The sequence below is a fragment of the Rhodococcus sp. 15-649-2-2 genome (genome assembly GCF_002258645.1).
Taxonomy (GTDB): Bacteria; Actinomycetota; Actinomycetes; order Mycobacteriales; family Mycobacteriaceae; genus Rhodococcoides.
On record NZ_NPFM01000031.1, the window covers coordinates 115343 to 173013 of the forward strand.

Genomic DNA, 57671 nt, shown 5'->3' on the forward strand with positions numbered 1-57671 from the left:
TAGCCAACCGATCGTCGTTCGGAGTGCAGTCCGTTCTCGACACGGAGGTTCCGTCGGGCATGATGATTCACCGGGTGGGGGACAGACCGAGCAGGCGTCGAGGAAGGTCCTACCCATGCGTCCCCAATCGACGAATGCGCAGATCTCGCCGATGTCGATCGACATCACGTCGGCCTACCAGCCGATAGTCTCTCTGGACGACCGCGCCGTGGTGGGGTACGAGGCCCTCGTGCGGACGAGCGGAGACGGTCCGTCCATTGCTCCGCCGGAACTCCTGCGCGTTGCACGAGAGCAGCGTGTGACTACCGACTTCGACTGGCGGTGCAGAGCGAGCGCCCTGCACGGTGCCGTCGAGGCCGGCTATCCCGATGAGCTGGCGCTGTTCGTCAATGCCGAACCCACCGCACTCGACACGCCGCCACCCGGAGACCTCCTGCCGCTGATCGCCGAGGCGGCGCGGCTGTCGATCACCGTCGAAATCACCGAACGAGACCTGATGGGCGATCCGGCCGGTCTGCTGAGGGCGGCCGAGCACGCCCGAAATATGGGTTGGCGGGTCGCAATCGACGACGTGGGTGCAGACTCGTCCAGTCTGGCGTTGATCCCGTTGTTGCGTCCCGACGTGATCAAGCTCGATATGGCTCTCGTGCAAGAGCGTTCGACCGACCAGACCGCCGCCATCGTCGCTGCCGTCGCCGCCGAGGCCGAACGCACCGGTGCCCTCGTGTTGGCCGAGGGAATCGAAACCGACACACACGAGAGCTGCGCACGCGACATGGGTGCCGTTCTGGGGCAAGGGTTTTTCTACGGCGCTCCGGGGCCACTGCCGGACTTCGGCGACGTATCCCACGCTGTTGGATCGCTCGAGCTCGATGCGACAGTCACCGTCCGCGCTCCGGTCGCGGTGACACCCTTCGGTCTCACCCACCAGCTCGGTGCCCGCAGGCACGCCGAGACAACGTTTCTCGAGGCTGTCGAGAACAGCCTGCTGAACAGTGCGTTCGGCACCGGACCGTCGACGGTCGTGTTGACAACAGTGAACGTGTCGAACCGGCTGACGCCCGTACGTGCCGCCGTCCTCGACGAGCTGGCTGCGCGCACCGCTCTCGTGGCAGTTTTCGGCTCCGATCCAGCGCTGATGCAGCACCACTTTCGGTCGGTGCCGGTGGGGGAGAACGAGCCGTTGGCGCTGGAGCGCTCGACAGTGATCGTGGCACCGATGTCCAGCGCGGCATTGATCGCTGTCGAATGTGGTGTCACGCACGATGGCGCGACGCTCTACGACTACCGCTTGACCTACGACCGCGACGTCGTACTCGACGCGGCCACAGTGCTTCTCAGGCGAATTCCTGCTCGGCTCACGCCATGATTGCCTGATCCCTTCAGTCAAGTTCAGGTAAACATTCACTGGAAAAAAGGTAAACGGCTTCGATTGCGCTCCCGGTGCTGTTCACTCGTATGTATGAGCTCTCACCCCCTCGACAGCGACTTTCTGGCCGCGGATGGAGGCACACTCAGCTCCATCGAGACTGCGATCAACAACGCGTTCGATCCGATCTCCGCTGCGGTGTCCAACTTCGTGTTCTTCACCGTGAACATCGGTGGTGCCGCTGTTCCCTTGATCGTGCTGTGGCTGATCCTCGGTGCCGTCATCTTCACGGTGACCTTCAAATTCATCCAGTTCCGCGGGATCAAGAGATCGTTGATCCTGGTGAGCGGAAAGGAAGACGAGGCCGATGCGCCGGGGGAAGTGAGCCACTTCCGGGCCCTGACGGCCGCAGTGTCCGGAACCGTCGGACTCGGCAATATCGCAGGTGTCGCGGTAGCAGTGACGCTCGGTGGCCCAGGTGCCACGCTGTGGATGATTCTCGCGGGCGTGCTCGGCATGGCGTCGAAATTCGTCGAGTGCACGCTCGGTGTGAAGTACCGAGACATCAACGAGGACGGGACCGTCTCCGGCGGCCCGATGAAGTACCTCACCAAGGGCCTGGCGGAGCGGGGACTTGCCAAGGTCGGCAAGGTCATGGCCGTCTTCTACGCCATCATCATCACGTTCTTCGCCATCAGCGGCGGGAACATGTTCCAGGCCAATCAGACCTACGCTCAGGTTCGCTCGGTCACCGGCGGTGAGGACGGGTTCCTCGGCTCCGACGGGGCCAAGGCGGTGTTCGGTGTCGTCGTCGCGTTGATCATCGGACTGGTCATCATCGGCGGCATGAAGTCGATCTCCGCCGTGACCGCGAAGCTCGTACCGACCATGGCCCTGATCTACATCGTCGCGTGTGGTGTGGTCATCGCCGTCAACTTCCGTTCCGTCCCGACCGCGTTCGTCGCAATCTTCGAGGGTGCGTTCTCGCCCGAGGGTGTGGCGGGCGGCGTACTGGGTGTCATGATCATCGGATTCCAGCGGGCCGCATTCTCCAACGAGGCCGGGCTGGGGTCAGCGGCGATCGCACACTCGGCCGTCAAGACCAGGCACCCGGTCACCGAGGGCTTCGTGGCAATGCTCGAGCCCTTCATCGACACAGTCGTCATCTGCACCGCGACCGCGCTGACCATCGTCATCGCCAACACCGTGTCCTGGCAGGATCAGCGGGCGATCGTCGCCGAGACCGGTGAACTACCTGCCGGCGGCGTGACGCTGACTTCGGATGCATTCGAGACCGTTTTGCCGTGGTTCCCGTACGTGCTCACGCTTGCGGTGGCGCTGTTCGCGCTGTCGACGGCGATCACGTGGGCGTACTACGGGCTGCAGGCCTGGACTTCGCTGTTCGGCCGTAGCCGTCTCTCGCGCAGCTTCTTCAACATCATGTTCTGCGTGTTCACCGTCATCGGAACGGTGCTCTCGCTCGGCTCGGTTCTCGACTTCGCCGACGCCACTCTGTTCCTGCTGGCACTGGTCAATATCACCGGTCTGTACTTGTTGTTGCCTGTGGTCAAGCGTGAGCTGTCCGAGTACTTGGCGATGCGTCGCGGCGAGCAGGAGAAGGTCGACGCCGAGGTCTGAGAAACGGCGGATCTTCGACACGAAGGATCGGCGTCGAACCACAGAATGTGCTTGGCTCATCCCTGACGGAGGGGGACGAGTGAAGATCGACTTCAAGAAGACGCTCGACGCGTACTCCGCGCGGCACAACGTCTTTCGCAGTCTCGTTGTGCCGCCGCTGAGTTATCTGATGATCGACGGGCACGGAGACCCGAATACCGCGCCCCAGTATGCGGACGCGCTCACCGCTCTGTACCCCGTGGCGTATGCGCTGAAGTTCGCCAGTAAGAAGAACCTCGACCGGGACTACGTCGTCCCGCCGCTCGAGGCGCTGTGGTGGGCCGAGAACATGTTGTCGTTCACCACGGCCCGCAACAAGGCCGAGTGGAACTGGACCGTCATGATCATGGTGCCCGACTGGATCGATCGAACGCTGTTCGAGGCGGCGGTGGCGTCGGCCGGCGCCAAAGGCACGTCCGAGGCGTCGACCAGAGTTCGGTTGGAGACCCTGAACGAGGGACTCTGCGTGCAGACGTTGCACATCGGGTCATACGACGACGAGACGCCGGTGCTGGCCGAACTTCACGATCGGTACATCCCCGGTTCCGGACTGACGATGACCGGCCGACACCACGAGATCTACCTGAGCGATCCGCGTCGGGTCGAGCCAGCGAAACTCCGAACGATTCTCCGTCAACCGGTTGTGCGTTCAGCGGGGTCGACGACGCTCTGACACGATGGCCGACATGACCAATGCGGTGCGTCCGGCTTCGTTCACGGCCGGAACCCTCACCTTGCTCGGGGCTCTCTACTTTGCGCAGGGACTGCCGTTCGGATTCTTCACCCAGGCACTCCCGGTTGTGCTGCGGGAGTCGGGATTCTCGTTGGTGAAGATCAGTGCCACCGGTGTGTTGTTTCTGCCCTGGGCGCTGAAATTTCTCTGGGCGCCGTACGTCGATCGCTACGGATCCAGACGGCGGTGGCTGCTGTCGCTGCAGTGTTCGGCTGCGGTGGTGGCTCTGGCGCTGTCGTTCCTCGACCTGTCGTCTACGTTGCGCTGGTTGTTCGTCGGCATCTTCGTCATGAACGCTCTCTCGGCCACGCAGGACATCGCGACCGACGGCATCGCGGTCAGAACGCTTACCGCGGCGCAGCGAGGGCTGGGCAACGGCCTCCAAGTCGGTGCCTACCGAATCGGAATGGTGTGCGGCGGTGGACTGCTGTTGTGGCTGTTCACCTTTGCCGGGTGGCGGGTGCTGTTCGTCGCGATGGCATTGCTCATCGCATTGACGACCGTCCCGGTGTGGTGGATGCGCAGGCAACTCGACGCGGCGGATGCTGCCTCCGATCGGCACACCGAGTCGGAATCGCCGGCACGGCTTGCTGTTGCCTGGTGGTCCAGGCTCCGCAGGCCCGGCATGGTGGCGTTCATACTGCTGATCATCGGGTTCAAATTCGGAAACTCGATGGGATCGGCAATGGTGGGCCCGTTCCTGTCGGACAGTGGCTTGTCCCTGCCTCAGATCGCGCTGGTCGAGGGTGGCCTCTCCTCGGTGGCCGCGCTCGGGGGTGCGGCCCTCGGGGCGTGGATGACCTTCCGGCACGGACGTCGCCGGGCGCTGCTGATAGGCGGAGTGAGCCAGACCATGAGCCTCGCGTTGTACGTCATCGCCTCCCTCGGCATCGGTGGATTTCCACTACTGATCACGGCGAACATCACCGAGCACGTGCTTGGCGGGGCGGCCACGGTCGCGGTGTTCGCTCTCATGATGGACGCGTCGGAGAAGCGTTTCGCAGGAAGCGATTACACGTTGATGGCCTGTGCGGTCGTCTTCGCGCAAGGAGCGGCAGGAATCGCAGCCGGTGTGGTGGGAGACCTGTTCGGCTACACAGCGATGTTCGGTTCTGCCCTGGTGTTGTCCGGAATCGGCTGTGCAGCATTGCTTGTCGCGCTCGACCGGGGTTGGGGCCCCGAAGGTCTCCGGCAGGTCGTCCCTCCGAAGACCTTCGCCGGCTAGGGACGGTTGCGTCGGCGCTCAGCTACCGGGCGTGGATCCCGCGATGTTCACCATCCACTGCACACCGAACTTGTCGGTCAACATGCCGAACGTATCGCCCCACGGAGCCTTGTCGAGGCCCATCGTGAATTGCGCATCGACGGCCAGCTTGTTCCAGTAGCCCGTCAATTCGTCCTCGTCGTCGCCGCTGAGCGAGACGCTCATTGCGCTACCGGGAGTGTGTTCCATCGAGGACGGCGTGTCGGCACCCATCAGGGTGAATCCGTTGGGAGTGGTCAACTGGCCGTGCATGATCTTGTTCTCATCGGCGGGATCCTCGCTGGCGTGGGCCTCGCCGAGCGTGGTGACAGTGAGCTCGCCCCCGAAGACGGACCGGTAGAACTCCATGGCCTCGCGGGCGTTGTCTCGAAACGAAAGATACGGATTGAGAATGGACATGGCAGGCTCCTTTTCGCTGATGTACACCGACGGCATCCGTCGAAACGGTAGACCGGCGCTACGACGAAAAGTCACCGGAGGAGGAGGTATCGGTATCTCCCGGCGTGGGTACTTCGGACTCCCATCTAGCCCGTCGTTCGTCGTCGGACTGCTCCCACCACGGTGTTCCCCGTTCGCCGAGAGCGACCTTGGTCGCCTGCACACCTGCGCGAGATTCCGGGGCACCCGACGTGCGTTTGACCTCCCTGCGCCATGCCATGAGGATCGACCGCAGTTCTGCGTTCCGATCCTCGGGTATGTCAGGATCCGTTGCGCGCCAACGTCGGCCCTTGATCACGATGTAGTGACCGTCTTCGGTGTGTTCCGGTTCGTCAGCCATGAGTCCACACTGCCATGGGTCAGCTGCTCAGGTACTTCGGAACTTCGATCGCGTCCAGTCCGAGGGCCACAGCAGCGCGAGCGGCCACCGGCCCGACGAGATTGCCGGTTCCGTTGTAGCCACCGAACGCGATCACTCCGTCATCGACGTAACCACACAACGGCCGCCCGTCCGCGGTGAACCCCACCGACGCTGCCCACCGTGCGTTCACGGAGACGTGTTCACCGGCAAACAACTCGGCGAGCGAGTCGAGGTAGTTCTGCACTCGGGCCGTCGGCTCGCTGGAGAAGGTCCACTCTTCCTCGACGAACAAGTCGCGGCCACCCCCGACGTACAGGCGTCCCGACGCGTCCTGCTGTGCGTAGTCGTACCCCCACCGTCCGTACACGGGGCACGGCAACCGACCCGCCGAGACAGGAGTGGTGGCGAGCATCTGCAGGCGGGCCGTCCGAACTCGACCGTCGAGCTGGGGGAGTACGCGTTCGAGGCGACCGTCTACGGCGACCAGTATCAGATCGCAGCGGATCACCCCGGTCGGCGTCGTCACCGCTCCGGGTTCGATGGCAACCGCGGGTGTGTACTCGTGGAGCCTGGCGCGACCGGCCAGGGCCGCCGCCATTCCGACTGCACGACGGGCAGGATTCATCACCGCATCGTCGGGCAGGAAGACGCCGTCTCCCAGCTCGCCCGAATACTCTTCGACGCCAATGTTGTTCTCGCGGAGGCACTTCACCAATTCCGCGCAGTCCCGCGCATCGGCGGGGTCGGCCTGCGTATCCGGGACGCCCGCAAGCCTGATGGACCCGGTGCGCCGGATAACGGACGATCCGAGGAGTGCTTCCAACGAATCGATCTCGGCGAGGGTCGCACGATAGAGATCGACGGCGCACGGCCCCCACATCGACAGTGCGGCGTGCAGAAACGTTGCGGGGCCGCCCAGCAGAAAGCCGCCGTTTCGACCCGCAGCACCGGCTGCGACTCGCCCTGCATCGATCCCGACGACGTCGAGGCCGCGGCCGAGCAGGTCAGCGACAGCGGCCAGGCCCGAACCGCCGAGACCGACGACGCAGACGTCAGCAGAGCAGTCGCCGTCCAACGTGGGCAAGCCCCGCCAACCGGACACCGCGGGATCGTCGTCCCACGCCGGACGGGACATGTCGATGGGGACGGTGCCGATCATGCCGACGATGGTATCCGTCGACCGGCACTGCATGGTTTACGATTCCGGCACCCGACACCCTTGACTGTGAGGACCGCCAATGCGCACTCTGATCGTGACCGCGTTCGTTTCGCTCGACGGCGTGATGGAAGGACCCGGTGGCGAAGCGGGCTACCGCAACTCCGGGTGGACGTTCCAGGACATCGAGTTCGACCCGGCGGCTTACGAAATCAAGGGCCGTGAGCAGAGCGAAGCGTCGGCGCTGCTACTCGGCCGCACCTCGTACGAGGCCTTCGCACCGATCTGGCCGACGATGGACGATTTCGCCGAATACAATGCCATGCCCAGATATGTGGTGTCGACCACGCTGGAGCAGGATGATTCACGTTGGCCCGCAACCATTTTGCGCAGTGTCGACGATGTCGCGGAGCTCAGGAACACCGACGGTGGGCCCATCTCCGTGCACGGTAGCGCCACACTGGGCCGGAGTCTTGCCGATGCCGGTCTGGTCGATCGGTACCACCTACTGGTGTTCCCGCTCCTGCTCGGTGCAGGAAAGCGGCTGTTCAGTGCGGCGGACAAGGACACCACGCATCTCGAATTGGTAGAACACGAGGTGTACGGAAACGGAATCCAGAAGCAAGTTTTCGACGTTCGCCGTTAGTCCGTCGGGCAGGGCTCAGACGTCGTCGCTTCGGATGGTGCGCCGGCGAACCGATACGAGTTGGAGCTCGGGCCGGGACGCTGCAACGCGCTCGAGCCGGTCGAGAACATCGGTGACGTGATCGAGGTCGCCGGCCACGACCGAAGCGCCGATACCTGCTCGCCGATGAAGTTCACGATGGTCGGTCTCTGCGACCGATACCGCAAATTTGCGGTGCATCTCGGAGATCACCGGCCGAACAACGGAGCGTTTCTCTTTGAGTGAGTGCACATCGCCGAGAAGAAAGTCGAATTCTATCCATCCAATCCACATAGGCCTGCCAGTGTAGTGCCGGCGGCACCCGAGTGCTCTCGACCCGCGATGGCCGTGGATGCACACCATTCGACGCTCGTGTTCGTACACTGGCCTCATGGCTGCGCGGGATGGACACGGATCCTTGCCGCCGAGCCTTGTCGAAATGGCAACCCGCCAGGTGCGATCCGAGGTGCTCAGTGGTGAGCTGGAGCCCGGATCTCGGGTGGTCGAGGAGACGTTGTGCTCGCGACTCGGAATCAGCCGGGCACCGGTGCGGGAGGCGCTGCGACTGTTGGCTCAGCAGGGCCTCGTCGAACATCTTCCTCGCCGCGGGTTTCGGGTGACGGTGTGGTCCGCAGAGGACATTCTCGAACTGTTCGAGCTGCGTCAGGTCCTCGAGCAGCACGCGCTCAGACGCGCACTCCCGGTTGCGTCCTCGTCCTTCGATTCTTTCGCTCCGGTACGTGCGGCCCTCGACGAGATGCGCGATGCCGATGCCCGCGGAGACACATTGGAGAAGGACGATGCTCATCGTCGCTTTCACGAAGCCATAGTCGGGTTGGCGGGCAGTCGGCAGCTCGACGTCGCGTATGCGCCGATCCTGCTGAAGTTGCAACTACCGATGGCCCGCAACCTCAGAGAAGAAGCGCGGGTTGCGAATCCGGTCGACGGGATCAGGCGTCACGAGTGGTTGCTCGATGCGATCGAATCCAACGACGTGTCGGTGGCGCTCGCTGCGCTGAAGCAGCACGGCGAACTCACGTACCTCCACCTCGAGAGAATTTCCTAACAGACTCGAAACATGGCGACAACCTGCTGAAACAGCAAACTGTCGACAATCGACGGTATGAATCCAGACCGTGGTCCGGTGTGTGGACCCACCGTTGCAGAGATGCTCGAGGCGTACCGAACGGGCGCGAAGACTCCATCGAGTGTCGTCGAAGCCTTCTCGGCCGCCGTCGCGTCGCGCGGCGATGACGGCACATGGATCACAGTCGTCGGACTCGCGGAACTCTCCGCTGCGGCCGCAGCTCTGGAAGCACGATCCGACGCGCATTTGCTTCCGCTGTTCGGCATTCCCTTCGGGGTGAAAGACAGTATCGACGTGGCCGGGTACCCCACCACCCTGGCCTGCCCCGACTACGCCTACACGCCGGATTCGACGGCACCCGCAGTTCAGGCGCTGCTCGACGCCGGAGCCATTTTCGTCGGCAAGACCAGTCTCGATCAGTTCGCGACAGGTCTGAACGGCACTCGAACACCACACACCGTTCCGCGCAGTGTGTACGGCAACGACATGATCTCGGGCGGATCGAGCTCCGGATCGGCCTTGGCCGTCGCCCTCGGGCAGGTGCCGTTCTGTGTGGCCACCGACACCGCCGGATCCGGTCGAGTACCGGCCGCGCTCAACGGAATCGTCGGATGGAAACCGTCACGTGGCCTGATCGGTACCGTCGGACTCGTCCCCGCGTGCAAGTCGCTGGACTGCATCACCCTGATGGCTACCACGATCGAGGACCTCGACCTCGTGTTCGACGTCATGTGTGCCGAGGACCCGGCGGACGGTTGGTCACGTCCGCGCGGAGGAAGGTACGACGGGCGAGAGATCACCGTCGGACTACCGGACCTGCAGCAGCTGGACTTCTTCGGCGACGCGGCCATGGCCGACGCGCATTCGGCTGCGCGGGAATCGTTGCCCTCGTACGGACTGCGTACGGCAACAGTCGATCTCATGCCGTTTCTCGATGCCGGCTCGTTGCTGTACCAAGGGCCGTGGGTTGCCGAGCGACTGGTCGAGTTCGATGGATTCCTCACCGAGAATCCAGATTCCATCGTCCCCGTCGTCCGCGAGATCTTCCTGGGCGGGCGCCAGTACAGCGCAGTCGATGCCTTCCGTGCCCTGCAGACGCTGCAAGACCTTCGCGCTCGCGTCGCGCAGCTCTGGACGTCGATGGACGTGATGATCGTGCCGACCATCGGCACCACCTTCACCGTTCCGGAGGTACTCGCAGACCCCATCGCGTGCAACACGAAGCTCGGTCACTACACCCACTTCGGGAACCTTCTCGACCTGACGGCGGTGGCGGTCCCCGCGGGGCTCACCGAGGACGGTCGACCGACCAGTCTCATGGTGATCGGGCCCGCGCTTGCCGACGACACGGTGCTAGCGGTCGCGGCCAGGATCATCGGCGAACGACGGATCGTCTCGGCGCATGATCCGGCCGAAGAATCGCCTGTCGACATCGTCGTCGCGGGGCACCATCTGTCAGGGGAGCGGGCCAATCCGCAGCTGCTCGAGCTGGGCGGAACCCTGGTGGAGGCGACGACCACCGCACCGACGTACACACTGCTTCGGATCGGAACCGCCGATCCGACACCCGGCTTGCTGCGAGTTCCATTCGGCGGCAGCGTAATCGACGTGGAGAGGTGGCGTCTGCCCGCCACTTCTCTTGCGGTACTCGCGGGCAGACTGCCGGCGGTGCTCGCTCTGGGACGAGTACTGCTGGCCGACGGTTCCGACGTTCTCGGCTACGTCTGCGACGCGACTGTCCAGACCGGCGCGGAGCGTCACACCGTCGACGACATCAGCGAGTTCGGTGGCTGGCGGGCATATTCCCGGGCGATCACTTCCGCCCACGACACTTCCACGGCAGCACAGGAGATCTCATGACCTCGACACACAGACCCGAATCGACGATTGCGACTGCATCACCATCGGAGTTCACGATCGATGCCGCACGGACGGCACTACTCGTGATCGACATGCAGCGGGATTTTCTGCTGCCCGGAGGGTTCGGGGAGAGCCTCGGCAACGACGTCGGCCTACTGCGAAGCGTCATCGAACCACTCGCGGGCCTCATCTCGGCAGCCAGGGAATCCGGGATACCCGTGATTCACACCAGAGAGGGTCATCTACCGGATCTGTCCGACTGTCCACCGGCAAAGCTGCGTCGCGGCACCCCGTCGCAGCGCATCGGCGACCCAGGAGCGTTCGGCCGCATCCTGATTCGCGGAGAGTACGGTCACGACATCGTCGACGAACTGGCACCGATCGACGGCGAGACCGTCATCGACAAGCCTGGAAAGGGGGCGTTCTACGCAACCGAACTCGCCGAGATTCTGATCGCCGCCGGAATCACCACGCTGCTCGTCACGGGCGTGACGACCGAGGTATGCGTGCACACGACAGTGCGTGAAGCCAACGATCGCGGATACGAGTGTCTCGTGGTGACGGACTGCGTCGGTTCGTATTTTCCGGAATTCCAGCGCGTGGGCCTCGAGATGATCTCGGCTCAAGGTGGAATTTTCGGGTGGACCGCGTCGTCGGAGGACGTCGTGGCTGCGTTGTCTTCTTTCGTCCCCACCTCGGCGAGTCGATAGGACCTCGGACATGACCATGGACGTCAAAGATTCACCCGCTGCCGACCCGTCGTCTCCGTTCGCTCTTTCGTGGTGGACCAAGGGAGACACCAACGCGTTCTTCGGACTCGGCTTCAACATCCTCGTCAATGTGCTCACTCTGACGACACTCAGTATCGCCGTGGTCGGGATTCCGTCGAGTGACGTCCTCGGGACCCTGCTCCCCGCCCTCGGTATCGCATTGATTCTGGGAAACCTGTACTACATGGTTCTCGCCCGTCGATTGGCCAAGCGCGAGAACCGAACCGACGTGACGGCGCTGCCCTACGGGCCGAGCGTTCCGCACATGTTCATCGTGGTGTTCGTGGTCATGTTGCCGGTCTATCTGGCAACGGGCGACGCGCTGCAGGCGTGGGCAGCGGGGCTGGCCTGGGCGTTCATGATCGGCATCATCGTCATGATCGGCGCATTCGTCGGGCCGTACATTCGAAGGATCACCCCGCGCGCTGCCATGCTGGGCACCCTTGCAGGCATCTCCATCACGTTCATCGCCATGCGTCCGGCCGCTCAGATGTGGGAGGCAGCCTGGATCGGATTGCCCGTTCTCGCAATCATTCTGATCGGCTTCTTCACGGACGTGAGGCTACCCGGCAACATCCCGGTCGGTCTCGCAGCGCTGCTGGTAGGCACGGCGATCGGCTGGATCGGCGGATACATGTCGGTGCCGGACGTGACCGAGGCAGCGAGCAACATCGCACTCGGCTTACCCGATCTGCGCCTCGATCTCCTTCTCGACGGTCTCGGTAATCTGGCCCCTCTGCTCGCTACCGCAATTCCGTTGGGGGTCTACAACTTCACCGAGGCGATGAGCAACGTCGAAAGCGCATCCGCCGCGGGAGACAACTACAACCTCCGCAGTGTGCTGCTCGCCGACGGATTCGGTGCGATCGTCGGCTCGGCCTTCGGCTCGCCGTTCCCTCCTGCGGTGTACATCGGCCACCCGGGCTGGAAAGACGCGGGCGGCCGAACCGGGTATTCGCTCGCGTCGGGCATCGCGATCGGACTGATGTGTTTCCTCGGGCTCTTCGGATTACTGGCAACGCTGCTGCCGATTCCAGCGATCGTCCCGATTCTGCTGTACATCGGCTTGCTCATCGGTGCTCAGGCGTTCCAATCGGTGCCGAAGCTCCACGCCATCGCGGTGGTGGTCGCGCTACTACCGAACCTGGCCGAATGGGCAGTGGGGTTGATCGACAATGCACTCAGTGCTGCCGGTACATCGGCGACGGAGGTCGGTGACGAGGCGCTCGGCCAGGCGGGCGTCGTGTACGAGGGGCTCAAGACGTTCGGGTCGGGCGCGGTGCTCGCCGGACTGATGTTGGGCACCATCGTCACGTTCGTTCTGGACAAACGATTTGTTGCAGCTGGTGCAGCAGGCGGGGTTGCCGCGGCGTTGTCCTGGGTCGGCTTGATTCACTCTCACGAGGTGGGATGGGCCGCCAATCCCCAAGTGGCCCTGGGCTACCTGTTCTTCGGGCTGGTGTGTCTGGCGTACTCGCGGCTGATTCCCGGTACGAAGCGGACGGACGAGCCGTAACCGGTCGGTGAGCCAGGGGAGTAGCGCTCCCGATGCGGGCCGCTCGGCCCGCATCGGGAGATGCTTCAGCGTTCGCCGACGAGTCCGAGGGCCACGAGATCGGACAGATACTTCTCGATCAGTCCACGCCCGAGGTGTGGAATCTCCCCGACGGCCGCAGCGAACTCGTCCGCCGGCAACATCGCACCCGACGACGGCTGCTGCGGTTGTGCGTACGACTGAATCAAGGGAAGCAGAGAGTGCGAGCGCTGCTTCTCCGGAAGAGCCTCGACTGCAGCGCTGAAACGCTCGAACCATTCGTCGTAGTCGTCGACGATCTCGATGTCGCGACCCGCCTCACGGATCCAATCGACGAACGTGTCCAGCGAGATGTTGTCGTCGTGCGGGTTGAGAATGTCGAAGGTTCGGTAGCCCGAGACGTCGGCACCGGCAATCGTCGTGATGGCACCGGCGCTGAAGTCGGCGGGAAGCCCGTCGTAATGGGCTAGGGGACGCCCACTTTCGTCCGTCGGCGCACCGGTTCCCGTCGCGTAGAACGTCCGGGGAGCCAGGCCGGTTGCCACGACCGAGAGGATCAGACGCGTGAACACATCCGGTACGTTGAGCTGGCCCGACCACGTGCTGTGCGCGAGGATCATATCGGAGCGAAAGACCGACACCGGCAGACCGAATTCGTCGAATGCGTTGCGCAACAACACTTCACCGGCCCATTTGGAGTTGCCGTAGCCGTTGGCGTACGAATCGTCTACAGCTCGCGCCGGACTGTCGGTGCGGATGTCGCCGTTCTCCCGGAAATTGTCGACGCCCACGGCGACGGCGACCGTCGACAGGTAGGTCACAGGCTTGACGTGGTCGGTCAGCGCGAGCCGGATCACCTCGGCCGTACCGACGACATTGGGACCGAACAGGTGCTCGTACGGAAGAGCGTGGTTGACCAGCGCAGCGGGGTGAACGATGCGATCGATGCGCTCGGCCAGAGCCGCGAACTCGTCGTGGTCCAAGCCGAATCGAGGCGTGCCGAGATCTCCTGCCACGACCTCGAGGGCAGAGTCTGCCAGAGCTCGGTAGTGAGCGGACAGCTCTGCGTCCCCGCTGTCGAACGCTGCATCGAGTCGGGAACGCGCGTCGGAATCGGAGCGTCCGCGAACCAAGCACACCACCGTTCCGCCGACCTCGGCCATACGCTCGAGCCATTCCAGGCAGAGGAAGCGGCCGAGGTAACCATTGGCACCAGTAAGCAACACCGTTTCGGTTCGGGTGCGAGGGCCCGAAACGTGATGAGCGGTATCGAGGAGTGTCTCGTCGAGGAATGCAGACAGGCGCAGGTCGGAGGCGTGCGCGACGGTGGCGTCGCGTCCGTGTACCGATGCGAATGTTGCTGTGTCGGAATCGTTGTCCCGGGCCGAGGTGATGTAGTCGGCCAAGGCCGACAGATCCATGGCCGGCCCGGTGATCACTCCCACCGGCACGTCCACTCCGTAGATGTCTCGCAGGAGCGTCGAGAACGTCAACGCCGACAACGAGTCTCCACCGAGATCACTGAAATGGGCGTCGGGTCGGACATCGGATCCGTCGCATCCCAGCAGTGCCTGCGCGGCATCGCCGACGGTGGTCAGCACCGGGGCGTCGGCACCGCTGCGTCGAAGCTCGCGTAGGCGTTCGTTCTGACCCGACTCGAGTTCTGCGTAGCGACGCTCGAGATCGGCGCCGTAGTGTTCGACCAGTTTCGGCCGTAGTTGTTTCCCTGCACCCGAGAGCAGCCCGTTCTCCTGCGTGAACGGCTGGTGCTCGATCGTCACGTCACGCGGAATTTCGTACGAGTTCAGCGATTCCGTACGAGCGATTTCTTGCAGCGATTCGATGATCGAGGCGGTGGTCGTATCCGGCTGAGCCGGGACGACGACGGCCAGGAGATACGCGCGTTGGCTGTTGCCGTAGAGGAATATCTGGTCGACGAGTTCGCTGGTACCGAACACTGCCTCGAGACGGGCCAGGGCCACGAACTCACCCTGGGCCAGCTTGAGAACGTTCTTGCGGCGGTCGACATAGGCGAGTCGGTCCGGCTCGATCTCGGCGACGACGTCTCCGGTGCGATAGAAGCCCTCGGAATCGAACACGTCCGCGGTGACGTCCGGGCGCTTGTAGTACCCGGGAATGATGGACGACGTCTTGAGTAGGAGTTCGCCGCGCGGATGCGGTGTGTCGGTGGAGAAGTAGCCGAGCTCGGGTACGTCGTCGAGTTTGTACTCGATCACCGGGGGGCGCGCGATGACGCCGTCGTGCAGCACCATTCCGGCTTCGGTGGAGCCGTAGTTGTCGCGAACCTGGATACCGAGCAGCTCGGTGACGAAATCTTTCACCTCCGTCGCGATCGGTGCAGTGCCGACCATCGCCGCCAGGATGCGTCCGCCGAATTGCTCGTTCCGGTAGCGCTCCAGAACCTCTCGCCGTACACGATCTTCGTCGACACCAGTGGAGCGCTCGACCTCTCGGTCGATCTCGGCGAGAACGTTGTGTCGAATCATCTCGCACACTCGGGGGATCAACAGTGCCATCGTGGGCCGAGCGAGCGCGAAGTCCTCGAACAGTGTGGACAGGTCGCTGGAACCGGCGAAGTGCACCGTCCCGCCGGCAGCGAGCGCCGAGAACACGAGGCCACGGCCGGCCAGGTGACTCATCGGAAGATAGTCGAGTGTGATCACGGGGAAAGCAGGCCGATCAACGGATTCGGAGGAAGCTCCGGTGTGGTGCCAGGCTCCGGTCCAGGCTCCGCAGACGATTCGTTCGGTGTGCATCGCCCCTTTGGGAGTTCCGGTGCTGCCGGAGGTGTAGATCAGTGTCGCGAGTCGGTCGGGATCTTCGGCATCGGGTAGCGGAACCTCCGGTAGTTTCTCGCCGTCGCGAACCAGCTTGGTGAGGGGCCGGATGACGACCCCGACCTGTTCGGCATCGTTGTGCGCGGACTTCATGATCCGTGTGTGCACGTCGATGGCAGCGTCGTAGTCGAGGACGACGATTCGCCGAATGGACCGGCACTGCGTGGCAACCTGGACCGCGACGGACAGATTGTCGACGTCGGCTGCGAGGACGACGGGTTCGACTTCGTCGGCGATGGCCGAGAGCTGGCCCGCGGAGGCACCGGCCTGCAACGGAACGGCGATTGCGCCGAGCCGGATCGTGGCCAATTCCGCGATGACATAGTCGGCACTCGCAAAACCCAGGGTTGCGAAGAAGTCACCGGGAGCGATTCCGAACGAGTCGTGAGTCAGAGCCGAGGCCAGTGCACCGGCGTTCTTCCAGGCTTGCCCGTAGGTGACGGTATCGAAGCGCGGGAGCAGGCGAAGGGTGTTTGCGTCGTCGACTCGGGCGATTTCGCGAGCCCGACTACCCAGGGCCGGTCGGTCCGAGTAGCGCGTCATGATCTCGGCAACCACGCGGGCGAGATTGGGCGACAACTCCTGGGCGGCGTCCGCCACCGAGCTCTCCGGTTCGGCGGCTCGAAACTCCTTGTCGAACTCGTGCAGCTCCTGGAACCGACTGCGTTGCCTGCTCTCTCGATCCTGTCGGCTGTCGACGGCCAGTGTGTGCGTCATGCTCGACTCCCTCCGACGACACGCACCGGTTGTCCGGAGCGCCTCGCGATTGTCCGCTTCATATCGTTATCAAAGGTAAGTATATGCCGTCGAGGTCTGCACCAATCGTGACGCTCCTCATAGTCCGATAAGTCGTAAATATCTGCCTGGCTGCGTTTTTGAAGCCTGGATGGCGAACGAGGATCGGCGGTGACGGATCGCGTGGGTACTCGGTGAGCGCCGGAGAACGCGACTTGTATGGTGAGTCCACAGTCATGTGCGTCACAGTGCCCATCCATCGTGCGCGCGTGTCACCCCTCGCGATCGGAGAAGTGAATGTCGGACGTCCTTTCGCGCCGCGACCTGGATTTTCTGTTGTACGAGTGGTTGGACGTGGCCGGCCTGACCACTCGTCCCCGCTTCGCCGAACACTCGCGCGAGACCTTCGACGCAGTACTCGACCTCAGCGCAGATATCGCCCGCAAGCACTTCGCGCCGCACAACAAGAAGGCCGACACTCACGAACCGACCATGAATCCGGACGGCTCGGTGAAGCTGATCCCCGAGGTCAAGGAAGCGCTCGACGTGTATGCCTCGGCAGGTCTGATCGCCGGGCAGTTCGACGAGTCGATCGGCGGGATGCAGCTGCCCGCGACCGTCTCTCGGGCCGCGATGGCGTTCTTCCAGGCTGCCAATGCGGGGACCTCCTCGTACCCGTTCCTCACGATGGCCAACGCCAATTTGATCGCGGCGTACGGCACGCCGGAGCAGGTGCGTGACTACGTGCGGCCCATGCTCGACGGTCGGTGGTTCGGAACCATGTGTCTGTCGGAGCCGCAGGCCGGGTCGTCGCTGGCGGACATCACGACCAAAGCGGTACCGCAGGACGACGGCAGCTTTCGTGTCACCGGTACCAAGATGTGGATCTCCGGCGGCGATCACGAACTGACCGAGAACATCGTCCACCTGGTGCTCGCGAAGACACCGGGAGGCCCTCCCGGCGTCAAGGGGATCTCGCTGTTCATCGTGCCCAAGTTCCTCCCGAACGAGGACGGCGGTATCGGTGAGCGAAACGACATCGTGTTGACCGGCCTCAACCACAAGATGGGAAACCGCGGGACCACCAATACCCTCCTGGCGTTCGGCGACGGAACCCATTCCCCCGCAGGGAAACCCGGGGCAGTCGGGTTTCTGGTCGCCGAGGAGAACCGCGGACTGTCCTACATGTTCCACATGATGAACGAGGCCCGTATCGGTGTCGGTTTCCTGGCCATCGCGCTCGGGTACGTCGGCTACCTGAAATCGGTGGAATACGCGAAGACGCGCACCCAGGGGCGACCGCTCGGCGCGAAGGATCCAGCAGCTCCTCCCGTCGCACTGATCGAACACGCCGATGTTCGCCGAATGTTGTTGGCCCAGAAGTCCTATGTCGAAGGTGCGCTCGCGCTCGGACTTTACTGCTCACGTCTGGTGGACCTCCAGGACTCGGCGTCCGACGACGCCGAAGCGGCGCGCTCGACTCTGTTGCTCGACGTCCTGACTCCCATCGCCAAGAGCTGGCCGTCACAGTGGTGCCTCGAGGCCAACAGTTTGGCCATCCAGGTGCACGGCGGCTACGGATACACACGCGACTACGACGTCGAACAGCACTACCGTGACAACCGGCTCAATCCGATTCACGAAGGCACGCACGGTATCCAGGGGTTGGACCTGCTGGGGCGCAAGGTCGTGATGCAGGGCGGCGCGGGGTTGGCACTGCTCGGCGAACAGATCTCGGAGACGGTCGCGCGGGCAGACGCTGCCGGCGGTCACGCGGCCACCTTCGGTGCGGAACTGCAGATCCAATTCGCGAGAATCGTCGAGGTCACCGCGGCAGTGTGGGGGACCGGTGACGCAGCTCTGGCCTTGGCGAACTCCACTGCCTACCTCGAAGCCATGGGGCACATCGTCATTGCCTGGATGTGGCTCGAACAGCTGCTGGCCGTCGGCGCGAAGTCCGGAGACTTCTACGACGGGAAGCGTTCTGCAGCGCAGTACTTCTACGTCTACGAGTTGCCGAAGGTGAAGGCTCAGCTCGACCTGCTGGCGCGACTGGACCGCACCACCCTCGATATCTCACCCGCCTGGTTCTGATCACGCCCTACAAGGAGATTCACGTACATGTCGATCTTGGACAAATTCCGCCTCGACGGTCGAGTAGTCATCGTCACCGGCGCATCCTCCGGTCTGGGTGTTGCGTTCGCGAAAGCAGCTGCCGAGGCCGGGGCGGACGTCGTTCTCGCCGCACGCCGCGTGGACAAGTTGGCGCAGACCGCACGATTGATCGACAGTGTCGGAGGACGTTCGATTTCCGTCGCAACCGATGTGGTCGATCCCGACCAGTGCACCGCGATGGTCGAGGCCGCAGTGGCAGAGTTCGGCAAGGTGGACGTGCTGATCAACAACGCTGGAGTCGGCACAGCCTTCCCGGCGACCCGCGAGACTCCCGAGCAGTTTCGCTCGGTGATCGACATCAACCTGAACGGGTCCTACTGGGCAGCCCAGGCGTGCGGACGAGTAATGGCACCCGGCAGTTCGATCGTGAACATCTCCAGCGTGCTCGGGCTGACCACTGCGGGCCTACCGCAGGCTGCGTACAGCGCAAGCAAGGCCGCCATCGTCGGGCTCACCCGCGACCTCGCGCAGCAGTGGGGAGCGCGTAAGGGGATCAGGGTCAACGCGATTGCGCCGGGCTTCTTCCAGAGCGAGATGACCGACTCCTACCAGCCCGGGTACCTCGATTCGATGGCTCCTCGAATGATCCTGGGCCGCAAGGGTGACCCCGAGGAATTGGCCGCTACCGCGATCTGGCTCGCCTCCGACGCCGGGGGATACGTGACGGGTCAGACCATCGCGGTCGACGGTGGAGTCACGATCACCTGACGGCTGCTACGGCGCTGCCGTCACTGCAATTCCCTCGCGGATGAGTCTGCGCGCAACCACCAGCGCATCGTCGAGGTCGAGGCCCGGCATCGAATCGAGGCGGCACGAAGCGCCCTTCATCAGGCTCTCGATCGCGTCGGCGCACTGAGACGGCAGCGTGACCGTTTTGTTCCGAAGCACCATCGAGACGCCGTCCTTCGTGTGCGCGATCCGCGCGAAGATGCCGGGCCGCAATCGAATCGAATCCTCGCCCCGCAGCGCGCCCATCGCGGCGACGCTCGCCAGTGGGCGCACCGGTTCCGGTCGGACGAGGTCGTCGTGACGATCTGCGACGCGTTCGGCGAGTCGACGTACCGCGTCGGGGTCTCGGTCGATCTTGTCCAGCGCGGCGCGCATGGCGTCCACAACTCGGTGTACATGCGGAACGAGGGACTCCGGGTCGGAGTGGTCCAGGCCGGCGGGGAGGGGAGCACGCAGACTCTCGACGTCGCCGAGCGACTTCAGTACATGGTGGGCGAGGTCGTAGTCGTTGTACGACGCGACGCCGATGGTCAGGTGCACGGTGGTGTCGCCGAGCGCTTGCGCCGAGTGGATCCACCCGCGCGGCAGGTAGAGCACATCGCCGGGCTCGAGGACGATGTCCAGTTCCGGAGTGTTCGATGCGTGGTCCTCGACGGCCGACCGTCGGTCCGACCACGGTTGATTGTTGAGTGGATGCACGTGCACCGGCGAGTGAATGCTCCACCGCTTGGTCCCTGCGATCTGCACGACGAACACGTCGTGCACGTCGTAGTGCGGTGAAAAGCCTTGCGACGCAGCCGGTGTGACATACGAATTCACCTGGACTGGATGGCCCAGCTCGCGAACGAGGTCATCGACGAAATGAATCAGTGGGGGCCACAGTCTATGCAGGCCCTGAAGTACCAGCGTATTTCCGGCCGCGAAGGCTGCCAGCACCGCTGCGGAGTCGACCTGGTCCGTCACCTCGGCACCGAAACCGCCGGACGACGTGAACTGCGACTTGTCCAGCAGCCGGCCGTCTTTGGCCATTCGCACGAACGGAGTGCGTACTCCGCGTTCGGAGATCAGCTCGTCGACCGCATCGAGCGTCATCAGATCGTCGAACGAGTCCGAGAGATCAACGGATCTGGTCAGCTTGGGAGCAACGCCCCAGAACCGATCCGAGAACGTCCCGAGGTCGATACCGGTGAGACGACGGAGCGCGGACCGGTGATCCGATCCGCGCTCGCCGCTCAGCGCAGTGCTCAAGCGGTGCCGTCCGCACCGCCGTCGTGCCCGTTGGGGTTGGATCCGCCGTCGGCCGGGCCTTCGCCTGCTCCGGCGGGGCCGTCTGCTCCGCCGTCATGGCCGTCGGGGTTCGATCCGCCGTCGGCCGGGCCTTCGCCTGCTCCGGCGGGGCCGTCTGCTCCACCGTCGTGACCGCCCGGGTTGGATCCGCCGTCAGCAGGCCCTTCGCCTGCGGCTCCGCCCTTGGTGGTGATGTCGTCGTCGTTGATGCTCATCGAGATCCTTCCGGTCGTGGAGGTTCGTGTGCCCGCGCGGCGCGAGAACATCGGGGGTATTGACGCGAACCAAGTTTTTCAAACAGCAGTGATGTGGAAATTTCAGTCGGAGTCCTCGGCGATCTCGGGCGCATTCTCACGTGTCGCCATCCCGCCGCCGCCCCCGCCGTCCACGGGTCCGGGTCGCCCACCCTTCGGCGAATCCGACGTGGTCGATTCCTTGTTGTCGGTCGGTGTCTCGTCGCCGGCGTTCTCTGTGCGTCCCATGGTTCGACAGTAGACCGGGAATTCGACCGTGGGACCATGGAACGATGGATCGATCACCGGCGCAGCACGTGGTGCTGCTCGACGACGAAGGCCGCGCCGTCGGCACACAGGACAAGACGACCGTGCACACGCTGCAGACGCCGCTGCATCTGGCGTTCTCCAGCTATGTGGTCGGATCGGACGGTGCGGTACTGCTCACGCGGCGAGCGTCGAGCAAGACGACCTGGCCCGGCGTGCTGACCAACACGTGTTGTGGTCACCCTGCCCCCGGAGAAGACCTCGCCGATGCGGTGCTGCGCCGGATCGGCGAAGAGTTGGGGCTCCGCGCAAGCTCGGCCGAACTGGTTCTCCCGCACTTTCGATACCGGGCCGTCATGGACAACGGCATCGTGGAGAACGAGATCTGTCCCGTGTACCGCGTGCGGGTGGACGAGAGCGCGACGCTCGACCCCGACCCACTCGAGGTGGACGAGACCCGGTGGGTGTCGTGGTCGGAATTCTCTGCCGGCGTGCTCGACGGAACCGTCGACGTATCACCCTGGTGTCGAACGCAGGTGGAACAATTGACGATTCTTGCCGACGACCCGCTCGGCTGGCCGGTTGCCGCCGACGACCTGCTTCCGCCCGCCGCCCGCCGACATCGCCCGCCGACATCGCCGGGGCTCTAGTGTTCGTGCTGTGAGTGACGATACTTCCGCGGAGTCGGCCGAGGACCTGCTCGATCGGCATTCCGTTGCGCGCGAACTCGCACGTTTCACCTACCGCGCCGCCGAAGCCGACGGCCTGCGCGCCGCTGCGGTGGCCGTCGCTCTCGGCGGAGCGCCGGGGGACCGGCGCATGCTGCTGACGAAGCGGCCGAGTCGATTGCGCGCGCACCCGGGCCAATACGCCCTGCCGGGCGGCGGCGTGGATCCAGGTGAATCCGCCATGCAGGCGTGCTTACGGGAATTGCACGAGGAGTTGGGGATCAGTGCTGGGTCGGCCGACGTGCTCGGCAGGTTGGACGACTACGTCACCCGATCCGGCTACGTCATCACCCCGTTCGTCGTGTGGGTGGGTGACTACTCGTCCACGTTGCGTCCCAACGAGGACGAGGTATCCGAGGTGTTCGAGGTGACCGTCGACGAACTCGACGTCGATGCGCAGTTCGTATCGATTCCCGAATCGTCCCGCCCGGTGATTCGATGGCCGTACCGAACCGGAGCCATCCATGCTCCGACCGGCGCGATCGTCCATCAATTTCGCGAGGTGGCGATGCACGGTCGACACACCAGAGTCGCGGACTTCGAGCAGCCCGTGTTCGCGTGGCGCTAACGTGGCCGAAGACTCGGACCGAACGCACGACGAGCAGAAACGACAGGAGGTGATCGTCGGTGACGGACAACCGTGAGCTCGAGGTATCCGATCGCATTGCGACCGTTCCGAACCTGCTCAGCGCCATCCGGCTCGCCGGCGTTCCGCTGTTCCTGTATCTCCTGCTCGGCCCGGAAGCTGACGGGTGGGCACTGGTCATTCTGCTCGTCAGCGGCGGAACCGATTGGCTGGACGGCAAACTCGCTCGCATGCTCGGACAGGCATCGAAGTTGGGTGCCGTACTCGATCCGTTGGTCGACCGGCTGTACGTCGTCAGTACCCTCGTCGCCTTCGTTCTGCGCGGCATCATTCCGTGGTGGGTGGCAGCGATACTGATCGGGCGAGATGCCGTGCTGGGATTGACGATGTTCGTCTACCGACGTCGATCTCTACCTCCTCCGGACGTCATCTACCTCGGGAAGGCCGCTACCTTCGTCGTCATGATCGCGCTACCGGTGCTGCTGGTCTCCGCAGGCACCAGTTCGGTAGCCGACGCGGCAGGGCCACTCGGGTACGCCCTGCTCATCTGGGGCACCGCGCTGTACACCTGGACCGGTCTGCTGTATCTCGGTAAGGCTATCGCGGTCGCCAGGGCGGTCGATCCGACCGTGGCCGGCACCTGACGGTGGAGCCTGCGGAACGACCGGGGGCAGGAGTGGAGCCTGCGGAACGACCGGGGGCAGGAGTGGAGCCGGCGGAACGACCCGGGGCTCGGGTCAGGAGGAATCCTGTCCCGTCGTTGCTGACCTCGTTGCTGACCGACCACCTCGATCCGGGATACGCAGCCGCGGCAGCCGAACGCACAGCGCAGCACACACGTAAGCCGCGAGTACCTGCTGCCTTGTGGTTGCTGACCGGTGCTGTCGTGGTGGGTCTGATATTCGGTGTCGCTCTCTCCCAGTTGGCATCCGGTGCTGCCGCGGTCGATCGCGCAGGTGCCGATGCGTCGGCAGCCGTCCGAGCCGCCCAGGGCCGAAGCGCCGACCTGGAATCGACGAGAGACGAACTGGCCGAGCAGGTGTCGACCGAACGCGATCGAGCCCTGCAGTCCGACGCCGCGGGCAGTGCACTGCTGGACCGATTGAGTGCGGTCGAATCCGCGGCGGGTATCGACACGGTCTCGGGTCCGGGACTGTCCGTGGTCGTCACGGAGCCCACGGGTGCGAGCGGTTCGTCGGCTCGCACGGGTTCGGGCGCTGCGGTGCTCGATCGAGATATCGCCGCAATTGTCAACTCGCTGTGGGCCAGCGGTGCCGAGGCGGTGTCCGTGGACGGCGTTCGAGTCGGCCCGAACGTGACCATCAGGCAGGCCGGAGGGGCCATGTTGCTGGACAACCGCCCGATCGACTCGCCCTATGACATTCACGCGATCGGACCCCCGCAACGTATCCAAGTCCAATTCGTCGTCAGCGACGCGTATCTCCGAATGAGCACTGTTGCGCAGTTGTACGGCGTCGGGTTCTCGGTGCGCCCTGCCGATGATCTCGAACTCGGTCCAGCCGCTGTGAGAGAGTCGTTCGAGGCAGAGGAGGCAGGCCCACGATGATGGAGCACGACCCGACGAAGGCCGTACCGGTCGAGCAGGACGGAGAGGCAACAGGTGCCGACACAACCGTGGACACCCCGATCACCACCACTCACGGGGCATACGCCGTGGCCGCTCTCGCTGCCCTGATCGCTGGAGTGGTCATCGGCACGGTTGCCGGACCGCAGGTGCCTGCAGTCGTCGCGCCCTATCTGCCGATCGCCGTCGTCGCTGCGATCGATGCGGTATTCGGTGGTCTGCGTGCGTTTCTCGACGGAATCTTCGACGCCAAGGTATTCGTCGTCTCGTTCGTCTTCAACGTCCTCGTCGCCGCCCTGATCGTGTGGCTCGGTGATCAGCTCGGTGTGGGAACCCAGCTGTCCACTGCCATCGTCGTCGTTCTGGGAATTCGTATCTTCGGCAATGCGGCGGCTCTGCGCCGCCGTCTGTTCGGTGCGTAGGAGATGACGGCACGAACCGGGCGGCACGGCTGGCGCGCCCGTGCCCTCGATACAGATCGACGCAGGCGCGGAACGGCGTTCGGCATTCTTGCGCTCGCCCTGTTGTGCGTTCTCGGAATCGGTATCGCCACGCAGGTGCGAGAGACGAGTACCTCCGACAATCTGGAGAATTCCCGGCCGGAGGACCTGTTGGTCGTGTTGGACACCCTCACCCGGCGCGAGGCGTCGATTCGCGACGAGATCAGCACACTGCAGGCCACGTTGGCGACTCTGCGCCAGTCCGGCTCGGGATCGGAGGCGGCAGTGGCAGAGGCGCAGGAACGATTGTCCGCGTTGTCGATTCAAGTCGGTACGGTTGCGGCCCAGGGCCCGGGCGTGACCTTGGTCGTCGACGACCCGAATTCGGGCGTCGGGTCCGAGGTGTTGCTCGACGCCATGCAGGAGTTGCGTGCCGCCGGTGCCGAGGCACTCCAGATCGAGGGTGGCGGTAGTGCCGTCCGCATCGGCGTCGATTCGTGGATCGCGGGGCCCGCCGGTCGGGTGGTGGTCGACGGCCGCGAACTGCGAGCCCCGTACACGTTCACGGCAATCGGAGACTCGCCCACGCTGGCGTCGGCGCTGAACATCCCCGGGGGCGTGGTGGACACCGTCACTCGCAACGGGGCGTCCTCGAACATCACGCAGTCGGACCAGGTCACGGTCTCCGCCTTGCGGGATCCGCGCCCGCGTCAATACGCTCAGCCAGGTAACTGACTGCCCGACCGCCCGGGCCACGATCGAAGGGAATGCCGCGTTGAGCGACATCGACACACCAGCTGATCTGTACTACACGCCCGAGCACGAGTGGGTGCAGCGCACGGGCCCGGCGGCAGTGCGAATCGGTATCACCGATTTCGCGCAGTCTCAGCTGGGGGACGTGGTGTTCGTTCAGCTTCCGGCTGTCGGCGACACCGTCACCGCGGGTGAGTCTCTCGGAGAAGTCGAGTCGACCAAGAGTGTGTCCGACGTGTTCAGCCCGCTGACTGCGAAAGTGATTGGTGTGAACCAGGATTTGGACGGCGAACCGGAGAAGGTGAATTCGGGACCGTACACCGGGGGCTGGCTGATCGATCTGGAGGTTTCGTCGCCGGAGGAGTTGGACGCGGCACTGGCGCAGATGCTCGACGCTGCCGGATATGCTCTCATCACGGCCGAGTGATCGGCCGGCTGTCGACACCTGCCAACCGGCCACACGGTCCACACTGCGCAGGGTACGGTCGACACCGAGCGAATACCCTGTCGGGGCGAAGGTCCAGCAAGCTGTACAGGCGTAAATAGAACCAGGCGCAACGCAATACCAGATGTGAAGACCATGTACTGCGTTACCCGCGGCGTTTACTGCCCGGGTGAACGGACTGAGAAGGAGTAACGGTGAGCCAGAACGACAACGACAGCAACTACGGGGAGTCGCCGGCGGAGACCACCTCGGTCTTCCGCGCAGATTTCCTCCAGGAGCTGGACAACTCCGCGGCCGCCCAGAGCACCGAAGCTCCGGTCTCGGGCGTCGAGGGGCTGCCTGTCGGTGCCGCTCTGCTCGTCGTCAAGCGCGGCCCCAATGCCGGATCGCGGTTTCTGCTCGACCAGCCGACCACCTCCGCCGGACGGCATCCCGACAGCGACATCTTCCTGGACGACGTCACCGTCAGTCGTCGGCATGCCGAGTTCCGGCAGGACGAGGACGACTTCCAGGTCGTCGACGTCGGCAGCCTCAACGGCACCTACGTCAATCGGGAGCCGGTCGACTCCGCAGTTCTGGCCAACGGCGACGAGGTGCAGATCGGTAAGTTCCGGTTGGTGTTCCTGACCGGACCGCGGGGCGGCAACGGATCTCAGGTCGGCGACGCGTCTGCGGGTGCAGGAAGCCAGTGACCGCCGTCGGGCAGCAGTCCAACGGGGGGATGTCGATTGGCTCCGTCCTCGATCGACTTCGGCCCGACTTTCCGGATGTGACGATCTCGAAGATCAGATTTCTCGAAGCCGAGGGTCTGATCTCTCCGGAACGTACGCCGTCGGGATACCGACGGTTTTCCATTGCAGACTGCGAACGGCTCCGATTCGTTCTGACCGCCCAGCGTGACCAGTACCTGCCGCTCAAGGTGATCAAGGAGCAACTCGAAGCTATCGATCACGGTGTTGCGACCGTCGAGCGAGCCGACGCATCGGTCAAACGGCCGCGGTCTCTGACGCTCGCCGCGGGCGAGGTGTCGCCCGAGGAGTTCTTGCCGGACCGAGAGGTGCGGATCAGCAAAGCAGATCTTCTGGCGCAGGCCGGTATCGACGATGCGTTCCTGACCGAGTTGCTGCGGAGCGGGTTGATCACTCCCGGGCAGGCCGGTTTCTACGACGACGGTGCCGTGACGCTTGCACGCACGGCACACGCGATGTTGCAGTTCGGTCTCGAAGTGCGTCATCTCCGTGCCTTCAAACTCGCGGCGGACCGCGAGGCCGGTCTGGTTGCACAGATTGCCGGACCGGTCGCCAAGGGTCGCGACGCCGGTGCGCGTGATCGCGCGGAAGAAATGATTCGAGAGCTCGCGGCGTTGTCGTTGACGTTGCACACCTGTTTGGTCAAAGCGGCGGTGCGCGGTGCACTCGACCGGTAACGCTCGCTCGCGTCGGTTCGACTTCCAATAGACTCGGCTGCGACGAGCTGAACGAACGAAGTGCAGCCCGGATTTCTCGAGGTGAGAGGCAGACACGATGAGTGAGATGCGTGTGGTCGGTATTCGTGTCGAACAGCCGCAGAATCAGCCCGTGCTGCTGCTGCGTGAGGCCGATGGTGACCGGTACCTGCCGATCTGGATCGGTCAAACCGAGGCTGCTGCAATAGCTTTGGAGCAACAAGGTGTCCAGCCTGCCCGACCGCTCACCCACGATCTCGTCAAGAACCTGATCTCGGCATTGGGTCGCGAGCTCAAGGAGGTGCGGATCGTGGACCTTCAGGAGGGCACCTTCTACGCCGATCTCGTGTTCGACAAAGATGTCCGAGTTTCTGCTCGTCCGTCGGATTCTGTCGCCATTGCACTGCGAGCCGGGGTGCCGATCTTTGCCGAGGAACCTGTGTTGGCCGAGGCCGGCCTGATCATGCCCGACGAGCGTGAGGACGAGGTCGAGAAGTTCAAGGAGTTCCTCGAATCGGTGTCGCCGGACGACTTCAAGGCCACCGACGGGTAACAGAAGAGTCTCAACCTCAACTTTAGGTTCAGGTTTACGGCGCGTTGCGTTGAATCTGCGCGGTTGCCCCCATAACGTTCGTGCCAGTGAAGTTCATCGCCGCCGCTGGTCGGATTCGGTGCAGTTTCGCGCCTCTCGCAGACCTGGCGAGGCGTACTCTGGCCTGGTACACGGTATGACTTCACGCGAGTACACCGAGGCGTTCAGGTGCCCCGGACGGATCGCAGTACTGACTCGATCCGAACGCAGTGAGACATCCGAGAGGGAGCAGTCAGTGGGAGATCAGCCGCAGCAGCATCACGGCAGTCGAGAGTCCGAAGCCGCAGGCCGGACCGAGGACGCGTCCGTCTCCGATGCTCGGGTCGACACCCCCGACCAGGCGTCGAACGGCCGGGTCGACACACCTCAGGACATTCAGCCGGGATTGTTCCCCGATGATTCGGTGCCGGACGAGCTCGTGGGTTACCGAGTGCCCAGTGCCTGCCAGATCGCCGGCATCACCTACCGTCAGCTCGACTACTGGGCCCGCACCGGGTTGGTCGTCCCGTCCATTCGCGGCGCAGCAGGCTCAGGCAGTCAGCGGCTGTACTCGTTCAAGGACATGCTGGTTCTCAAGATCGTCAAGCGGCTGCTCGATACCGGTATCTCGTTGCAGAACATCCGCGTCGCCGTCGATCACCTACGCCAGCGCGGGGTGGGCGACCTCGCCAACATCACCCTGTTCTCGGACGGCACGACCGTGTACGAGTGCACGTCCGCCGAAGAGGTGGTCGACCTACTGCAGGGCGGTCAGGGCGTGTTCGGTATCGCCGTGAACGGCGCGATGCGCGAGCTCACCGGCACCATCGCCGACTTCCCGGCCGAACGAGCCGATGGCGGTGAAAGCCAGCCGAGTCCCGAAGACGAGCTGGCCTCACGCCGCAAGAATCGCGCGAGTCGCAAGACCGGCTAGACTTTCCTCGTCGCGCCCGTGCGGGAGAGTTCCGAGGCAGCCAGTCTCGGACGCCGAAGGAGCAATACCTCCCCGTCAATCTCTCAGGCACACGGACCGTGTGGGCTTCGACAACTCTGGAAAGTGGTGGGAGTACCCACCCGCCCAAGGGGAAAGGTGCCGGCGCAGTCGATATGACGCGCCGTGTCCGACCGAATCTCTCAGGCGCACGCGTCAGCGGGCACACGACAGAGGGGGAGGAGCGGCCGGCGCGTATGCCTCGGTCGTCCGACGCCTCGTCTTTCCGGCACCTGGGGGAACATCGTGACCGACCGAACTGCCTCGTCCGCACACACTTTCGTCGATCGACACATCGGGCCCGACGCGACCGAACTGGTTCGCATCCTCCACACCATCGGCGTCGACAACCTGGACGAGCTGGCCCGTAAAGCAGTGCCGTCCTCGATCCTCGACACCGTTGTCGACGGCGTGCCCGACGGATTGGCGACGCTCCCGCCGGCTCTGAGTGAGCACGAGGTACTGGCTGCGTTGGCCGACCTCGCCGGGCAGAATACCGTCGCGACGTCCATGATCGGCCTGGGTTACTACGACACACTTACTCCACCGGTGCTGACCCGAGGGATCTTGGAGAACCCGGCCTGGTACACCGCGTACACGCCGTACCAACCCGAAATCAGCCAGGGTCGGCTCGAGGCGTTGCTGAACTTCCAGACCATGGTCTCCGATCTCACGGGCATGGATGTGGCCAATGCGTCGATGCTCGACGAGTCCACTGCCGCAGCCGAATCCATGACTCTGATGCGACGCGCGAACAGAGCGTCGAAGTCGCCTCGGCTGCTCGTCGATTCCGACATCTTCCCGCAGACGGCCGCCGTTCTCGCCACTCGTGCAGAGCCGCTGGGCATCGAGGTGGTGTACGCCGATCTGGCCGACGGCCTGCCGGACGGCGAGTTCTTCGGGGTGTTGACCCAGCTACCCGGTGCGTCCGGCCGACTGGTCGACCACACGGCCACCATCGAGGCCGCACACCAGCGGGGTGCGTTGGTTGCCGTCGGCGTGGACCTGCTGGCGGCCACTGTGGTGACTCCGCCCGGTGAGATCGGCGCGGACGTCTGCTTCGGCACCACCCAGAGGTTCGGGGTTCCGATGGGATACGGCGGGCCGCACGCCGGGTACCTGGCGGTGCGTTCCGGTCATTCCCGTCAGCTCCCCGGACGACTCGTCGGGGTTTCGCTCGACGCGGACGGCCACCGGGCCTACCGATTGGCGCTGCAGACCCGTGAGCAACACATCCGCCGCGAGAAGGCGACGTCGAACATCTGTACCGCTCAGGTCCTGCTGGCCATCGTTGCCGCAATGTACGCCAGTTACCACGGCGCAGACGGGTTGCGCGCCATAGCAACCCGGGTCAACATGCACGCTCGATCCCTGGCCGCCGGCCTGCAGGAGGCAGGCGTCGAGGTGGTGCACACCGACTTCTTCGATACCGTCCTCGTAGCGGTTCCCGGTCGGGCGAAGGCCGTCACCGACGATGCCAAGCAGCGCGGAATCAATGTCCGACTGGTCGATGCCGATCACGTCGCAGTCGCGTGCGACGAGGCGACGTCGTCCGACACGATCGTGAACGTGCTCGCTGCGTTCGGTGCCGAGCCCGCCGGCTCCGGTGCCGAGGCGGTGCCGGCGAACATGGCTCGCACGTCGGAGTACCTCACGCATCCGGCTTTCACTCGCTACCGCACCGAGACGGCGATGCTCCGTTACCTGCGCGCACTGTCCGACAAGGACATTGCTCTCGACCGAAGCATGATCCCGCTGGGTTCGTGCACGATGAAGTTGAACGCTACCGCGGAGATGGAATCGATCACCTGGCCGCAGTTCGCCCGCCAGCACCCCTTCGCTCCGTCTTCGGACGTGCCCGGCCTGCTGCGCGTGATCGACGACCTCGAACGGTGGCTCGTCGACATCACCGGCTACGACGCAGTGAGTCTGCAGCCGAACGCGGGAAGTCAGGGCGAGTACGCGGGGCTACTGGCCATTCGTCGATACCACCTCGCCAACGGCGACGCCGAGCGTGTCGTGTGTCTGATCCCGTCGAGCGCCCACGGCACCAACGCGGCGTCGGCCGTGATGGTGGGCATGCGTGTTGTGGTCGTTGCCTGCCGCCCGAACGGCGACGTCGATGTCGACGACCTGCGCGCCAAGATCGCCGAGCACGCCGACACGCTCGCCGCGATCATGATCACGTACCCCTCCACACACGGCGTCTACGAACACGAGATCTCCGAGATCTGTGCGGCGGTGCACGACGCGGGTGGCCAGGTGTACGTCGACGGTGCCAACCTCAACGCCCTTGTCGGACTCGCGCGCCCCGGCCGATTCGGTGGCGACGTCAGCCACCTGAACCTGCACAAGACGTTCTGCATCCCACACGGTGGCGGCGGGCCAGGAGTGGGACCCATCGGTGTTCGATCGCACCTGCAGCCCCACCTGCCGGGCCATCCGTTTGCCCCGCAGCTCGGTTCGGGACCGACGGTGTCCGGAGCCCCGTACGGCAGCGCTTCGATCCTGACGATCACATGGGCGTACATCGCGATGATGGGCGCGACGGGACTCCGGCAGGCGACGTTGACGGCGATCGCGTCGGCCAACTACATCGCTCGCCGCCTCGACGAGTACTTCCCGGTGCTCTACACCGGTGACAACGGCATGGTCGCCCACGAGTGCATTCTCGATCTGCGAGGTCTGACAAAGGACACCGGCGTCACCGTCGACGATGTGGCGAAGAGACTGGCGGACTACGGATTCCACGCGCCGACGATGAGCTTCCCGGTTCCCGGAACCCTGATGGTGGAGCCCACCGAGAGCGAGAACCTCGAGGAGATCGATGCGTTCTGCGATGCGATGATCGCAATCAGAGGCGAGATCGATCGCGTTGGATCCGGCGAATGGACCGTGGACGACAACCCGCTTCGGGGAGCGCCCCACACTGCCCAGTGTCTGGTAGTGGACTGGGATCACCCGTATTCACGGGAGCTGGCGGCCTACCCTGCCGGTTACGACCGTCCGAAGGTGTGGCCGGCGGTGCGGCGCATCGACGGCGCACACGGCGACCGCAATTTGGTGTGCTCCTGCCCGCCGATCGAGGCGTTCGCCTGAGCCGAGTACAGAGCTCGCCACATCGACGTGGCGGGCTCTGTCGTATTCGCGTCGGAGGCCTCAGCCCCGCGTGAGTTCGAGCATCGCGATCTCGGGCGGAGCGGCCACCCGCACCGGTGGACCCCACGCGCCCGCACCGCGGGTGGTGTACAGCGTGGTGTTGCCGATCGTGTCCAGCCCTTCGACACTGGGCTGCTGCAGCGGCACCAGATAGCGGATCGGCCAGATCTGGCCACCGTGCGTGTGCCCGGACACCTGCATGTCGACTCCGAAGTCCGATGCCTCCAGCGCCTGCTTCGGCTGATGTGCCATCAGTAGTACGAATCTATCGGGATCGATCCCGTCCAATGCCGCAGCGAGATCGGGTTCGTACGGAGCCGGTGCGGTGGCGTCGTTGATGCCGGCGATATCGATTGCAGCGTCGTCACGAGTGATCGTCGTGCGTTCGTTTCGCAGTACGTCGATGCCGAGCGTGGACCAGAAGTCGAGCCATTCGCCGCCGTCGCCCGCGTAGAACTCGTGATTGCCGCTGACGGCGAACACTCCCAGCGGCGCTTCGAGGTCGCGTAGCGGCTCGAGATCTTCTCCCACCAAAGCAACCGTGCCGTCGATGAGATCGCCGTCGAGCAGCACGACATCGGGATTCTCGGCGTTGACCGAATCGACGACCTGGCGCACGAAGTCCGCACCGCGGGACGGCCCGGCATGGATGTCGGACACCAATGCCACTCGTACTCCGTCGAATTCGGCCGGGAGCCTGCCCATCTCGACAGCAGTGTTCGTCACGCGCGGAGTCGCAGCCTCGACGAGTCCGTACCCCACTGCGGCAATGCTGACGAGGGCAGTGATCGCCGAGCCGACCCTCGACACCCGCAACCGCGCAGCGGCCGAATCGCGGCGCATCATCGCGTAGACGACTCGAACGACGGTGCAGACGAGCCCGACGAGCACCGTTCCGAGGAACAGGTACAGCACGACGGCGAGCCAGGTGAGTCCGACGAACGCCGGACCACGAGCCCAGGACGGATCGAACACGACACCGCTGCCGAACCCGATCAGCGCGCACAGCCACAGAAGTAGCAACACCACATCCGCCGGCCGCTTCAGCCGAGTCGGTGCTCCGGTGACGGACAAGAACCGCCAATGGAGAAAGAGGGTGACGAGTAGCAGGAAGACGCCGACAAAAATTACACGAGACATGTTCTAGTACAGCAACTTTCCGAGTCGATCGATGAGGTCTGGTGAATCCGATGTCGACACTGCTTCCACAGTTCCGCCGGTCCGGGCGGCAATGTCGTCGAACGGGGAGGCATCGGAGTTGTCTCCGATACGCACGATGTTCACCGCCACCGGACGCGCCGGATCGGCCGCGGCGGTCAGGTCGGTGAGCAGTTCCTCCGTGGACAAGGACGAGTCGTCCGGTCCGTCGGTGATCAGCACGACGGAATTGACGCGGCCGGGAACGTAGCCGGCCACGGCGTCGACATATGCGACCAGTACGGACGCATACGTGAACGATCCGGTTGCCGGCGTCAACGCGGCTGCGGTGGAATCGAGTGCAGCGCGTCTGGGGGTGGTTCCGACCGGAACCGTCATCGGTCCGGTCGGAACGTCCACTCGGAAAGGCAGCGAGTTGTTCAGATTTTCGCTGAAGCTCCACAGACCAAGCTCGGTGGCGTCGGGCACACGCTCGAACTGCTCGCCCAGGGCGCGAACGGTGTTCTGCAGTCTTGTCGCACCGCCTTCTGCCGTACCCATCGACTCGGACACGTCGAGCAGAACGGTGGCGCGTCGCGGCAGGACGGGATTGCGCAGCACGGCGAGCAGTGCGTCGGCAACCGGTCCCGACGGTGGGGCGACGACCCCGGCGGACTCGACTTCGTCGACGTCGAACCCGGCATCTCGGAGTGTCTGCGCGCCGTCTGCCTGACGGACGAACTCGACGAATGTCGCAGCGGCTCGGGTGGACGTCTCGTCGCCGGTGAGGACGACGGCTGGATGATCGGCGACAGGCGTCGGACCCTGCGGTCTGACCGCGGTCAATGTCGACGAATCGGTCGACGCCAGTTGCTGTTCGGTCACCGGAACTGCATGAACAGGGGCCTGCGGGCCCGCTGCGTTCTCGAGGCCGGCCAGGGCGTCGTACGTCGTCGACGTGGACAGCGCGGCGGTGTTCGTATCGGTGAAGGCCAGCTCCGACATCGCCGAAATCAGCTCTCTCGACGAGACCTGCTCGACGGTCAGCGGCGTCGTCTCATCGCCCCGTACGCCGGCTGCGATCGCAGCCACCGCGAGAGTTGTTGCACCGGTGTCGGAACCCGTCGGGACAGCGAGACGGAGCCCGCCCCATTCACCCAATCCGAGAGCCTGTGGGTCGCGTTGCAGCCGGACCAGGTCGGCCCAGCTCGAGCCCGCAGCGGTGACGGCGTCGGCGACGGCGGCCGGTGCCGCGAGTACCACCGGGCTCGACGCCAGCGACCGCGGAGTGCCGTCGATAGATCCGCGTGCGGTCACGGCCTCGACGTCGGCCGTGGACTGAGGTATCCACAGGCCCGGTCGGTCGCCGAGCGCACCGGCATCCCACGAGTCGATACCGGAGTTCAGAGCGGACCGCACCACGTCCGAGGACGTGGCTCGAACCTGCACTGTCACACAGTGATCCCGCACCACCGGAGCGGTGTCGTTGAACCGCTCGGCCAACTGTTCGACAGGACCGGATATGTCGGGATCGGCGGCCACAGTGAGCACCGCCGACCCCTCCACACACTGGCTCGCAGCTTCGACCCCTTGATCGGAAATCCGATCTCGCAGCTGAAACCAACCGAACACGGCCGCAACGATCAACGCGATCGCGATCACGACGATCACGGGTCCCGCGGCTATGGACCGCCCGCGCCCTGTGTTCCGATGTTCACCCACGAGCTCGACAAGTCCGTCAGGCGTTGACGGCCTTGTACTCCCGTCGGCGGCGGTGCAGGATCGGCTCGGTGTAGCCGTTGGGCTGGCTCGTGCCCTGGAAGATCAGGTCGCTGGCGGCCTGAAATGCGATGTTCGAGTCGAAGTCGGGAGCCAACGGCTTGTACGTCGGATCCGATTCGTTCTGACGGTCCACCACCGGGGCCATCCGCTTCAGCGACTCGCGCACCTGCTCTTCGGTAACGATGCCGTGCCGCAGCCAGTTGGCGATGAACTGGCTCGAAATGCGAAGCGTCGCACGGTCTTCCATGAGTGCGATGTCGTTGATGTCGGGAACCTTGGAGCACCCGACGCCGTGATCGATCCACCGCACGACGTAGCCCAGGATCGACTGCGAGTTGTTGTCGAGTTCGTTCTGCTTCTCCTCGTCGGTCCAGTCCGTGGACGGAGCCAGAGGAATTTCGAGAATATCGTCGACCGTGGCGCGCTTGGCCTGAGCGATCTCGTGCTGACGGGCGAACACATCGACCTTGTGGTAGTGCAAAGCGTGCAGGGTCGCCGCGGTGGGGGAGGGAACCCACGCCGTATTGGCACCGGCCTTGGGGTGGCCGATCTTCTGCTCGAGCATGTCGTGCATCAGATCGGGCATGGCCCACATGCCCTTACCGATCTGGGCCTTGCCTTCGAGGCCGGCAGCCAGGCCGGTGTCGACGTTGAAGTCCTCGTAGGCGGCAATCCACTTCTCGCCCTTCATCGCTCCCTTGCGGACGACAGGTCCTGCTTCCATCGAGGTATGGATCTCGTCGCCGGTGCGGTCGAGGAAGCCGGTATTGATGAACACGACCCGCTCGGAGGCGGCCTGGATGCACGCCTTGAGGTTGACCGTCGTGCGGCGTTCCTCGTCCATGATGCCGACCTTGAGCGTGTTGTCAGGCAGTCCCAGAACCTGCTCCACACGGCCGAACAGCTCCGCGGTGAAGGCGACCTCGTCCGGTCCGTGCATCTTCGGCTTCACGATGTACAGCGAACCCGTGCGCGAGTTGGACAGGACGTTGTCCGCGGTCAGCGAATGCAGACCCGCGAGCGAGGTGAACAGCGCGTCGAGAATGCCCTCGGGGACCTCGTTGCCGTCGGCGTCGAGGATCGCGTCGGAGGTCATCAGATGACCGACGTTGCGGACGAACAACAGCGAGCGTCCGTGCAGCGTCAGTTCGGAACCGTCGACCGAGGTGTAGGTGCGGTCCTTGTTCAGCGCGCGAGTGAATGTCTTGCCGCCCTTGGAGACCTCTTCGGTGAGATCGCCCTTCATCAGTCCGAGCCAGTTGCGGTAACCAAGAACCTTGTCGTCGGCGTCGACTGCGGCGACCGAATCCTCGAAGTCCATGATCGTGGTGACCGCCGACTCGAGGAGCACGTCCTTGACGCCTGCTCCGTCGGTCTTGCCGATCGGGCTCTCGGGGTCGATCTGGATCTCGAAATGCAATCCGTTGTGCACGAACAGAATTGCGGTCGGCGCGTCGGGTGTGCCCTGGTATCCCAGCAGCTGTGCCGGCTCCTTCAGACCCACTGTGCTGCCATCGGCAAGCGTCACCGTCAACGAGGCGGCGTCGACGACGTAGCCGGTGGTGCCGACGTGCGAGCCGGAGCTCAACGGCAGCGCCTCGTCCAGGAAGTCACGAGCGAAGGCGATGACCTTGTCGCCGCGAACCTTGTTGTAGCTCGATCCCTTCTCGGCACCGTCTGCCTCGGGAATGGCATCGGTTCCGTAGAGGGCGTCGTAGAGCGATCCCCATCGCGCGTTGGACGCGTTGATCGCGAACCGGGCATTGAGCACCGGCACCACGAGCTGGGGACCGGCTGTGGTGGTGATCTCGGTGTCCACACCAGCCGTGGTGATCTGGAAGTCCGCCGGCTCGTCCAACAGGTAGCCGATCTCTTTCAGAAAGGCCTTGTATGCGGCGCGGTCGTAGTTCGGACCCGCATGCTTGCCGTGCCAGGCGTCGACCTTGCCCTGGATCTCGTCGCGAACGGCCAGCAGAGACTTGTTCTTGGGAGCGAGATCGGCGATCACCGACGCGGCACCGGACCAGAAGGCGTCGGAATCTACATCGGTACCCGGCAGCGCCTCCTTCTCGACGAAATCGAATAGGACCTTGGCGACCTGAAGTCCACCAGCCTGCACACGATCGGTCATGAATTCCTCACTCTTTCCGGTCTCGGACACCGAAGACGGTGTCCCCACGACAACGATGTCGATGTTACTCGGCAGTAAGTCCGTCGCCGAACTCGCCGCCGATCAGTAAATTCTGGCATCGAGCCATCAACGCCGAGCGTAGAGGTGCCGCTTCGGTGGACAGTTCCCCCTGCGCGCGCACGTACTCTGCTCGACCGGCCGCGGTCTCGATCCGAATGGGTTCGAGGTCGTAGTCGCTCAGATCGTAGGGACTTGCCCGCATATCGATCGTGCGCGCGTGCAGCGCCAGCTCGAAACAGTCCGTCAGAAACTCCGAATCGATCAACGGCCCCAGCTTGTAGCACCACTTGTACAGATCCATGGAGGCGTGAATGCACCCGGGTTGCTCGGACCCCAGGCGCGATTCCGGTGAGAGCGTCAGCGCGTTGCGCGGTGCGGCGTCGGGGGTGAAGAACCGGAAGGCGTCGTAGTGGGTGCACCGCAACGACATCGAATCGACAACAGCATCGGTTCCGTCACGGCCGAGGCGCAGTGGAACCTGCTCGTGCCGCTGGGCCGAGATTCCTCCGCGGTAGACCATCGCCCACTCGTGCAGGCCGAAGCAGCCGAGCAGGGGTGCTCGCTCGGCGGTGGCGGTCAGCAGTCCCAGGATGAATTCGATACTCGCGCGACGGCGCTCGACGAGATCGGACCGCACCCGGTAACCGACGCCCCGGTCGGTCTGTACCTGTTCGTAGGACGCGAACTCGGCATATTCGCGTGCACGTTCACCGGTCAGGACGATGCCGTGACCCGGATTCCACCGCCGTAGCTGACCGGGGCGGTGACTGTAATAAGTGAACAGGAAATCCAGCACCGGATGGGTGTTGCCACGTCCTCGGTCGGTCAGATAATCACCGACGAGGTTCTCGACCCGCGCCGTGTGCGCACCCCGTCTGGTGGTCCACTCCGCTTCGGTCAGCGACACCGGGCCGGACATCTACGCGTTCCGCGGGGGAGTGCTCGACGAGCTCGATGCAGATTGACCCGGCCGAGGACCGGCCACCCGGTGGGTGCCGTCTCGAACGGTACCGACGAACTCCTCGACCAAGTCTTCCAGTGCGACGATCCCGACCGTGGCCCCCGTCGCGTCGTGCACGGCCCCGAGATGGCTGCTGGCGCGTCGCAATTTGGTCAGTGCATCGTCGAGCACCGTGTCGATGGAGACGACGGGCAGTGCTCGAACGTCGCTCCGTGGGATGACCGTGTCGGGTCCTGCCGATTCGTCGGCCATGTCGTCGAGAACGTCCTTGAGGTGCAGGTAGCCGACCAGCGCGCCGGCTGCGTCGCGGACCGGGTAGCGCGAGAAACCGGTCTCGATGACGGCGCGTTCGACCGAGCCCAATGTGGGTCCGAGAGTGTGATCGGGCCCGGACAACTCGATGCTGCGAACCTGGTGGGAAGGGATCAACACCTCGCCGACCGTCCGACCGGACGTCTCGAGAGCCTGCCGCAGTCTTCGGTGCTCCTCGGCGTCGATCAGTCCCTCGGACCGTGATTCGCCGATCATCTGCGACAACTCCACCGCCGAGACCGAAGAACTCAGCTCGTCCTTGGGTTCGATACGCAGCATCCGGAGTGTCAGGTTGGCGCACAGGTTGTAGAACGAGATCAGCGGCAGCGCGACCTTGATGAACACGAGGTGGATCGGCACCAGAATCATGGCGGTGCTCTCCGGGCCCGCGATCGCGATGTTCTTGGGAACCATCTCGCCGACCAGGATGTGCAGGACGACCACAAGCGTCAACGCGATGGCGAAGGCTATCGGGTGCAGGAACGACTCGGGGATTCCGACGGCGTCGAGGGGGACCTCGATCAGGTGCGCCACCGCCGGCTCGGCTACCCGGCCGAGAAGAATCGAGCAGATCGTGATGCCGAGCTGGGCAGCGGCGAGCATCTGCGACAGATTCTGACCGGCCTCGATGACACTCTGTGCGCGTTTCTTCCCCTGCGCGAGCAGCGCTTCGAGTCGATCGCGCCGAGCGGAGATCAACGCGAACTCGGCTCCGACGAAGAATGCATTTCCGGCCAGCAGGAGAACGGCGAGACCGACTCCGAACACGTCACCCATCGATCTCTCCCTCCGATCTCATTCGAGCCACCGTTGCGGCGTCGACGGGCAACAGCAACACCCGATCTATCCGACGACCGTCCATCCGTATCACCCGTGCCACCCAGCCGCCGTCTCCGTCGAGCGGATCTTCGCTCGCCGGCGGCGGCAGGAGAACCGCGTCCCCCTCGCTCGGGATACGTGCCAACTCGGACAGAACCAGACCGCCGATGGTTTCGTATTCGCCCTCCGGGGCGGAATAGCCTGTGGCCGACGCCACTTCGTCGATACGGAGTAGGCCGGCGCAGTCCCATCCCTCGCCGGAACGCGAGACATCGAGTTCCGGCTCGTCGTGTTCGTCGCGCACGTCACCGACGATCTCCTCGATGAGGTCTTCCATCGTCACCATGCCTGCGGTACCGCCGTACTCGTCGACGACGAGCGCCACCTGCATGCCGTCGGCCCGCACCCGTTCCATCACCGCGTCGCCGTCGAGGCTCGACGGTACGACGGGGACATCGCGTGCCAGGGACTCGACCGTTGTCGTACGACGGAGCGCTCCGGCGACGGTGAACGCATGCTTGATGTGGACGACGCCGACGGTGTCGTCCAGATCGCCGTCGACCACCGGGAAGCGTGAAAAGCCGGTGCGCGCCGCAGTTTCTATCAGATCGGCCACGGTCGAGTCGGTGGCGAGCGTCTCGATCTTGACTCGTGGTGTCATCAGCTCCTCGGCTGTGCGATCGCCGAACTGCAACGACCGATCCACCAGTCGAGCCGTGTTCTCGTCGATCGAACCCTGCCGTGCCGACGTGCGCACGAGCGAACCCAGCTCCTGTGGCGACCGAGCCGATCTGAGTTCCTCGGCCGGCTCGATTCCGAGCCGTCGAACGAGCCAGTTGGCAGAGCCGTTGAGCCCGTTGATCGCCCACTTGAAGATCAGCGAGAACCCCGCCATGGCACCTGCGGTGACGCGGGCCGTCGACATCGGTTTCGCGATCGCAATGTTCTTCGGGACCAGTTCACCGAAGATCATCGAGAACGAGGTGGCCAGGATCAGTGCCACGGCAAGTGAGATGCCCGACGCGAGCGTCTCGGACGCGCCGAGCGCGTCGGCCACCGGCCGGATGAAGCCGGCCAACACCGGTTCGGCGAGATAGCCGGTGATCAGAGTTGTGATGGTGATGCCCAGTTGAGCACCGGAGAGTTGGAACGACAGGGTCTTGTGGGCGTGCAGAACCTGGCGCGAACGCATGTCGCCGTTCTCGGCCTGAGACTCGACCGCACTGCGTTCCAAGGCAGTGAGGGAGAACTCGGCCGCGACGAACAATGCGGTACCGGCCGTCAGTGCGACGAAGCCGAGAAGGCTGACGATGGTGAGAAGAGTCGCCATGTCTCAACTCCGTCCGAGCCGGGGCCGTCGAAGCTGAGACAGGAGCATCGCGCCGCCGGACTGCGCGCGGCTGCTGAAATCGGTGTCGCCGGGTTTCTCTCCCGGCTCGATAGAGGATCCCTCCGAAGTGGAACTCTCGTCGTGCTGCTCTGCAGTTGCCGGACCGGCAACCGAAATAGTGGGTGCCTCGGGCACCTGATTCCCTTCTGTATGGTCCGCGCTGTGACCCCACCCGTGCGGGACCTACGATTCGACGGCACCCAGGCACTTACGTGATCGGCCTCGGGCGCACAGCGAGCGCGGACAACTGTGATTGCTGTTGAAGAGTCTAACCGTGAACCGGGGTCACCACCCGGACGGCAGGGGGCGCCCCTCGGCGAATCCGGCTGCGGACTGAACTCCCAGAACTGCGCGTTCGGCCAACTCGGGAAGACTGCGGGCCCCTGCGTAGGTGCAGGTGCTCCGAACTCCGGCACAGATGTGATCGATCAGATCTTCGACGCCGGGGCGATCGGGATCCAGGCGCATCCGAGAACTGGAAATGCCCTCCTCGAACAAAGCCTTACGGGCTCGGTCGAACGCACCGTCGGTGGCGGTACGTGCGGCGACCGCCCGCTTGGACGCCATGCCGAAGCTCTCCTTGTATCGATTGCCCGACGCGTCCACTCGGAGGTCTCCGGGCGACTCGTAGGTTCCGGCGAACCACGAGCCGATCATGACGTTCGCGGCTCCTGCGGCCAGGGCGAGCGCAACGTCACGGGGGTGCCGCACGCCGCCGTCGGCCCACACGGATGCTCCCAGTTCTGCTGCTGCAGCGGAACAATCGGCCACTGCCGAGAACTGAGGGCGCCCGACGCCGGTCATCATCCGCGTCGTACACATCGCGCCGGGACCGACACCGACCTTGACGATGTCCGCGCCGGCCTGCACCAGATCGCGCGTACCTTGCGCAGACACCACGTTCCCGGCAGCGAGGGGCACTCCGAGATCGAGAGCGCGTACTGCAGCGAGAGCGTCGAGCATCTTCTCCTGATGTCCGTGGGCTGTGTCCATCACCAGAACATCGGCACCGGCTTCGACGAGTGCGGTCGCCTTCTCCGCCACGTTGCCGTTGATGCCGACGGCCGCGGCGATCCGCAGGCGCCCCGATGCGTCCACGGCAGGGGCGTAGATGCCCGTCCGAACCGCGCCGGTTCTCGTCACGACACCCGCCAGCGAGCCGTCGTCCTCCACGACTACAGCCAGGTGTGCATGTGCCGCTTCGACCTTCTCGAACACTTCCTTGGGCGACGCGTGGCGGGGAACGCGCACGAAGTCGGCGGACGCCACGGAACTGAGCCGGGCGAATCGGTCGACGTCGGTGCAGGCGCTCTCGGTGACGACTCCGATGGGCTTGCCGTGTTCGACGATCACGACCGATCCGTGAGCTCGCTTGTGTACCAGCGCCAAGGCGTCGGACACGGATGCGTTCGGCCCGAGCACCACTGGTGTGTCCGCGATCAGGTCACGGCTCTTGACGAATGCGACGGTGTCGGCGACGGCCTCGGTCGGCAAGTCCTGTGGGATGACGGCGATGGCACCGCGTCGGGCGACGGTCTCGGCCATTCGTCGACCCGATACTGCCGTCATGTTCGACACCACGATCGGAATGGTCGTTCCCGAGCCGTCCACCGTGCTCAGGTCGACGTCGAAACGCGAGGTGACATCGGTTCGGTTGGGGACGAGGAAGACGTCGTCGTAGGTGAGATCGTAGGGCGGCTGGTGACCATCGAGGAACTGCACGTTGATCGAGACTACCGGTCGGGTGAAGTTCCTGTGTTCGACGCCCGGTCCGACGCCGTCGAATCGGCAGTGTTCGCCGCCTGAGTTCGCGACAGGAGGACGGTGGTGACGATCATGACGGCCACCGCCACCACGATCGTCGCCAGGGCTGCGCCTTCGGTTCTGATTCGCTCGTCCAGGACCGTCACTCCGATGAACGCTGCACCGAGGGGTTCGCAGATCGTGACGGCCGGCATCGATGCGGACAGCGGCCCCACCTGGAACGCGCGTTGCTGCAAGTAGAAACCGACAACACCGGATCCGATCAGGGTGTAGGTCTGCCATGCCGTCAGTGCTGCAAGTGGATCGGCGTCGACGAGATCGGTCACGAATTTGGTGAGAGCTGCAGCAAGTCCGAACAACAGACCTCCTGCAGCTCCGAGAAGCAGGGCCCGCAGGCCGGGGGAGGACAGCACCAGGCCGCCCACTGCCGCGCCGCCGATCACGACGGCGGCAACGATCAGAGGCACGATCCACGCTGCGAGAGGAGCGTCGGTTGTGCCTTCGCTCGGGTTACCCACCACGATGAAGACCGCGAGAGCGGCGGCGAGGAGAAACGCGAGTGCCCAGGTCGACCCAGGCAGGGAGCGGCGCGCGAATTTCGCCGACATCGGCAGCGCGAACAACAGGGCAGTGACCAGCAGCGGCTGCACGACGAGGACCGAACCGACCCAGAGCGCCGAGATCTGTACCGCATAGCCACCCCCGTCTCCGACCACGCCCATCCACCAACGGGGACTACGAACGAGGGCAGACACCAGCGACGTTCCCTCTGGAACGGACGCAGCGGCGCTCTGCTGCGCCACCGCCGCGCACGCGAACAGGAATGCCGAAATCAGAGCGAGTACGACCGACAACCAGGGCGAGGTCACCCGCGTCGTCCTCGGCCGGTGCCCCGACTGCCTCCGGTTCGCCCCCGTCGTTCGTGCCGCGCGGGTGCGGCCCCCCGCCGGGCCCCCCGCTCCGGCAGATCACCGCGAACGGATCCGGACGTGTCGGCCGGATTCGACAGTGGTCTGCCGATGGGGGTGCGAGCGCCGGTCATGCGGTGCCACGAGACCGGGTCCGCTTCGGTATCGACGACGGTGGCCGAGATTCCCGCTTCGTCTGCCATCGCACGCACCCGAGCCAACTGATCGTCGGTAGCCAAGGTCACGACGGTTCCGCTGGCCCCGGCTCGCGCGGTTCGGCCTGCGCGGTGCACGTAGTCCTTGGAATCCATCGGCGGGTCGACGTGCACCACCAACGTGACGTCGTCGACGTGCACACCGCGAGCCGCGACGTCGGTTGCGATGAGAGCGGCCGAGCTGCCGTCCGCGAAGGCGGCCAGCGAACGCGTGCGGTGTGCCTGAGTCTTGTTGCCGTGCAACGACGATACGGGTACGCCCAGTCGGCGACACTCGTCGGTGAGTCGATCGACCGCGTGGGTGGTACGGACGAACAGCAGCGTTCGACCGTCTCTGTTGGCAAGTGCGGCTGCTACTTCGGTCTTGTGCGCGCCATCGACCTCGAACACGTAGTGCGCAATGTCGGGCACGCTCACCGATTCGGCAGTGGAGTGCTCCGCCGGATCGTCCATGAACCTCTCGACCAGGCGGTCGGTGTCCTGGTCGAGGGTTGCCGAGAACAACAACCGCTGGCCGTCGGGTGGAGTCGCGGCCAGCAGCGATTCGATCTGGGGCAGAAACCCCATGTCCACCATTCGGTCGGCTTCGTCGATCACGGTCGTCTCGACGCGATTCAGCGCGATGGAACGTCGCTCGAGCAGGTCGTTGAGACGGCCGGGGGTCGCGACCACGATGTCGACACCGCGTTGAATCTCGCGAACGTTTCGTTCGAGGGGGACACCGCCCACGACACAGACGGTGCGCAGGCCGAACGTGGCACCGTGCAGGTCGAGGACCTCGTGGATCTGAAGTGCGAGTTCCCGAGTCGGTGCGAGCACGAGCCCACGCGGTGCCGCCGGCTCGCTTCGACGACCTGCCAGCCGTACGAGCAGTGGTAGTCCGAACGCAAGCGTCTTCCCCGATCCGGTCGGGGCGCGTCCGAGTACGTCCCGGCCGGCAAGTGCGTCGGGGACGGCAGCAACCTGGATCGGAAAGGGGTGGGACACACCCGCATTCTTCAGCGAATGTACGAGAACCACCGGGAGCCCCAGGTCTGCGAACGATGAAGCGGGTGGAGTGGAGCCTGCGGAACGCCCCTTCGGTGATTGACCCGGCATAGCTGTGACCTTACCGCCGCGTCGAGCGCGCATGGAATCTTCTTGTCGGTGCCGCGCGCAATACTCTGCCGTAGAACGCACGTTCGAATGCGTTCGACATCGCGGTTGCCGTGGGGGCGACCGCTCGCCGAGTGGGGGAGCTATGTGCAGGATGTGTGACGGCTACGGCGTCGACGAGTACATCGGAGATGTGAAGAGCGCCATCGATCGATTCGGATGGGCCTTGCAGTACGTCGAATCGGAGGTCGACCGGGACGGTATCCATCCGGCATTCTGCTACACCGTCGGTCTCACCGGTTTCGGCAGTCCGGAGATCGTCGTGACGGGTCGCGACCCGAACGAGTCTTCACGAATACTGAATGCGCTCGGCACTTCGGTAGCATCGGGGCTGTTGGAGGTCGAATCTGGAATCGGCTGCTGGGCAGCAGGATTCGAGCTCTTCACCATCGACGTACCGGATTGTGCAGACATCCTCCACGCGGCATCGGACGTGTACGGCAAGGGGTGCTTCAGCGCCGTTCAGGCCGTGTGGAAGGGCTGCGACGGTTCGTTGCCGTGGGAGGGCATTCCCTCGACGGTGGTCCAACCGGTGCTCGGTCCGTTGCCCTACTGACTGCAGTCGTCCATGAACCGGTGGCGCCGCGCGAAGGACGCTGCGCCACCGGAGGACGAGGGTCGGTCAGGCCTCGATCTCGGAGCGATCGCCACTCCAGAGGGTGTGGAACTTTCCTTCCGAGTCGGTTCGCTCGTAGGTGTGGGCACCGAAGAAGTCACGCTGCCCTTGAGTCAATGCCGCAGGCAGACGCTCTGCCCGCAACGCGTCGTAGTACGAGAGAGACGACGCGAACGCGGGGACCGGAATGCCCAGCGAGGCCGCAGTGATGACGACCCGACGCCAGCTGTCGATGGCGTTCTCGATGGCGTCACGGAAGTACGGTGCCAGGATCAAACTGGGCAGCTCGGCGTTGTCGTCGTACGCGTCCTTGATGCGGTCGAGGAACCGAGCGCGAATGATGCAACCGCCTCGCCAGATCGTGGCCAGGTCGCCGGGATGCAGATTCCAGTCGTATTCGGCGCTTCCCGCGGCGATCTGGTCGAAGCCCTGTGCGTAGGCGACAATTTTCGACGCGTACAGCGCTCGGCTGATGTCGTGTGTGAACTGCTCCGCGTCGGTGGGCTTGTCCGCAAGGGCACCCGAGGCCAGCCCGACGGCCGCCTTGCGCTGCGCCCGCGACCCCGACAGCGCCCGGGCGAAGACTGCTTCGGCGATACCGGTGACGGGAACACCCAGATCGAGTGCGGCCTTGACGGTCCAGCGGCCGGTGCCCTTCTGCTCGGCGGCGTCGACGATCACGTCCACCAACGGCTGACCTGTCTTGGCGTCCACCTGGCGGAGCACCTCGGCGGTGATCTCCACCAAATAGCTCTCCAAGTCACCGTTGTTCCACTCGGTGAACACGTCGGCGACCTGCGCCGGGGTGTAACCGAGGGCGTCGCGGAACAGGTTGTACGCCTCGCCGATGAGCTGCATATCGGCGTATTCGATTCCGTTGTGCACCATCTTCACGAAGTGGCCGGAGCCGTCGGGTCCGATGTGAGTGCAGCACGGCGTGCCGTCCACCTGTGCCGCAATGGACTCGAGCAGCGGACCGAGTGCCTTGTAGGACTCGGCCGGGCCGCCCGGCATGATCGACGGGCCGTTGAGAGCGCCCTCCTCGCCTCCGGAGATTCCAGCACCGACGAAGAGCAGGCCGCGCTCCTTCATGGCAGCCTCACGACGGATGGTGTCGGTGTAGAGCGCGTTGCCACCATCGATGATGATGTCGCCCTCTTCCATCGCGCCCGCGAGTTCCTCGATCACCGCGTCCGTCGGGTCGCCCGCCTTGACCATGATGAGGACCCGACGCGGCTTCGCGAGCGCAGCGACGAACTCCTCGATGGTTTCGGTACGGATGAAGTTTCCCTCGCTGCCGTGCTCGGCGATCAACGCATCGGTCTTGGCGACACTACGGTTGTGCAACGCGACGGTGTGCCCGTGATGAGCGAAGTTGCGTGCGATGTTGGAGCCCATGACGGCGAGTCCGGTGACTCCGATCTGAGCCAGTTCTGTCGGTTCTGCTGCTGAGGTCATACAGACAGCTTTCCCTGCCGAGCGGCGTCGCGCGAGCCAACCCCCCAGCAGAACTCAAACCTGGCCGTGGACAACGACAAAAGGTGCCGCATTCGCGAAGAATGCGACACCTTATGTCGTCGAAATGTGCTCCGGTCGATTCACGACCGCACGGTTACGTACCGATCAGTGGCTACGAGCCGGACCGTCGAAACCGTCGTACGAGCGACGTTCCGTGCGGCTGCGGAAGCCACCCGAACGGTGCTCGTCCTGGCGGGGAGCGGATGCCGGGCGACGGTTGTCCGAGCCCCGGTTGTCGGAGCCGCGTCCTTCGTAGCCCCGGCTCTCGGAGCCGCGGTACGAGCTCGAGTCGGTGCGACGCGGGCGGTCGCCCTGGTAGCCGCCTTCGCTGCGCGGGTTGGAGCCCTGGTATCCGCCGCTGGAGCGCGGGTTCGAGCCCTGGTATCCGGTGCGGGGGCGGTCACCCTGGTAACCGCCTTCGCTGCGCGGGTTGGAGCCCTGATATCCGCCGCTCGAGCGCGGGTTGGAGCCCTGGTATCCGCCGCTGCTGCGGGGATTGGAGCCCTGGTATCCGCCGCTCGAGCGCGGGTTCGAGCCCTGGTAGCCGGGACGGCTGTTGCGATCGCGGGGCGAGGACTCGGCGCGCAACGGCTCACCGGTGGGCTTCTTCGCGCCGGTGATGCTGTTGAGCTCGGCCGAACCGGGCGAGACGTTGACAGCCGTGGCCTTGACGCCGGCCATACCGGTCAGACGCAGAACCTGACGACGCTGGTTGGGGAGCACGATCGCGACGACGGTGCCCTTCTCGCCGGCGCGTGCCGTACGTCCTGCGCGGTGCAGGTAGTCCTTGTGGTCTGCAGGCGGATCGACATGAACGACCAGGTCGATACCGTCGACATGGATTCCGCGAGCGGCAACGTCGGTGGCGACGAGGACGGGGGTACGGCCGTTCTTGAAGCGCTCGAGAACGCGGGTGCGCTGATTCTGTGCCTTGCCACCGTGCAGTGACTCCGCGGCGATACCGAGCGCACGAAGGCGATCGGTTATTCCGTCGCAGCCCAGCTTGGTACGCGCGAACATGATGGTGCGGCCGCCTTCGCGGGCACCGATCTCGGAGAGAACCAGATCTTTCTGACCCCGGTCGACCATGAGGACGTAGTGGTCCATGGTCCGGACGCTGGCCTTGCCGTCCTGGGTGGAGTGCTCGACGTGGTCGGGCAGGAACTGGCGGACCAGCGACTGAACTTCACGATCGAGGGTTGCCGAGAACAGCATGCGCTGTCCGTCTGCCGGAGTGTCGGCGAGGACGGCACGCACCTCGGGCAGGAAGCCCATGTCGGCCATCTGATCGGCTTCGTCGAGTGCGGTGATCTCGATGGAATCGAGGATGCAGGTGCCCTGACGAAGGTGATCGGCGAGGCGGCCGGGCGTGGCAACGAGCACGTCCACTCCGCGTCGGAGCTGCTCGACCTGCTTGTTGAACGGGGTGCCGCCGACGGCAGGCATCACGCGCAGGCCCTGCGCGTTGGCGTAGGGAGCAAGGGACTCCACGACCTGGAACGCAAGCTCCCGAGTGGGAACCAGTACGAGCGAACGCGGGCGCTTGGCGGCCGGTCGATCGGTGTGCAGCGACAGGCGCTGAAGGATCGGCAGGCCGAAGGCGAGGGTCTTGCCCGAACCTGTCTGTGCCCGGCCGAGAACGTTCTTGCCGGCGATGGCGTCGGGAAGAGCCTTCTCCTGGATGGGGGACGGCACGGTGATCGAGTTACGCGCCAGTGCGGCGACGACAGCCTCGGGCAGTCCGAGCTCGGCGAAGGTGAAGGCCGGTGCCGCTACGGGCGTCGGGACTGCCGTGGTGTCGGAAGCGGTGGAAACGGGTGTGTTGGAAACAGCGTGGGTCACGCAGTAAAGCCTCTCCGGATTACGGGCACGCCAATAAGCCCGAAGCTGAGAGCACCCGAACGAGAAGGGAAACACGAAAAACAGCCAGAACACATTGATACGAGCCAGGGCACTGTCACCTGGCCATCGATATGCGGATGAGAACCGCATAAAGTGGGGCTGTTTGTGCCATTTCGATTGCTAGGTCGCGATGGCGACCGAGGACCACTCTACGGGATGGATCGCGAATTGTTCACCCCGAGTCGATGTGACCTGTGCGACGCCGAACGGCCGAGAGCTCACCCGACCAGCTTGCTCAGTTCCTCCAGCCATGGCATCGCCACGTAGACCGTCGGAAGTACGAGGATCACCACAGCGGTCGCGTATGCAACCGCGGCGATGCGAACATCGCTGCCGGGACCGCTCAATCGCTGCACCCGGATGAGGGTGTGTGGTCCTCCGGCCGCCATGGCACCTCGCGGTGCGGTGGACCCTGCGCACGCGACCAGTGCCCGAGCCAGCGGGGTGGGTCCGGTCACCTTGACCGCCGAGTCGTCGGCCAACAGCTCGACCAACAACTGCACGCTGCCCAGAGCCGACTTGCTTCGCACGATTCTCGGGAATGCCTCGTTTACCGCGGTGAATGCTTCGAGGACCAAGTCGTGGCGGGCACGAAGGTGCGACCGTTCGTGGCTGAGGATGGCGGTAATTTCGGCCTCGCAGAGATTGGCGAGCGTTCCGCGACTCAGTACCACCCTCTGACGCAGACCTGGCAGGCAATACGCGATCGGCTCGGCAGCATCGAGTACGCGGATATCCGCATCGCGCAGGCTGCGAAAGGGATTCTCGTTCAGGTTGTTTCGATCCAGCAGGTCGACGAGCATGCGGTGTCGAGAGCGGCGACGACGGGTTCGGACCGCCACCTGAACAACCGAGAACATCAGCTTGGCACCGATGCCGAGGGTGATCGCGAGTACGACCACGTACAGGATCCACAGGGGAAGGCCGAGCGCGTCGATTTCGTCGGTGGGTGCTGTGGTGGGACGACCGTCCGGGCCGGGAACCAGAAGCAGTCCGCCGATGGCGAGACCTGAGCTGAATGCCGAGAGCACGGCGGCCAGTGCAATTGCCTGCCACAGAACCAGCGCCGCACGCGGGGACCGATACGGCCAACTGGCGCGAGCGAGCACGGCTGGCACCGGCCCCGCCAGAATCAGCGCGAGTACCGCGAATACCAACGCAGTCGTCGAGTTCATGTCCTCACTTACTACGGCGAGCGTCAGTCCGTCGGACGGCCTTCTCCAGCCGAAGGGGACTCTCTCGTCGATTGTGCCACTTCCAGAGCGGCGAGTGCCTCACGGAGTGCGGCGGCTTCGTCGGCCCCCACCTGTCCGACGAAGTGGACGAGTGCGGCAGCGCGTCCACCGGACGCAGGTGCCTGCGACAACGCGTCGACCATCAGGCTGGCAACCAGCTCGTCTCGTCCGTGGAGGGGCGCATACCGGTGAGCTCGGTCGTCGCGCTGCTGAACGACCAGCTTCTTTTTCGCCAACCGCTGCAACACCGTCATCACCGTCGTGTACGCGAGCTCGCGATGCGTCGCGAGTGCTTCGTGTACCTGTCGGACGGTCTGGGGATCCGTCGACTCCCACAGATGGTCCATCACTGCGCGCTCTAGTTCACCAAGACCAGCCATTCTTCGTACTCTACGGCTACTCCGACGCTGATGCGTACTACCCGTGGTAGTACCTACCGTCCCGGCAGTGTGGGTTCGGTCATAGTCCTGGCGTCTCGAATCGACGGGTCTCCACGGGGAGCGCCTCGGGGCGAATATCCTTCTCACGTGATCGTGCCGCCCCGCGGCCCGACTCTTCGAGAAGTGAGCGGAGACGCAAGAGTGGAGTGGTTCGATTCTCTGTCGTTGATCGACGGCCCGGTACCGGTGATCGTGTCCGTTCTCGGCGCGCTCGGTGGAGTGTGGTTGGTCGTCTCGTCGTCCCGGCGATACTCGAGACGCGCACTGCCGATCGCGGCGACGGTCGCGATCGTTGTCACGGCTGTCGGTTACGTGGTGGTCGAGAAGGTATGGCGACCGTTTCCGGATCCGATAGCCACCTCGATCTACGTCTGGATCGGCGTGGGTCTCGCCGCACTGTTCGCGGTGGTTTCCCGGTTGCTTGCAGCTCGTGGGGTGCTGGGCAAACTGACGACGGTGGTGGCAGCGGTCCTCGTGGTCGCAGCTGCGGCGCTGCACGTCAACCTGGAGTTCGATGCGTATCCCACCGTGGGCAATGCCCTCGGAGTCGAGTCCGCTGCCCGTATTCAGTTCTCGGATGTGCCGGCAGCAGTGGCGCAGACCGTCAGCGGTACGCCCTTGGATTCGGTGTGGACCGCACCTGCTGATCTGGCGGCCGCAGGACGAGTCACCTCGGCACCCATCCCGGCCACCGCGTCCAACTTCTCTGCCCGGGACGCCGAGATCTATCTGCCGCCTGCGTACTTTGCCGATCCTCGCCCGTTGCTGCCGGTCCTGGTGTTGCTCGCCGGTCAGCCGGGTGCGCCCGAGGACTGGCTCAACGGCGGAAAGCTCGCCCAGACCATGGACAACTTTGCCCGTGACCATGCCGGTCTTGCGCCCGTTGTGGTGGTCGCGGACGGCACCGGGTCATCGATCGCCAATCCACTCTGTGTCGATTCGCCGCTGGGGAACGTGGACACGTATCTGTCCCGGGACGTTCCCGATTGGATCGACGCCACCTTGCAGGTGGACCGCGATCGCGCTCACTGGGCGATCGGTGGATTGTCCTACGGTGGCACGTGCTCCATTCAGATGGCGACCAATCACCCCGACGTCTATCCCACCTTCCTCGACCTGTCGGGTCAACGCGAGCCCACCCTCGGGGATCGGGATCGAACCGTGCAGCAGGCCTTCGGCGGAAATTCTGCGGCATTCACCGCGATCAACCCGCTCGACCTGCTCAAATCGCGTCGGTACCCCGACTCGGCCGGTATTTTCGTCGTGGGCGCGGACGACAAGGATTACAAACCGGGTCAACAAGAGATGTACGACGCGGCGAAGGCCGCTGGAATGGATGTGCAGTACGTGGAAGTACCTGGCGGACACAGCTTCGCAGTGTGGTCGGAAGGCCTGCGTCGTGAACTCCCATGGCTGGCAACGAGAACAGGGCTGACTTCGTGAACGTGACCGAGCCGGAGCTACCCGCGACAGCCACCTCGTCGTCGGCAGAGGCCGACGCAGGCGACGTCGCCGGACCTTCGTGGATATCGAAGCGAACCAAGGCGTTGAAGTTGGGATCGTCCGCAGCGATGCGTCAGATTCGTAGATTGTGGTCGCTCATCGTGTTCGGAGCGGTGGGGGCCCCGGTCAGTTTCACGTTGCTTGCGATCGTGTGGTTGACCGGTATCGCTGCGGCCGTGTTCGACGATCGTGGCGAATTGGACAAGTACTTCGCCGTGGGCATCATGCCGTTCGAGCACTGGCACCTGTGGACCCCACTGACCTCGGGATTGACGGCTCCCAATATCGCCGGTTGTGTGGTGGCGACCGTTGCGGTTCTCCTCGCGGCTGCGCCCATCGAGCGTCGTATCGGGTCCCGTCGCTTTGCGATCGCTGCATTCGTCACCCAGGTGGCCGGTTCGCTACTCGGTCTCGGTCTTGCTGCCCTGGCCAAGACCTTCGACGCCGATTGGGGTTTCCGGCTGCACGTCGGAACCGCGGTAGGCCCGACGACCTGGATATTCGGCGTGGTGCTGGTTGCGACCTCGCGGATGGATACGTTGTGGCGCAGACGGATCCGCGTCGGCGTGCTGGCACTGCTGGTGACGTTGGCCCTGTTCGGTGGGCACCTGCAGGACGTGGTTCGACTGGCCGCCGCGGTGATCGGTCTCGTCGCGGGGCCGTGGATCGTCGGTCGATCGGCGCGTGGCCCTCGATTGGCGGGTACCCAACGCGAAGGCCGCGTGCTGGTTGCGCTCATCGTTGCTGCCAGTGCCTTGGGTCCGGTGCTGGCGGCCCTGAGCCCCAACGCTGTCGGTCCGTTCGCCGTCCTTCGTGATGTGGTTCGCGGAGTTCCCTACACGGCAGCCGAGGTGCGCGAGATATGTGCCGATGCGACCACCGATCCGGTGGAGTGCCGTCGCGGTCTGCTCGATCTCAGGCTCGGCGGCGTCGGTCCGACGATTCTGAGCATCATGCCCTCCCTGTTCTTGCTGGTGATCAGCGACGGCCTTCGGCGTGGCAGGCGTTTCGCATGGGCTCTGGCGATGGTCTCCCAGCTGATCCTGCTCGCACTGTCGGTGGCCAACTTCGCAATTCGGTTCCTGGAGGCCGGCGACGACCAGTCGCTGTTCTACGGGCTCGAATCGCCGACCGCGTATCGAACCGCGGTGCCGTTCTTGCTACCACTGATCGTGTTGGTGGTTCTCTTGGTCACGCGCAAGTTCTTCGACGTGTCGGCGCCCTCGGGCACCTACAGGCGGTGGGCGGCGTCGGTGATCGGGGTCGGAGTGGGACTCGGCGTGGTCTACACGATCGGTGGGTACCTTGCGCGCGGCGGCTTTGCCGATTCGCCGTCGTTCGGTGGTTTGATGTTGGACTTCCCGCAGCGCCTTATTCCGCCTGTCTACCTGCAATGGCTCGAACCCGCTCTGTTGCCGCAGAGCATTCCCACCACCTTGCTGTTCGAGTGGACCGGCGTGGTGTTCTGGTCGGTGGTCTGTGTTTTCGCTGCGAGCACCTTCCTGACTCCGGTGTACGGGACGGAGACCGACGCGACCGAACGCGCGCGCGGACTGCTCATGGCGAGCAGCGGTTCGGCTCTGTCGTGGATGACGACCTGGCGCGGAAACAAGTACTGGTTCGGTCCCGACGGCCGCAGTTACGTCGCCTACCGCGTCATTTCGGGTGTAGCTCTGACCACCGGCGATCCAGTGGGTCCGCGAGAGTCGTTGCGGGACAACGTCGTCGAATTCGCCGAGTTCGCGTCGAAGAACGGCTGGATACCGTGTTTCTATTCCGTCACCCCCGATGTTCGCCGCATCACCGATTCTCTCGGCTGGGGCGGAATCCAAGTGGGTGAGGAGACGGTTCTGGACCTGGACGGAATTGCCTTCACCGGCAAGCGTTTCCAAGACGTGCGCACGGCACTGAATCGGGCGAAGAAGGCGGGTGTCGTAGCCGAATGGATTCGTTTCCCGTCGGCACCACTGGCCATCACCGATCAGATCACCGCGATTTCGGAGGAATGGGTAGCAGACAAGGGCATGCCCGAGATGGGGTTCACCCTCGGCGGTCTGGAGGAGGTCGACGACGAGAACGTCCGCTGCCTGATCGCGGTCGACGAGCATCGGACCGTGCACGGCGTGACCTCGTGGATGCCGGTGTACGAGAACGGCGTCATCGTCGGATGGACGCTCGACTTCATGCGTCGTCGTTCGGAGGGCTTCCGGCCGACGATGGAATTTCTCATTGCGTCGGCTGCTCTGTTGCTCGAGCAGGAGGGTGCCAGATTCCTCAGTTTGTCCGGCGCACCGCTGGCAAAGGTCGACGAGAAGCAACCCGAACACGTCTCCAGCGCCGAGCAGTCGACGCTGTCGGGACTACTCGAACGGTTGCTCGACGTGCTCGGACGCACACTCGAACCCGTCTACGGATTCCGTTCTCTCCTGGCATTCAAATCCAAGTTCCAGCCTCGCTACGAACCGATGCACATGACGTTTGCAGATCCGGCAGCACTGCCCAGTATCGGTAACGCGATCGGTCGGGCCTACTTGCCCGACGTGTCGATCGGTCAAGGGTTCAAGCTGGTGCGCACCATGATCGAGCGGTGACGGCTGCTAGACGGCTGTGGATGGGCCCGCGGCAGAGTCGTCCGCGGACCTGACAGGCCCTCCGACCGACCCGTACACGTGCCGGGTCCCGATCGGAACGATGAGAGGTCGATCGGACATCGGGTCTTCGATCACGGCGGCCTCGAGGCCGAAGACGTCGAGTAACAACTGCTCCGATACGACGTCCTGAGGTCGGCCGGAAGTAACGATCTGCCCCTGCTTCATGACGATCAACCGGTCGCTGTAGCGAAGTGCCAGATTGAGATCGTGCAGCACCATCACGATCGTCCGTCCGAGCTCGGCGTGCAGTCGATCGACGAGATCGAGGACCTCGATGGAGTGTGCGAGGTCGAGGTACGTCGTCGGCTCGTCCAGCAACAGGATGTCGGTGCCCTGGGCCAGCGCCATGGAGATCCACGCTCTCTGACGCTGACCGCCCGAGAGTTCGTCGACGGGTCGGTCGGCGAGGTCGCCGACTCCGGTCAACTCGAGTGCGTTCGCCACCTCGGCCTCGTCGTCGGAGCTCCACTGCCTGATCCACGATTGGTGGGGATGACGACCACGTGAGACGAGGTCTGCGACAGTCAGACCTTCGGGGGCGGTCGGGGCCTGCGGCAGCATTCCGAGAGTCCGGGCAACCTCTTTGGTCTTCATCGAGGAGATCGCTCGGCCGTCGAGCATCACACTGCCGGCCTTGGGCTTGAGCAGGCGACCGAGCGAACGCAGGAGCGTCGACTTCCCGCAGCCGTTGGGTCCGATGACCGTGGTGATGACTCCTGTGTGAATTTCGAGGTCGAGATGCTCGACGATGGTGCGATCGCCGTAACCGAGGCTGAGATCCTGCGCGATCAGACGCGAGGGGTGGCTGGTGGTCATACGGAAGCCTTTCGATTACTGCGAACGAGAAGGTACAGAAGGAACGGTCCGCCGAGGGCCGAGGTGACGATGCCGACCGGAAGTTCGACCGGCAGGATCGTTCGAGCGATCAGATCGCTTGCCACGACGAGCAATCCACCGAGCAGCGCCGACGCAATGACGGGCGGACCAGGCGTGCGCAGGATTCGGAGTGCGATCTGCGGCGCTGCCAGTGCAACGAATCCGATGGGTCCGGCCGCGGCGGTCGCGATGGCGGCGAGAGCGACGGCGGCCAAGAGCATCATGGCCTGGCTGTGTTGCAGGCGTACTCCGAGCGATCGGGCGTTGTCGTCACCCAGGCGTAGCGCGCCCAGGGTGAACGTCGCGATGACGGTGCCACCGCCGACGAGTACGACAGCGGCCGCGACCGGCCAGACCGACGCCCAGTTGGCACCGTTCAGCGAGCCGTTGAGCCAGACCTGAGCGCGCGAGACGTCGTTGATGTCGGCGCTGATCAGTAGCCATCCGATGACGGCAGTGAGCATGGCGTTGACCGCAATTCCCACCAGGATGAGCCGGAAACCGTCGACACCTTTTCGCCAGGCGAGGGTGTAGATCGCGATTGCGGTGAGCACACCGCCGATCAGTGCCGCAAGCGGCAGGCCCAGAGTAGCGAGTAGACCGCTGAAGCTGCCGCCTCCGCCGAGCACGATCAGTGCAACGGCTGCGGCACTGGAACCGGCGGTGATACCGAGAATGTCGGGGCTGGCGAGCGCGTTGCGGGAAATCGACTGGGTGATGGCCCCGGAGATACCGAGGGCAGCTCCGACGAGGAGGCCGGTGAGCGATCGAGGCAACCGCAGATCCATGACGATGAAGCGCTCGATCCTCGAGCCGCCTCCGAGAAGTACGTCGAGAACCTGTGCGATCGACAGAGGAAAGTCACCACGTCCGATGTTGATGCACATCACCAGCACGAGGGCTGCCGCCAGCAGGACGGTGGCGATGACCATCAGCGGTCGCCGGACCAGAGAAATGGGGCCGAGACGAAACGCGGGCCGGGCGCGAACGACGCCCTTGTCGGACGACGGCGGTGTCGACTGCAGATCGGTTGTCACAGGCCGACCAACTTCCGACGACGAACGAGAGCGATGAAGAACGGCGCGCCGATCAGGGCCAGAACGATGCCCACCTGGAGCTCGCCAGGGCGCACGACGACCCGTCCGACGACGTCGGCGATCATGAGCATCACACCGCCCATGAGACCTGCATAGGGGACTAGCCAGCGGTAGTCGGGTCCGGTCACCGCTCGGGCGATGTGCGGTACGACGAGACCCACGAAGGCGATCGGCCCGCATGCTGCGGTCGCTGCCCCGGTGAGCAGGGTGATAGCGAGGATCCCGACGGTACGGGTGACCGCAATGTTGGTTCCCAGTGAGCGCGCGACATCCTCACCGAGGCTCATGACGTTGAGGCCGGGAGTGCTCGCGACTGCGATGAGGACGCCGATCACCAGGAACGGCAATACCTGCCACAACACGTCCAGGCCGCGTCCGGCGACGGATCCGACCACCCAGAAGCGGTAGCCGTCCAGACTGGTCTGATCGAGCAGGACGACGGCGTTGGTCATCGCCGAGAGGAAGAATGCGACGCCGGCCCCGGCCAACGCGAGATTGACCGGACTCGATCTGCCCGACCCGATCGACGACAGTCCGAACACGACGACGCTCGCCACCGCCGAACCGGCGAACGCGAACCACAGGTATTGACTCGGCGAGGTGAACCGGAACAGGTAGATGGCCATCACGACGAAGAACGCCGCGCCCGAGTTGAGGCCGAGCAGGCTGGCGTCGGCCAACGGGTTGCGTGTGTGCCCTTGGATGAGAGCGCCTGCGATGCCGAGCGCGATACCCACGACCAGTGCGAGCACAGTGCGGGGAACTCGCAGCGTGCGCACGATGATGTCGGTGTCGGTGCCCGTCGAATTCAGCAGGGCGTGGGCGATCTCGGCGAAGGTCAGGGGTCGTGCGCCGATGGCGATGCTGGCGAGAATTCCGGCCACGAGAGCGGCGACCAGTACGGCCAAGCCCAGCAATCTCCGGCGCCGAATGGCAGCGACCGAACCGTCCTTGGGAATGGGCTCGAATCCTTCTGCTGCAGCGACCTTTTCGCGCACCACCTCCGACGACGCAGAGCCGATCCGAAACTGGCGACGCAGCGCTCGACGTGCGCCGATCGGACCGTGGGTGACGGTGTCTCGCAGCGTCAGCCCCAGCCATCGCTTGCCGGTGCTCTGGCCGTCGTTGCCGTCGCGGTACCCGCGGTTCCAGACGAACAGAGCCAGAGCGACACACACCGAAATCGCGCCGAATACGAATCGGTCCGCTTGTCCGCCTCCGTTGTCGTCACGCAGCGCGTCGACGATCGACCATCCGACGAACAACGGGACCACCACGATCAGGGCGTCGATAGCGCCTG

50 protein-coding genes and 1 riboswitch (1 of these 51 cut by a window edge) are annotated in these 57671 nt (G+C 64.5%); of the genes, 26 read left to right on the forward strand and 24 right to left on the reverse strand.

Annotation, left to right across the window (positions count from 1 at the left end; genetic code table 11):
- Positions 1-115 precede the first annotated feature (115 nt).
- From CH305_RS21440 to CH305_RS21455, 4 genes are all read left to right on the forward strand, one after another.
- Positions 116-1369 (forward strand): EAL domain-containing protein, encoded by a 1254-nt coding sequence (locus tag CH305_RS21440; protein WP_094610323.1) that lies wholly within the window; start codon positions 116-118, stop codon positions 1367-1369.
- 93 nt (positions 1370-1462) lie between these two features.
- Positions 1463-3007: a sodium:alanine symporter family protein gene (locus tag CH305_RS21445; RefSeq protein WP_094610324.1), complete on the forward strand. Its 1545-nt coding sequence runs from the start codon at positions 1463-1465 to the stop codon at positions 3005-3007.
- 79 nt (positions 3008-3086) lie between these two features.
- Positions 3087-3719 carry a GyrI-like domain-containing protein gene (locus CH305_RS21450; protein ID WP_032403488.1) on the forward strand — a complete coding sequence of 211 codons (633 nt, stop codon included), beginning with the start codon at positions 3087-3089 and terminating at the stop codon, positions 3717-3719.
- A gap of 13 nt (positions 3720-3732) precedes the next feature.
- Positions 3733-5004 (forward strand): MFS transporter, encoded by a 1272-nt coding sequence (locus CH305_RS21455; RefSeq protein WP_094610407.1) that lies wholly within the window; start codon positions 3733-3735, stop codon positions 5002-5004.
- 18 nt (positions 5005-5022) lie between these two features.
- Here CH305_RS21455 and CH305_RS21460 read toward each other — a convergent pair whose 3' ends face one another.
- The 3 genes from CH305_RS21460 to CH305_RS21470 are packed head-to-tail and all read right to left on the reverse strand — an operon-like array spanning position 5023 to position 7001.
- Positions 5023-5442: a VOC family protein gene (locus tag CH305_RS21460; protein ID WP_032378524.1), complete on the reverse strand. Its 420-nt coding sequence runs from the start codon at positions 5440-5442 to the stop codon at positions 5023-5025.
- A 58-nt stretch (positions 5443-5500) separates the two neighbouring features.
- Positions 5501-5821 carry a hypothetical protein gene (locus CH305_RS21465; protein ID WP_094610325.1) on the reverse strand — a complete coding sequence of 107 codons (321 nt, stop codon included), beginning with the start codon at positions 5819-5821 and terminating at the stop codon, positions 5501-5503.
- A gap of 19 nt (positions 5822-5840) precedes the next feature.
- The gene (locus CH305_RS21470; RefSeq protein WP_094610408.1) at positions 5841-7001 is read right to left on the reverse strand and encodes an FAD-binding oxidoreductase; all 1161 of its coding nucleotides are present in this window, start codon (positions 6999-7001) and stop codon (positions 5841-5843) included.
- Positions 7002-7080: 79 nt separating this feature from the next.
- Between CH305_RS21470 and CH305_RS21475 the strand changes: the two genes are divergently transcribed.
- Entirely contained in the window at positions 7081-7644 is a 564-nt protein-coding gene (locus CH305_RS21475) for a dihydrofolate reductase family protein (RefSeq protein WP_032377967.1), read from the forward strand.
- Between the two features lie 15 nt (positions 7645-7659).
- Here CH305_RS21475 and CH305_RS21480 read toward each other — a convergent pair whose 3' ends face one another.
- Complete coding sequence (locus CH305_RS21480) at positions 7660-7956, reverse strand: DUF503 domain-containing protein (RefSeq protein ID WP_032377966.1); 297 nt, start codon at positions 7954-7956, stop codon at positions 7660-7662.
- Positions 7957-8053: 97 nt separating this feature from the next.
- Here CH305_RS21480 and CH305_RS21485 point away from each other — a divergent pair, with 97 nt between their 5' ends.
- The 4 genes from CH305_RS21485 to CH305_RS21500 are packed head-to-tail and all read left to right on the forward strand — an operon-like array spanning position 8054 to position 12895.
- Positions 8054-8728: a GntR family transcriptional regulator gene (locus tag CH305_RS21485; protein WP_032378522.1), complete on the forward strand. Its 675-nt coding sequence runs from the start codon at positions 8054-8056 to the stop codon at positions 8726-8728.
- Positions 8729-8785: 57 nt separating this feature from the next.
- Positions 8786-10609, forward strand: a complete 1824-nt coding sequence (atzF, locus tag CH305_RS21490) for an allophanate hydrolase (RefSeq protein ID WP_094610326.1) — start codon at positions 8786-8788, stop codon at positions 10607-10609.
- Positions 10606-11319 carry a cysteine hydrolase family protein gene (locus CH305_RS21495; protein WP_094704861.1) on the forward strand — a complete coding sequence of 238 codons (714 nt, stop codon included), beginning with the start codon at positions 10606-10608 and terminating at the stop codon, positions 11317-11319. The genes atzF and CH305_RS21495 overlap by 4 nt, the downstream gene beginning before the upstream one ends.
- A gap of 10 nt (positions 11320-11329) precedes the next feature.
- A complete protein-coding gene (locus CH305_RS21500; RefSeq protein WP_094610327.1) occupies positions 11330-12895 on the forward strand; it encodes a regulator in 1566 nt (521 codons plus the stop codon).
- Positions 12896-12960: 65 nt separating this feature from the next.
- On the opposite strand, the gene car is transcribed toward CH305_RS21500, so the two are convergent.
- On the reverse strand, positions 12961-16488 hold the full coding sequence (gene car, locus CH305_RS21505; RefSeq protein WP_094704862.1) for a carboxylic acid reductase: 3528 nt from the start codon (positions 16486-16488) through the stop codon (positions 12961-12963).
- 315 nt (positions 16489-16803) lie between these two features.
- Here car and CH305_RS21510 point away from each other — a divergent pair, with 315 nt between their 5' ends.
- The gene (locus CH305_RS21510; RefSeq protein WP_094704863.1) at positions 16804-18600 is read left to right on the forward strand and encodes an acyl-CoA dehydrogenase; all 1797 of its coding nucleotides are present in this window, start codon (positions 16804-16806) and stop codon (positions 18598-18600) included.
- A gap of 27 nt (positions 18601-18627) precedes the next feature.
- Positions 18628-19389 carry an SDR family NAD(P)-dependent oxidoreductase gene (locus tag CH305_RS21515; protein ID WP_032403483.1) on the forward strand — a complete coding sequence of 254 codons (762 nt, stop codon included), beginning with the start codon at positions 18628-18630 and terminating at the stop codon, positions 19387-19389.
- 6 nt (positions 19390-19395) lie between these two features.
- On the opposite strand, the gene CH305_RS21520 is transcribed toward CH305_RS21515, so the two are convergent.
- The 3 genes from CH305_RS21520 to CH305_RS29175 form a co-directional block, all read right to left on the reverse strand.
- Positions 19396-20658: a cupin domain-containing protein gene (locus CH305_RS21520; protein WP_255182732.1), complete on the reverse strand. Its 1263-nt coding sequence runs from the start codon at positions 20656-20658 to the stop codon at positions 19396-19398.
- Complete coding sequence (locus tag CH305_RS21525) at positions 20655-20912, reverse strand: BatC protein (RefSeq protein ID WP_094705222.1); 258 nt, start codon at positions 20910-20912, stop codon at positions 20655-20657. The genes CH305_RS21520 and CH305_RS21525 overlap by 4 nt, the downstream gene beginning before the upstream one ends.
- 102 nt (positions 20913-21014) lie before the next feature.
- Positions 21015-21179 (reverse strand): hypothetical protein, encoded by a 165-nt coding sequence (locus CH305_RS29175; protein WP_165430220.1) that lies wholly within the window; start codon positions 21177-21179, stop codon positions 21015-21017.
- A gap of 44 nt (positions 21180-21223) precedes the next feature.
- On the opposite strand from CH305_RS29175, the gene idi reads away from it, so the two are divergent.
- The 12 genes from idi to gcvP all read left to right on the forward strand — a co-directional run bounded on the left by idi (position 21224) and on the right by gcvP (position 31839).
- Positions 21224-21847 carry an isopentenyl-diphosphate Delta-isomerase gene (gene idi / locus CH305_RS21530; RefSeq protein WP_032403482.1) on the forward strand — a complete coding sequence of 208 codons (624 nt, stop codon included), beginning with the start codon at positions 21224-21226 and terminating at the stop codon, positions 21845-21847.
- A gap of 10 nt (positions 21848-21857) precedes the next feature.
- Entirely contained in the window at positions 21858-22493 is a 636-nt protein-coding gene (locus CH305_RS21535) for a CoA pyrophosphatase (protein WP_094610331.1), read from the forward strand.
- A 59-nt stretch (positions 22494-22552) separates the two neighbouring features.
- A complete protein-coding gene (locus CH305_RS21540) occupies positions 22553-23155 on the forward strand; it encodes a CDP-alcohol phosphatidyltransferase family protein (RefSeq protein WP_032403481.1) in 603 nt (200 codons plus the stop codon).
- Positions 23156-23271: 116 nt separating this feature from the next.
- Positions 23272-24078, forward strand: a complete 807-nt coding sequence (locus CH305_RS21545) for a DUF881 domain-containing protein (RefSeq protein WP_255182733.1) — start codon at positions 23272-23274, stop codon at positions 24076-24078.
- Positions 24078-24518 (forward strand): small basic family protein, encoded by a 441-nt coding sequence (locus CH305_RS21550; protein ID WP_371828271.1) that lies wholly within the window; start codon positions 24078-24080, stop codon positions 24516-24518. Before CH305_RS21545 ends, CH305_RS21550 begins: the two co-directional genes overlap by 1 nt.
- A gap of 3 nt (positions 24519-24521) precedes the next feature.
- Positions 24522-25271 carry a DUF881 domain-containing protein gene (locus tag CH305_RS21555; protein WP_037173659.1) on the forward strand — a complete coding sequence of 250 codons (750 nt, stop codon included), beginning with the start codon at positions 24522-24524 and terminating at the stop codon, positions 25269-25271.
- 40 nt (positions 25272-25311) lie between these two features.
- The gene (gene gcvH, locus CH305_RS21560; RefSeq protein ID WP_032377956.1) at positions 25312-25716 is read left to right on the forward strand and encodes a glycine cleavage system protein GcvH; all 405 of its coding nucleotides are present in this window, start codon (positions 25312-25314) and stop codon (positions 25714-25716) included.
- A 212-nt stretch (positions 25717-25928) separates the two neighbouring features.
- Positions 25929-26426 carry an FHA domain-containing protein gene (locus tag CH305_RS21565; RefSeq protein ID WP_032377955.1) on the forward strand — a complete coding sequence of 166 codons (498 nt, stop codon included), beginning with the start codon at positions 25929-25931 and terminating at the stop codon, positions 26424-26426.
- Positions 26423-27160: a MerR family transcriptional regulator gene (locus CH305_RS21570; RefSeq protein WP_032377954.1), complete on the forward strand. Its 738-nt coding sequence runs from the start codon at positions 26423-26425 to the stop codon at positions 27158-27160. The genes CH305_RS21565 and CH305_RS21570 overlap by 4 nt, the downstream gene beginning before the upstream one ends.
- A gap of 97 nt (positions 27161-27257) precedes the next feature.
- The gene (locus CH305_RS21575; protein WP_032377953.1) at positions 27258-27731 is read left to right on the forward strand and encodes a bifunctional nuclease family protein; all 474 of its coding nucleotides are present in this window, start codon (positions 27258-27260) and stop codon (positions 27729-27731) included.
- A gap of 412 nt (positions 27732-28143) precedes the next feature.
- A complete protein-coding gene (locus CH305_RS21580; protein ID WP_157226114.1) occupies positions 28144-28683 on the forward strand; it encodes a MerR family transcriptional regulator in 540 nt (179 codons plus the stop codon).
- 11 nt (positions 28684-28694) lie between these two features.
- Positions 28695-28792: riboswitch (glycine riboswitch) on the forward strand.
- Between the two features lie 194 nt (positions 28793-28986).
- Positions 28987-31839 carry an aminomethyl-transferring glycine dehydrogenase gene (gene gcvP, locus CH305_RS21585; RefSeq protein ID WP_094704864.1) on the forward strand — a complete coding sequence of 951 codons (2853 nt, stop codon included), beginning with the start codon at positions 28987-28989 and terminating at the stop codon, positions 31837-31839.
- 60 nt (positions 31840-31899) lie between these two features.
- On the opposite strand, the gene CH305_RS21590 is transcribed toward gcvP, so the two are convergent.
- From CH305_RS21590 to CH305_RS21630, 9 genes are all read right to left on the reverse strand, one after another.
- Entirely contained in the window at positions 31900-33039 is a 1140-nt protein-coding gene (locus CH305_RS21590) for a metallophosphoesterase (RefSeq protein ID WP_032403475.1), read from the reverse strand.
- 3 nt (positions 33040-33042) lie between these two features.
- A complete protein-coding gene (locus CH305_RS21595) occupies positions 33043-34707 on the reverse strand; it encodes a substrate-binding and VWA domain-containing protein (protein WP_256983944.1) in 1665 nt (554 codons plus the stop codon).
- A gap of 67 nt (positions 34708-34774) precedes the next feature.
- Complete coding sequence (locus CH305_RS21600; RefSeq protein WP_094705226.1) at positions 34775-36949, reverse strand: malate synthase G; 2175 nt, start codon at positions 36947-36949, stop codon at positions 34775-34777.
- 64 nt (positions 36950-37013) lie between these two features.
- The gene (locus tag CH305_RS21605; protein WP_032403474.1) at positions 37014-37928 is read right to left on the reverse strand and encodes a hypothetical protein; all 915 of its coding nucleotides are present in this window, start codon (positions 37926-37928) and stop codon (positions 37014-37016) included.
- Positions 37929-39059: a hemolysin family protein gene (locus tag CH305_RS21610; RefSeq protein WP_094704865.1), complete on the reverse strand. Its 1131-nt coding sequence runs from the start codon at positions 39057-39059 to the stop codon at positions 37929-37931.
- A complete protein-coding gene (locus CH305_RS21615; RefSeq protein WP_037150354.1) occupies positions 39052-40431 on the reverse strand; it encodes a hemolysin family protein in 1380 nt (459 codons plus the stop codon). Before CH305_RS21615 ends, CH305_RS21610 begins: the two co-directional genes overlap by 8 nt.
- Positions 40432-40776: 345 nt before the next feature.
- Positions 40777-42213, reverse strand: coding sequence for a GuaB1 family IMP dehydrogenase-related protein (locus CH305_RS21620; RefSeq protein ID WP_094704866.1), 1437 nt, complete (start codon positions 42211-42213; stop codon positions 40777-40779).
- Between the two features lie 11 nt (positions 42214-42224).
- Positions 42225-43124, reverse strand: a complete 900-nt coding sequence (locus tag CH305_RS21625; protein ID WP_094704867.1) for a DMT family transporter — start codon at positions 43122-43124, stop codon at positions 42225-42227.
- Positions 43121-44365 (reverse strand): DEAD/DEAH box helicase, encoded by a 1245-nt coding sequence (locus CH305_RS21630; RefSeq protein ID WP_256983946.1) that lies wholly within the window; start codon positions 44363-44365, stop codon positions 43121-43123. The genes CH305_RS21625 and CH305_RS21630 overlap by 4 nt, the downstream gene beginning before the upstream one ends.
- 262 nt (positions 44366-44627) lie before the next feature.
- Between CH305_RS21630 and CH305_RS21635 the strand changes: the two genes are divergently transcribed.
- A complete protein-coding gene (locus tag CH305_RS21635; protein ID WP_052058377.1) occupies positions 44628-45089 on the forward strand; it encodes a DUF4262 domain-containing protein in 462 nt (153 codons plus the stop codon).
- Between the two features lie 66 nt (positions 45090-45155).
- On the opposite strand, the gene gndA is transcribed toward CH305_RS21635, so the two are convergent.
- The 4 genes from gndA to CH305_RS21655 form a co-directional block, all read right to left on the reverse strand.
- Positions 45156-46607: an NADP-dependent phosphogluconate dehydrogenase gene (gene gndA, locus CH305_RS21640; RefSeq protein ID WP_037150360.1), complete on the reverse strand. Its 1452-nt coding sequence runs from the start codon at positions 46605-46607 to the stop codon at positions 45156-45158.
- Between the two features lie 165 nt (positions 46608-46772).
- Positions 46773-48509, reverse strand: a complete 1737-nt coding sequence (locus CH305_RS21645; protein ID WP_094704868.1) for a DEAD/DEAH box helicase — start codon at positions 48507-48509, stop codon at positions 46773-46775.
- A 278-nt stretch (positions 48510-48787) separates the two neighbouring features.
- Positions 48788-49744: a M56 family metallopeptidase gene (locus CH305_RS21650; protein WP_094704869.1), complete on the reverse strand. Its 957-nt coding sequence runs from the start codon at positions 49742-49744 to the stop codon at positions 48788-48790.
- 23 nt (positions 49745-49767) lie between these two features.
- Positions 49768-50184 carry a BlaI/MecI/CopY family transcriptional regulator gene (locus CH305_RS21655; protein ID WP_032377940.1) on the reverse strand — a complete coding sequence of 139 codons (417 nt, stop codon included), beginning with the start codon at positions 50182-50184 and terminating at the stop codon, positions 49768-49770.
- A gap of 201 nt (positions 50185-50385) precedes the next feature.
- Here CH305_RS21655 and CH305_RS21660 point away from each other — a divergent pair, with 201 nt between their 5' ends.
- On the forward strand, positions 50386-51687 hold the full coding sequence (locus tag CH305_RS21660) for an esterase family protein (protein ID WP_032403465.1): 1302 nt from the start codon (positions 50386-50388) through the stop codon (positions 51685-51687).
- A gap of 128 nt (positions 51688-51815) precedes the next feature.
- Positions 51816-54338: a bifunctional lysylphosphatidylglycerol flippase/synthetase MprF gene (locus CH305_RS21665; protein ID WP_037150621.1), complete on the forward strand. Its 2523-nt coding sequence runs from the start codon at positions 51816-51818 to the stop codon at positions 54336-54338.
- 6 nt (positions 54339-54344) lie between these two features.
- Here CH305_RS21665 and CH305_RS21670 read toward each other — a convergent pair whose 3' ends face one another.
- From CH305_RS21670 to CH305_RS21680, 3 genes are all read right to left on the reverse strand, one after another.
- A complete protein-coding gene (locus CH305_RS21670; protein ID WP_032403464.1) occupies positions 54345-55214 on the reverse strand; it encodes an ABC transporter ATP-binding protein in 870 nt (289 codons plus the stop codon).
- Positions 55211-56206 carry an iron chelate uptake ABC transporter family permease subunit gene (locus CH305_RS21675; protein WP_242640370.1) on the reverse strand — a complete coding sequence of 332 codons (996 nt, stop codon included), beginning with the start codon at positions 56204-56206 and terminating at the stop codon, positions 55211-55213. The genes CH305_RS21670 and CH305_RS21675 overlap by 4 nt, the downstream gene beginning before the upstream one ends.
- 101 nt (positions 56207-56307) lie before the next feature.
- Positions 56308-57671 carry the 3' portion of an iron chelate uptake ABC transporter family permease subunit gene (locus CH305_RS21680; protein ID WP_080734371.1) on the reverse strand. Its footprint extends 112 nt past the window's final position, so only the last 1364 of its 1476 coding nucleotides appear in the window; the start codon falls outside the window, past its right edge — the gene reads right to left on this strand; the stop codon is at positions 56308-56310.

Excerpts from the sequence above, each read along its gene's own strand:
- gndA (WP_037150360.1), bottom strand. The coding sequence starts at position 46,607 with ATGACCTCAGCAGCAGAACCGACAGAACTGGCTCAGATCGGAGTCACC.
- atzF (WP_094610326.1), top strand. The coding sequence starts at position 8,786 with ATGAATCCAGACCGTGGTCCGGTGTGTGGACCCACCGTTGCAGAGATG.
- CH305_RS21460 (WP_032378524.1), bottom strand. The coding sequence starts at position 5,442 with ATGTCCATTCTCAATCCGTATCTTTCGTTTCGAGACAACGCCCGCGAG.
- CH305_RS21575 (WP_032377953.1), top strand. The coding sequence starts at position 27,258 with ATGAGTGAGATGCGTGTGGTCGGTATTCGTGTCGAACAGCCGCAGAAT.
- CH305_RS21470 (WP_094610408.1), bottom strand. The coding sequence starts at position 7,001 with ATGATCGGCACCGTCCCCATCGACATGTCCCGTCCGGCGTGGGACGAC.
- CH305_RS21555 (WP_037173659.1), top strand. The coding sequence starts at position 24,522 with ATGACGGCACGAACCGGGCGGCACGGCTGGCGCGCCCGTGCCCTCGAT.
- CH305_RS21445 (WP_094610324.1), top strand. The coding sequence starts at position 1,463 with ATGAGCTCTCACCCCCTCGACAGCGACTTTCTGGCCGCGGATGGAGGC.
- CH305_RS21500 (WP_094610327.1), top strand. The coding sequence starts at position 11,330 with ATGACCATGGACGTCAAAGATTCACCCGCTGCCGACCCGTCGTCTCCG.
- CH305_RS21635 (WP_052058377.1), top strand. The coding sequence starts at position 44,628 with ATGTGTGACGGCTACGGCGTCGACGAGTACATCGGAGATGTGAAGAGC.
- CH305_RS21650 (WP_094704869.1), bottom strand. The coding sequence starts at position 49,744 with ATGAACTCGACGACTGCGTTGGTATTCGCGGTACTCGCGCTGATTCTG.
- CH305_RS21510 (WP_094704863.1), top strand. The coding sequence starts at position 16,804 with ATGTCGGACGTCCTTTCGCGCCGCGACCTGGATTTTCTGTTGTACGAG.
- CH305_RS29175 (WP_165430220.1), bottom strand. The coding sequence starts at position 21,179 with ATGGGACGCACAGAGAACGCCGGCGACGAGACACCGACCGACAACAAG.
- CH305_RS21480 (WP_032377966.1), bottom strand. The coding sequence starts at position 7,956 with ATGTGGATTGGATGGATAGAATTCGACTTTCTTCTCGGCGATGTGCAC.
- CH305_RS21515 (WP_032403483.1), top strand. The coding sequence starts at position 18,628 with ATGTCGATCTTGGACAAATTCCGCCTCGACGGTCGAGTAGTCATCGTC.
- CH305_RS21590 (WP_032403475.1), bottom strand. The coding sequence starts at position 33,039 with ATGTCTCGTGTAATTTTTGTCGGCGTCTTCCTGCTACTCGTCACCCTC.
- CH305_RS21550 (WP_371828271.1), top strand. The coding sequence starts at position 24,078 with ATGGAGCACGACCCGACGAAGGCCGTACCGGTCGAGCAGGACGGAGAG.
- CH305_RS21440 (WP_094610323.1), top strand. The coding sequence starts at position 116 with ATGCGTCCCCAATCGACGAATGCGCAGATCTCGCCGATGTCGATCGAC.
- CH305_RS21615 (WP_037150354.1), bottom strand. The coding sequence starts at position 40,431 with ATGGCGACTCTTCTCACCATCGTCAGCCTTCTCGGCTTCGTCGCACTG.
- idi (WP_032403482.1), top strand. The coding sequence starts at position 21,224 with ATGGATCGATCACCGGCGCAGCACGTGGTGCTGCTCGACGACGAAGGC.
- CH305_RS21465 (WP_094610325.1), bottom strand. The coding sequence starts at position 5,821 with ATGGCTGACGAACCGGAACACACCGAAGACGGTCACTACATCGTGATC.
- CH305_RS21600 (WP_094705226.1), bottom strand. The coding sequence starts at position 36,949 with ATGACCGATCGTGTGCAGGCTGGTGGACTTCAGGTCGCCAAGGTCCTA.
- CH305_RS21665 (WP_037150621.1), top strand. The coding sequence starts at position 51,816 with ATGCGTCAGATTCGTAGATTGTGGTCGCTCATCGTGTTCGGAGCGGTG.
- CH305_RS21485 (WP_032378522.1), top strand. The coding sequence starts at position 8,054 with ATGGCTGCGCGGGATGGACACGGATCCTTGCCGCCGAGCCTTGTCGAA.
- CH305_RS21475 (WP_032377967.1), top strand. The coding sequence starts at position 7,081 with ATGCGCACTCTGATCGTGACCGCGTTCGTTTCGCTCGACGGCGTGATG.
- CH305_RS21525 (WP_094705222.1), bottom strand. The coding sequence starts at position 20,912 with ATGAGCATCAACGACGACGACATCACCACCAAGGGCGGAGCCGCAGGC.
- CH305_RS21605 (WP_032403474.1), bottom strand. The coding sequence starts at position 37,928 with ATGTCCGGCCCGGTGTCGCTGACCGAAGCGGAGTGGACCACCAGACGG.
- CH305_RS21610 (WP_094704865.1), bottom strand. The coding sequence starts at position 39,059 with ATGGGTGACGTGTTCGGAGTCGGTCTCGCCGTTCTCCTGCTGGCCGGA.
- CH305_RS21655 (WP_032377940.1), bottom strand. The coding sequence starts at position 50,184 with ATGGCTGGTCTTGGTGAACTAGAGCGCGCAGTGATGGACCATCTGTGG.
- CH305_RS21455 (WP_094610407.1), top strand. The coding sequence starts at position 3,733 with ATGACCAATGCGGTGCGTCCGGCTTCGTTCACGGCCGGAACCCTCACC.
- CH305_RS21670 (WP_032403464.1), bottom strand. The coding sequence starts at position 55,214 with ATGACCACCAGCCACCCCTCGCGTCTGATCGCGCAGGATCTCAGCCTC.
- car (WP_094704862.1), bottom strand. The coding sequence starts at position 16,488 with ATGACGCACACACTGGCCGTCGACAGCCGACAGGATCGAGAGAGCAGG.
- CH305_RS21675 (WP_242640370.1), bottom strand. The coding sequence starts at position 56,206 with ATGGTCATCGCCACCGTCCTGCTGGCGGCAGCCCTCGTGCTGGTGATG.
- CH305_RS21495 (WP_094704861.1), top strand. The coding sequence starts at position 10,606 with ATGACCTCGACACACAGACCCGAATCGACGATTGCGACTGCATCACCA.